We start from the raw sequence: 57,671 nt of genomic DNA on the forward strand, positions 1-57,671 counted from the left end.
CCGCGGCCGCCCCCCCCCGGGGGGGGCCCGCGCCCCCCCCCCCCCCCGCCCCCCCGGGCGGGGGGGCCCCCCGGGGGCCCCCCCCCGGGGGGGGGGGGGGGGGGCGGGGCCCCCCCCCCGCCGCACGCGGGAGGACGGTGCCGGCCGCTACCTGCCGCTCCCGGCGCGGACGCGTCGCCGCAGCGGCGGCGGGGCGGCCTCGGCACGGGCGGCTGTGCGCAGGTGCTCGGCCAGTCCGGCCGGGGTCGGGGCCTGGAAGACGTCGCGCAGGCTCAGCCCCACTCCGAGGACGGACCTGACCCGGTTGACCAGCCGCACGGCCAGCAGCGACTGGCCGCCGACGCGGAAGAAGTTGTCCCCCGGAGCCACCGGGCGTCCGCCCAGCACCTCGGAGAACAGACCGCGCAGCACCTCCGTCCGCGGATCGGCCGTCCCCCCGTCCGACGGGAGGCCGGCCCCGCCGGGGGCGGGCAGCGCCGAGAGGTCCACCCGGCCGTCCGGCCCGAGCGGCAGCGCGGGCACGGTCACCACGGCCGACGGCACCGCGTACTCCGGCACGTCGCGCGCCACCGCGGCCCGCAGGGCCGCCTCGTCGACGCCCGCCGCCGGGCCGCCCGCGCGGACGACGTACGCCGTCACCGTGTCCTCGCCCGGACGGACGGTCACCACGGCGTCCACGACGCCCGGCTGCCCCAGCAGACAGGCCCGCACCGCGTCCGTCTCCACGCGCAGCCCCGCGATCCTCACCCGCTCGCCCGGCTCGCCGAGCGGACGCAGCCGCCCGTCGGGGGTACGGCGCGCCCGGCGTCCCGTGCGCAGCAGCGTCGCACCGGGCGCGCCCAGCGGATCGGCCACGACGGTGACGGCGGTGGCCCCCGGTCGGCCCGGGCTGCCGTAGACCGCACCGGAGACGGGCAGGTACACCTCCCCGGGGACGCCGTCGGGCACGGGCCGCAGCCGCGCGTCGAGCAGCCGGACGGGACCGGTCGCCGCTTCGGCCGTGTCCGCGCCGCCCGCCGGTCCGCCGAGCAGCCGGGACCACAGGGCGAGCGAGAACTCCTGCGACGTCACCGGCAGTCCGGCCGGATCCGGCCGGCCGCGGTCCGTCGCCGCGGCCAGCGCCCGGTGCGAGACGAGCACGGGCGCCGGCGCGCCGTCCGGCCCGGTGACGTGGTGGACGCAGGCGACGTCACGGCCGTCCGCACCCGGCGCGTGGGCCCCTTCGCCGTCCTCCCCGGGGACGAGCCGGTCCTCGGCGGTGCCGAGGAGCACGTCGGCCTCGGACAGCACGAGCCCCGCCCCGGCGGCCCGCACCGCGTCCCCGTCGCCGAGGACGTACCCGGCGCCGCACCGCAGGACCGCGAGCACGGCGACGGCCAGCGGCACCCCGTAGCCCATCCGCAGACCCACCAGCGCGCCCCGCCGCACCCCGCGCCCGCGCAGGTGACCGGCCAGCCGCCGGGAGCGGGCAGCCAGGTCGGCGCAGGTGATCGCGGTGCCCGTCCGGTCGTCGCGCAGGGCGACCGCATCGGGCGCGGCGGCCGCGTGCGCGTCGAACCTCTCGGTCAGCGACGGCCCGGCGTCCCCCCGCCCCGCGCCGCGGTCGCCGGCCACCGCGCCGGCGAGGCCCAGCTCGCCGATCCGCCGCTCCGGATCGGCCGCCACCTCCTCGGCGATGCTCACGAACCGCTCGGCGATCAGACGGGCGGTGGCGGGGTCGAAGAGGTCGGTGGCGTACTCGAGCACGCCGTCGAGGCCGGCCGGGCGGCCCTCGGCGTCGCGCCGGTCGTGCAGCGACAGCGTCAGGTCCAGCTTGGACCGGCCGGTCTCCACCGGGATCGGCGTGCCGTCCAGGGGCCGGGGTCCGGCGGTGCCGGCGGGCGCGGGGTGGAGCTGGAGCAGGATCTGGGTGAGGGGGTGGTGGCCGGCGCCGCGGTGGGGGTTGAGGTGTTCGACGAGGAGGTCGAAGGGGAGGGTGTCGTGGGCGTAGGCCGCCAGGTCGGTGACGCGGATCCGCGCGAGGAGCTCGCGGAAGGCGGGATCGCCGTCCGTCCGCGTGCGCAGGACGAGGGTGTTGACGAAGAGGCCCACCAGCGGGTCGAGCTGCGCGTCGGGGCGCCCGGCCGTGATGGTCGCGATGGGCAGGTCGTCGCCGGCGCCCAGACGGGTCAGGGTCGTGGCGAGCACGGCGTGCAGGGTCATGAAGAGGGTGGCGTCGTTCTGGGTGCCGAGGCGGACCAGCGCCTCGTGCACCGTCGCGCTCAGAGCGACGCGGGTGACGGCGCCCCGGTGCGAGGGCCGTGCCGGGCGCGGCCGGTCGGTGGGCAGGTCGAGCAACTGGGGTGCGCCTTCGAGTTCCTTCCTCCAGTGGGTGATTTCGTGGGTGAGGTGGCTGTCGGGGTCGGTGGGGTCGCCGAGGGTGTGGTGTTGCCAGAGGGTGTAGTCGGCGTACTGGACGGGGAGGGGGTGCCAGTCGGGTCGGTGTCCTTGGGTGCGGGCGGTGTAGGCGGTGTTGAGGTCGTCGAGGAGGCGGTCGAGGGACCAGCCGTCGGCGGCGATGTGGTGTAGGAGCAGGATCAGGGTCTGGTGGCCGTGTTCGTCGGTGTGGAGGCGGGTGCGCAGCGGGGGTTCGCGGGTGAGGTCGAAGGTGTGGTGGGTGGTCCGCTGGATGAGTGCGGGCAGTTCGGCGGTGGTGGTGTGCCGGTGGGCGTGGTCGGGTGTCGGCCGTTCGTGGACGGTCTGCACCGGCCGGCCGTCGGCGTCGTCGTAGGTGGTGCGCAGGATCTCGTGGCGCTCGGTGACGTCGTGGACGGCCGCGGCCAGCGCACCGGGGTCCACCGGCCGGCTCAGGGCGAGCACCACCGGGACGTTGTAGGTGGCGTCGGGCCCCTGGAGCTGGTCGAGGAACCACAGGCTGCGCTGGGCGTGGGACAGGGGCAGGAGGGCGGGCCGCGGGTCGTGCCGGGTCAGGGGCGCCGCAGCGGAGCCGCTGTCGGCGTCGAGACGCTGGAGGAGGGCGTGCGGGGTGGGCGCGAGGAAGAGGTCCCGGACGCCGAGGGAGACGCCGAGGGCCGTACGGATGCGGTGGGTGAGGCGGATGCCGAGGAGGGAATGGCCGCCGATCCGGAAGAAGTTGTCGTGCGGACCCACCCGGTCGAGGCCGAGGAGGTCGGCGAACAGCCCGCACAGGATCTCCTCCCGCGGATCCGCCGACCGCGCCGGCCCGCCGGTCCGCTCCGCCTCCGGCGCGGAACCGCCCGCGAGACCCGTACGGGCGGGCAGCCGGCGCAGGGCCTGTGCCTCGTCGTCGGTCAGGGGAGCCGCGGCCGGGGCCGCCGGGTCGTCGGCCAGGGCCGTCAGCGTGCGGACCAGCAGGTCCAGCAGCAGCCGGGCCGTCGGCTCCTCGAACAGGTCGGTCGCGTACTGCAACCAGATGTCCAGCCCCCCGGGCCGCCCGTCCCGGGGCGGCAGCTCCGCGCAGAAGAAGGTCAGGTCGAACTTCGTGGTGCGCAGGTCCACCGGCTCGACGCTCATCGTGAGATCGCCGAGCCGCGGCTCCCGCGTGTCCGCGGTGGCCGTCTGGAGGGTGAGCATGACCTGGAAGAAGGGGTGGTGGGCGAGGGAGCGTTCGGGGTTGAGGTGTTCGACGAGGAGGTCGAAGGGGAGGTCGTCGTGGGCGTAGGCGGCGAGGTCGGTGTCGCGGACGCGGGTGAGGAGTTCGTCGAAGCGGGGGCTGCCGGACAGGTCGGTGCGCAGGACGAGGGTGTTGACGAAGAAGCCCACCAGATCGGCGAGGTCCTCCTCCGGCCGGCCCGCGACCGCCGTGCCGAGCAGGACGTCCCGCCCGGCGCCCGCCGAGGAGAGCGCGACCGCCAGGGCCGTCTGCACGGCCATGAACACACTCGCCCCGTGACGCCGGGCGGCCGCCGCCAGCCGTCCGTGCGCATCGGCGTCCAGCAGCGCGGTCACCGTGGCGCCCCGCCCGCTGGGCTCCGCGGGCCGCGGCCGGTCGCAGGGCAGGTCCAGCACCTGCGGCGCGCCCTCCAGAGCCTGTGTCCAGTGGCCCAGCAGCTCGGCCGCCACGCTCGACCCGTCATGGGGGTCGCCGAGCATGTCGTGCTGCCAGAGGGTGTAGTCGGCGTACTGCACCGGCAGGGGCTCCCAGGCGGGCGCGTGGCCTTGCGCTCGGGCGGCGTAGGCCTCGCCCAGGTCGCGCAGCAGGGGGCGCAGGGACCAGCCGTCGGTGGCCACGTGGTGCAGCAGCAGCACGAGCACCGACCCCGCTGTGCCGGGAGTGGTGAACAGCCGCACCCTGAGCGGCAGTTCACGCGAGATGTCGAACGGCGCGTGCGCGAAGGTCCGCACCGCGGCGTCCACGCCGCCCGGTCCGCACTCCACGACCATGAAGTCCACGGGCTCCCCGGCCGCCCGGACCTGCTGGCAGGGCTCGCCGTCCGGGCCGGCCGGCAGCACGGTGCGCAGGCTCTCGTGCCGCTCCACCACGTCCCGCAGCGCCGCCGCGAGCACCACCGGATCGGGCACGCCGTCCAGGCGCACCGTCACCGGGGCGTTGTAGGTGGCCGACGGCCCCTCCAGCCGGTTCAGGAACCACAGCCGCCGCTGCGCGTACGACAGGGGGATCATGTGCGGGCCTCCGTGCCGTCGGCCAGGATGGCGTCGATCTGCGCGGCCAGGTCCCGCAGCCGGGGGTGCGCGTAGACCGTGCGCACCGGCAGGCTCACCCCGAGCTCGGCCCTGACCCCGGCGACCAGCTTGATCGCCAGCAGGGAGTGGCCGCCCAGCTTGAAGAAGTTGTCGTCGGCGGTGATGGTGCGCACGCCCAGCACGGTCGACCACACGCGGGCGATCAGCTCCTCGGCCCGTCCGGCGGGCAGCCGCGCCCCGGCGCTCACGGCCTCCTCGGGCGGCTGCGGCAGGGGCAGGGCGGCACGGTCCAGCTTGCCGTTGGTGGTCGTCGGGAAACGGTCCAGGCCGACCAGGGCCGAGGGCACCATGTACGACGGGAGCCGGGCCGCCAGGTGATCGCGCAGGGCGTCCCGCGTGACCGGCGCCACGGCACGGTAGTAGCCCACCAGGCCCGGAGCGCCGTGCAGGTCGTCGACCAGCACCACCGCCGCCTCGGCCACCGACGGGTGGGCCGCGAGCTGCGCCCGGACCTCGTCCAGCTCGATGCGGTGACCGCGCAGCTTGACCTGGCCGTCGCCCCGGGCGAGGTACTCCAGCCGCCCGTCGGGGCGGCGCACGCACCGGTCGCCCGTGCGGTACATCCGGGCGCCCGGACCGCCCGCGGGATCCGCGACGAACCGCTCGGCGGTCAGCCCGGGACGGCCGCGGTAGCCCCGGCCCACCCGCGGACCGGCCAGGTACAGCTCGCCGGGCGTGCCGTCCGCCACCGGCCGCAGCCGCTCGTCCAGCAGACGGGCCGTCAGCCCCGGCAGGGCACGGCCGATGTGCGGCGTGGTGTCCGAGGTGATCCAGCCGGCCGTGGCGTCGACCGTGCACTCCGTGGGCCCGTACAGGTTCACCGCCCGCAGCACGCCCTCGTCGGTGCGCAGCGCGATGCGCCGCCACAGCGCGGGGCTGATCGCCTCCCCGCCGATCAGCAGGTTCAGCGCACCCCGCTCCGGGTCGCCGGTCAGCTGGTCGACGAGCGCGTCGGCGTGCGAGGGCGTGATGTCGAGATCGGTGAGCCGCTGGTCGCGGACGAAGCGGGCCAGCAGGTCCGGGTCGGCGCGCGTCTCGTCGTCGATCATGACGAGGGTGTCGCCGCGGCACAGCCGCACCCACTGCTGGACCGAGGCGTCGAAGGAGGGGGAGGCGTTCCAGCCGACCCGGGCCACGCCCGGACGCACGATCCCCAGGGCCTCCGACTCCAGCTCGGCCAGCAGGGCTGCCGCCGCACCCCGGCTGATCTCCACGCCCTTGGGCCGGCCGGTGGACCCGGAGGTGTAGATGACGTACGCGAGCGTGCCCTCCGGCACCGCCACCGGGTCCCCGCCGTCGTCCTCGGGGCCGTCCGGAGCGGCCAGCGCGGCGAACGGCACACAGGCCGCCGCGTCCGGCACCGGGTCGCCCACCACCAGGTCGGCCGCCGCGTCCGTCACCAGATAGCGGCGGCGTTCGGCGGGCAGCCGGGGGTCGACCGGCAGGTAGGCCGCACCCGCGGTGAGCGTGCCGATCAGCGCGCTCACCAGATCCGCGCCGCGCGGCAGGCACAGCGCCACCACGCTCTCCGGGCCGATGCCGCGCTCCGCCAGCCGACGGGCGATCCGGCCGGCCTCGGCGCGCAGCGCGCCGAAGGTCAGCGTGCGGTCGCCCGCGACGACGGCGATCCGGTGCCGCGGCACGCGCGCCAGACGCGAGACCAGGTCCGCCGCGCCCGACGACCGCAGCGGCTGTGCCGGGGTCATCACCGTCATCGCGCTCACCCCTCGCTCGCGGCGCGGACCACGGCCGAGGCGCCGGCCGACGGGGCCACCGTCGGACGGCACTCGTCCAGAGGCACCGGATCGCCCATGGCGACGAGGATCTTGCGGTCGCCGCGGAACGCCTCCCGGCCGTGCGCGCACAGGATGTTGTCCACCAGCATCAGGTCCCCCGGCTGCCAGGACTCCCGCAGCGTGACCCGGTCGTACACGGCGTTGACCGCGTCGACCTCCTCGCGGGTGAGCGCGCTGCCGTCGCCCAGATAGGTGTTGAACGGCAGCCCGTCCGCCCCGTAGGTCTCCACCAGCACGTCACGGACGTCCGGGTCGAGCGTCCACTGGTTCCAGAAGGCGAAGTGGTTGAACCAGACCCGCTCACCGGTGACCGGGTGGGTGACGACCGCCGAGCGCACCTGGCGGGTGCGCAGCGCACCGTCCTCCAGCCATTGCGCCCCGATCGTGTTCTGCCGGCAGTACTCCTCGACGACCGCCTCGTCCTCGGTCGCGAAGCTCTTGTACCAGGGCAGTCCCGCCAGCTCCGAGTAGGTGCGCACCAGCAGCCAGCCGGCCGCCTCGAAGCGCTCCCGCAGCGCCGCCGGCATCAGCCGCAGCGCCTCCCGCATGTCGCCGACCGTCGTGGCCCCGCCCTCCTCGGGCGCGGTGACGCAGCAGAACAGGAGGGTGCCGGGGAAGTCGAGGGTGTAGCTGTTCTCGTTGTGCAGCCGGATCGGCTGGACGGCGGGCAGATCGGTGGAGGAGAACACTCCCTCGCCGAAGTCGGTGCGCGGAGTGGCCTTCTCCTTGTACCCGGCCCGCTGCTCGATCAGGACGTCCCGGGCCAGGGCGAAATCGGCGGCGTCCCGCACCGGCAGACCGCGCAGCAGCAGCGCCCCGGAGTTCAGCAACTCCGCCCTGATCGCGTCGCGGTGGGTGCGCAGCCAGTCCAGGGCGGTGTCCAGGTCGGGCAGCTCGGGCGTCCGCAGCACGAGCGGCGCGCCGGGAGCCCTGGTCAGATCCAGGTCCATGACGGAGGCGGAGGGGTCGGTCGGCATGGCGTCTCCTCGAAGGGTGCTCCGGACAGGCGTCCGGAACGGGACGGTGGTGGGGTGGCCGCGCGGCGGCCGGGGCGGGTGGCCGGGGCGGCGGCCGGGGTCAGACCAGGGCGGGGCGCTCGGTCCCGGTCTCCGCCTGGGCGAGCACCTCGTCGACGAGCGCGAAGAAGCGGTCGCCCTGCTGCTGGAAGTAGAAGTGGCCGCCGGGCAGGGTCGTGGTCGCGCACGGCCCGTCGGTCACCTCGGACCATCGGCCCAGGGCCGGCACCGGGACGATGGGGTCCTCGCTCCCGCCGACCACGGTCACCGGGCAGGACAGCGTCCGGGCCGGGCCCTCGTGCCGGTAGTCGTCGTCGATGGCGAAGTCGGCGCGGATCGACGGCAGCACGATCTCGCGCAGCTCCGGCTCGTCGAGCACGCCGTCCTCCGTGCCGCCGCGCTCCTTGAGGGCGGCGACCAGCTCGTCGTCGGTGAGCCGCTCCGGGTGCACCCGGGCCGGGTTGGGCAGGAACGGCGCCCGGCAGGCCGAGGCGATGAGGGCACGCGGCGGCCTGCCTGCCGCCGTGAGCTCGCGGGCCACCTCGAAGGCCACCAGGGACCCCATGCTGTGGCCCAGGATCACCAGGTCCCCGGTGTCCGGCGGCAACGCCCGCAGCACGGGCCGGGCGAGATCCGGCATCGACGTGGGCAGCGGTTCGGCGAACCGCGCGCCGCGTCCCGGGTACTGACCGACGAGCAACCGCACATGAGCCGGCAGCACGTCCCGCCAGGGGGCGTAGGCATGGGCGTTGCCGCCCGCGTGCGGCAGCACGAGCAGGGACAGACGGTGCCCGGTGCCTCCCTCGGGAAGGCGCCAGACGACGTCCTCGTCCGGGCACGGCGAGGACAGGGCATGACTCATCTCGGACTCCGTTCGCATTGAGCGCATGGGGCGGACTGCGCGGACTGTGCGGATGGGCGGGGGCAAGGGGCCGGGGGCGCCGGGCCGCGTTCGGCGGCGGGTCAGCCCTGCGGCAGCAACGCGCCCGCCGAAGTGCGGCGGCGCAGCGCGGGCCGCGCCCGCCGGACGGGCGCCCCGCCGTCCCCGTCGGCCCGCATCGCGTCGATGCGGGTGGTGAGGTGGGCGACGGTGGGGGCTTGGAAGACGTCGCGGATGGTGAGGTGGGTGTCGAGGGTGTGGTTGGTGCGGTGGGTGAGGCGGGCTGCGAGGAGGGAGTGTCCGCCGAGGTCGAAGAAGTCGTCGTCGATGGTGACGGGCCGGGCGGTGTTGAGGACTTCGCGGAACAGGTCGCACAACAGCCGCTCCCGGTCCGTACGCGGTTCACGTCCCTGCTCGGCGGCGGTGAACCGGGGGGCGGGCAGGGCCCGGTGGTCGAGCTTGCCGTTCGGTGTGAACGGCAGCCGGTCCAGGACCATGAAGGCGGCCGGGATCATGTGCTGCGGCAGACGGTCCCGGAGCCACTGACGGATCGAGCGGACATCCGTGGATCCGTCGTGGGTGGTGGTGAGGTAGGCGGTGAGGCAGGGTTGGCCGGTGGGGTTGGTGGTGGGGGTGAGGGCGGCTTGGGTGATGTGGGGGTGGTGGAGGAGGGTGTGTTCGATTTCGGCGGGTTCGATGCGGAAGCCGCGGATCTTGATCTGGGTGTCGGTGCGGCCGTCGTAGTGGAGGTGGCCGTGGGTGGTCCAGTGGGCGAGGTCGCCGGTGCGGTAGAGGCGGGTGCCGGGGGGTCCGTAGGGGTGGGGGACGAAGCGGGTGGCGGTGAGGGTGGGTTGGTTGTGGTAGCCGTGGGCGAGTCCGGTGCCGGCGAGGTAGAGCTCGCCGGTGACGCCGATGGGGACGGGGCGCAGGGCGGTGTCCAGGACGTAGGCCTGCTTGTTCACGATCGGCCGCCCGATGGGCACGCTGGAACCGGTCGGCCCGCCGCGCGGGATCTCGTACGTGGTGGTGAAGCCCATCGACTCCGCCGGACCGTAGCCGTTCACGACCCGCAGCGCGGGATAGCGCTCTTGGATGCGCGCGACGTGAGTGCTGGAGGCGGGTTCGCCGCCGGTGAAGGCGGTGTGGAGGTGTTCGAAGGTGGTGGGGTGGTGGTCGACGAGGTAGTTGAAGAGGGTGGAGGAGGTTTGGAGGGTGGTGACGGGGTGGGTGTGGGTGAGGTGGTGGATGGTGTCGGGTTCGGGTTTTTGGCCGGGGTGCAGGACGGTGGTGGCGCCGTGCAGGAGGGCTCCCCAGAATTCGAGGCTGAAGGCGTCCCAGCCGGTGGGGGAGCACTGCAGGGTGGTGTGGGCGGGGCCCAGGGGGGTGTAGGTCTGGTGGTGCAGGGTGCCGGTGATGGCGCGGTGGGGGGTGAGGATGGCCTTGGGGCGGCCGGTGGAGCCGCTGGTGAACATCAGGCAGGCCGCGTCGTCCGGAGTGGTGTGATCCGGTGGTGGCGTGACGGGGTGCCGGTTCAGGTCGAGGGTGTCGAGGACGATCCTGCGTACGTGGTCGGGCAGGCGGTGCTGGTGGCGGGTGTGGGTGATGACGGTGGTGAGGGCGGCGTCGGCGAGGGTGGTGGTCAGGCGGTCGTCGGGGTAGTCGGGGTCCAGGACGGCGTAGGCGGCGCCGGTCTTGAGGACGGCCGGCAGGGTCAGGGCGAAGTCGGTGCCGCGTTCCAGCAGCACGCCGATGACGTCGCCGCGGCGGCAGCCGGCCTCGATCAGGTGGTGGGCCAGCCGGCTGGAGCGGGCGTCGAGTGCGCGGTAGGTGAGGCGGTCCTCGCCGAAGACCACGGCGGTCGCGTCGGGGGTGCGGGCGGCCTGCGCGGCGAACACCGCGGGCACCGACCGCTCCTCGGCCGGCGCACCGGTGTCGTTCCAGCCCTCCACCACCCACACCCGCTCCCCGGCATCGAGCACGTCCACCGCGCTCAAGGCCAGGTCCGGATCGGCGACGGCGCTCTGAAGGACCGTCCGGAACGCCCGGACCATCCGCTCCGCCGTCGCGGGGTCGTAGATCTCCGCGCTGTAGAGCACGGCTCCCGAGAGCCCGTCGACCGGATCGTCCCGCAGCAGGAACTCCCAGTCGTACTTGGCGGTCGGGGTGTCCACCACGCGGGCGTACGTCCGTGCCGTACCCGGCAGTTCGACGGCGAGGTCCTCGCCGTCCTCCAGCGCCAGGCACACCTGGAACAACGGGTGCCGCGACAGTGACCGCACCGGATTGACCGCCTCCAGCACCCGGTCGAACGGGGCTTCCTGGTGCGCGAACGCGTCCAGGTCCGTGTGCCGCACCCGCGCGAGCAGCTCCCGGAACGACGGGTCGCCCGAGGCGTCGGCGCGCAGCACCAGGGTGTTCACGAAGAACCCGACCAGGCCGCGCAGTTCGTCGGAGGACCGGCCGGCCACCGGCGAGCCGATCGGCACGTCCGTGCCGGCTCCCATCCGGGTGAGCGTCGCGACCAGGGCCGCGTGCAGCACCATGAACGGAGTGCAGCGCTCGGCGCGCGCCAACTGCCGTACGCCGTTCATGACGTCCGGACCGAACGACACCGGCACCGCACCACCGAGGTGGCCCGCCTGGGCGGGCCGGGGCCGGTCCGGCTGGAGCCCCAGCTCCTCCGGGAGGCCGGCCAGAGCCTGTGTCCAGTACGCGAGGTCGTCCTCCAGCGCGCCCGATTCCACCAGCGTGCGCCGCTGCCGGTGCGCGTGGTCCGCGTACTGCACCGGCAGCGGGCGCCACCCGGGAGCCTCACCCGCGAGACGGGCCCGATAGGCCTCGGTCAGGTCCTCGAACAGCGGCCGCACGGACTGTCCGTCGGTCGCGATGTGGTGCAGCACCACCGACAGCACGTACCGCTCTCCGGCCGCCAGCTCGAACAGCGTCACCCGCAGCGGCGGGCGGCGCGTCAGCTCGAAGACGTGGGCGGCCGCGCTGCGCAGGTCGTCCTCGATCCGCTCCTGCGAGGAGGGGAGCACCTCGAAGGCCAGCGCGTCCGGCGCGTCCGCGCCCAGGATCCGCTGCCAGGGCTCCGGGGTCCCGTCCTCCTGCACGACGACGGTCCGCAGGACCTCGTGCCGCCGCACCAGGTCCCGGAAGGCGGCGTGCAGCGCCGTCCGGTCCACGGCGCCGTCCAGCCGTACCGCCAAGGGCACGTTGTACGCGGTGCCGTGTCCGTCCACCGAGGCCTGCAGCCACAGCCGGCGCTGCGCCTCCGACAGCGGCGCCCGCTCCGGCCGCTCGGCGGCGACGAGCGCGGACCGCGCCGGCCGTACGCCGTCCTCCTGGCCGTCGATGCGGGTGGTGAGGTGGGCGACGGTGGGGGCTTGGAAGACGTCGCGGATGGTGAGGTGGGTGTCGAGGGTGTGGTTGGTGCGGTGGGTGAGGCGGGCGGCGAGGAGGGAGTGTCCGCCGAGGTCGAAGAAGTCGTCGTCGATGGTGACGGGCCGGGCGGTGTTGAGGACCTCGCGGAACAGGTCGCACAGGACGGCTTCCCGCGCGGTCCTGGGTGGTCGGCCCGCCTCCTTCACCGCGAACCGGGGTGCGGGCAGGGCCCGGTGGTCGAGCTTGCCGTTCGGTGTGACCGGGAGCTGGTCCAGGATCGTCACGGCCGCCGGGACCATGTGGTCGGGCAGCATCGTGCGCAGCCACCGCTTCACCTCGGAGGCGTCGAGGTCGGTCTCGTGGGTGGTGGTGAGGTAGGCGGTGAGGCAGGGTTGGCCGGTGGGGTTGGTGGTGGGGGTGATGGCGGCTTGGGTGATGTGAGGGTGTTTCAGGAGGGTGTGTTCGATTTCAGCGGGTTCGATGCGGAAGCCGCGGATCTTGATCTGGGTGTCGGTGCGGCCGTCGTAGTGGAGGTGGCCGTGGGTGGTCCAGTGGGCGAGGTCGCCGGTGCGGTAGAGGCGGGTGCCGGGGGGTCCGTAGGGGTGGGGGACGAAGCGGGTGGCGGTGAGGGTGGGTTGGTTGTGGTAGCCGTGGGCGAGTCCGGTGCCGGCGAGGTAGAGCTCGCCGGTGACGCCGATGGGGACGGGGCGCAGGGCGGTGTCGAGGACGTAGGCCTGTTTGTTGGTGATGGGCCGGCCGATGGGCAGGGTGCTGGTGGTGGCGTCGTCGGGGGTGTGGATCTCGTGGGTGGTGGTGAAGCCCATGGATTCGGCGGGTCCGTAGCCGTTGATCACGCGCAGGTTCGGGTAGCGCTTCAGGATGCGGGCGACGTGGGCGGGGGAGGCGGGTTCGCCGCCGGTGAAGGCGGTGTGGAGGTGTTCGAAGGTGGTGGGGTGGTGGTCGACGAGGTAGTTGAAGAGGGTGGAGGAGGTTTGGAGGGTGGTGATGGGGTGGGTGTGGGTGAGGTGGTGGATGGTGTCGGGTTCGGGTTTTTGGCCGGGGTGCAGGACGGTGGTGGCGCCGTGCAGGAGGGCTCCCCAGAATTCGAGGCTGAAGGCGTCCCAGCCGGTGGGGGAGCACTGCAGGGTGGTGTGGGCGGGGCCGAGGGGGGTGTAGGTCTGGTGGTGCAGGGTGCCGGTGATGGCGCGGTGGGGGGTGAGGATGGCTTTGGGGCGGCCGGTGGAGCCGCTGGTGAACATCAGGCAGGCCGCGTCGTCCGGAGTGGTCGCGTCCGGGGGTGGCGTGACGGGGTGCCGGTTCAGGTCGAGGGTGTCGAGGACGATCCTGCGTACGTGGTCGGGCAGGCGGTGCTGGTGGCGGGTGTGGGTGACGACGGTGGTGAGGGCGGCGTCGGCGAGGGTGGTGGTCAGGCGGTCGTCGGGGTGGTCGGGGTCCAGGACGGCGTAGGCGGCGCCGGTCTTGAGGACGGCCGGCAGGGTCAGGGCGAAGTCGGTGCCGCGTTCCAGCAGCACGCCGATGACGTCGCCGCGGCGGCAGCCGGTCTCGATCAGGTGGTGGGCCAGCCGGCTGGAGCGGGAGTCCAGTTGGCGGTAGGTGAGGCGGTCCTCGCCGAAGACCACGGCGGTCGCGTCGGGGGTGCGGGCGGCCTGCGCGGCGAACACCGCCGGCACCGACCGCTCCTCGGCCGGCGCACCGGTGTCGTTCCAGCCCTCCACCACCCACACCCGCTCCCCGGCATCGCAGACCTCGAGCTCCGCGACCGGCCGCCCCGGACGTCCCGTCACCACGGACGACAGCACCTGGTGGAACGACCTGCGGTAGGCGGCCAGGTCGACGCCCTCGGCGTGGGCCGCGTCGATCGTGAAGTCGAGGCGCAGCCGGCCGTGGTCCCCGTGGGTGACGGACAGCGTGAGATCGTCCGCCGTTCCGCCGGTGGACAGCAGATGGCTCACCGCCGGGATGCCGGCGAACGCGGTCTGCTCCTCGCCCGCGACGATGTTGACGACCGGACCGAAACGGCTGCGGCCGCGCACCGGCCAGTCCAGGTCCCGCAGCAGGTCGGTGTCGGCGTAGCGCTGGTGCCACTGTGCGCGCAGGGACAGCGCGGCCACCCGCGCCGCCAGGTCCTCGCACGGCTCGCCCGGATCGACACCGCAGCGCAGCGGGACGGTGTTGGCCGCCATGCCCGGCGTCCGGTGCGACCCGGGGGTCACCCGGCCCGGTACCGGCAGACCGAGCAGCACGTCCGTGCCGCCGGTCCACAGCTGCCGGTGCAGCACCGCCACCGTCAGCAGCGCCTGCTGCCACGTCACCTTGGACCGCTCGGCGAACGCGGCGAGGGCCGCGCACAGGTGTGCGTCCACCTCGGAGACGTCGCGCACGATCCGGCGCGCGGCACCCGTCGGTGAGCTCCCGGACACTCCGGGACCGCCGGGCGGTTCGGCGCCGGCCATGACGCGCGTCCAGTACGCGCGGTCCCTGCGCTGCGCCGCCGAACCGGTGTAGCCCGCCTGCTCGTCGAGCAGCGCGGCGTACGACCCGTAGGGGGTGCCGGGGGCGTCCCCGCCGGCGAGCGCCGTGTAGATCTCGGCGGCCCGACGCCGCTGGATCGAGGCGCTGTAGCCGTCGTGCACCAGGTGGTGGACGCGGTTGTACCAGACGAAGTGCTCGTCGCCGAGGCGGAAGAGAAGGTGCTCGAACAACGGCCCGTGTTCCAGGTCGGGCGGCGACCCGAGGTCGGCCCGCATGATCCGCATCGCCGCGGCCGCGGGGTCGGGCTCGTCGCTGACGTCGTACAGCCGCGGCACGAAGTCCGCCTCGGCGACGAAGTGCTGGAACGGAACGCCGTCGACCTCGGTGAACCTCAGCCGGGCGGTCTCGTCCTCCGCCACCAGGGCCGCCACCGTCGCCTTGAGCAGCTCCGGGTCGGCGGGGCCCAGGATGTCCAGGTAGCCGCCCATGTGGAAGACGGGGTCGGCGGGGTCCAGGCGCTGGGCGTACCAGACGCCGGCCTGCGCCGGGCTGAGCGGTCGTGGTCCTTCGGCTGCCGGAGCGGACATGGGGGTCTCCCTGGTGGCTTCGCTGGATGGACTCGGGTCACTGCCGCCGCAGGACGGCGTCGAGGACGTCCTGCACCGTCGCGATGGTGGTGACCTCCGCGTCCTGGAGCTGGAAGCCGAAGCGCTTCTCGACCTGGACGAGGATCTCCACGACGGACATCGAGTCGATGCCGAGGTCGGCGCCGAGGGAGGCCTCCGGCACGATGGGGGAGTCGGTGTCCCCGACGACGAAGAGGATCGTCTCGGCGACCCGCTCCAGGGGGGTGGAGACGGCGGTGACGGGGGACTCGGCGATGGTCATGATCTTCTCCGATCGTTCGGGGCGGGCGAGGGGCGGGAACAGGGCTCGCGGGCATGGCCTCACGGCAGTGCCCGTGCAGGACGCGGAGCAGCGGGACGCGCAGGTCGAGTGCGCCACGGAAGCGCGAAAGGAAGGGGCGGAAGGGAAGCAGCCGCACAGGGTGGCTGCGACCGGCGGCGGAAAACCGGGGGCGGGGAAGGCCGGCAGCGGGCCGGACGCGCGCCGCTCAGACCTCGGACCCGGTGCCTACCGGGACGTCCGGCCAGACCAGCGTCACCGCACCCCAGGTCACCCCACCGCCGAACCCGGCCAGGACCACCTTGTCGCCGGGGCGCAGCGCCCCGGCGGCCAGCGCGTCGACGAGGGCGAGCGGAATGGAGGCCGCCGACGTGTTGGCGACCCGGTCGACGTTGCTGAAGGCCTTCTCCGGCGGCAGCCCCAGCTCACCCGCGGTCGCGGTCAGGATGCGCTCGTTGGCCTGGTGCGCCACGAGCAGGTCCACCTCGTCCGCGGACCATCCCGTCCGCTCCATGACGGTGCGGCACGCCTCCGCCATCCGCTGGACGGCGTGCCGGAACACGAGCCGGCCCTCCATCCGGAGATAGCCGTCGGCCGGATCCGGCGCCACGCCCGCCGCACGCTGCCGTGACCCGCCGGACGGCGTGATCAGGACGTCGAGCAGCGAGCCGTCGCTGCCCGTGGTCTGCGCCAGCAGCCGGCCGGGTTCGTCGGCCGTCCCGGCGCGCAGCACCACCGCGCCGGCCCCGTCACCGAAGATCGGGGCGGTCACCGGGTCGTCGTGGTCGGTGATGGTGGAGATGGCGTCGGCGCCGATCACCAGACCGGAGCGGAACGCGCCGGAAGCGATGAGCCCGGCGCCCGCGGACAGGCCGTAGACGAACCCGGAGCACGCGGCGTTCAGGTCGAAGGCGGTGACCGGGCCCAGACCGAGGCGGCTCGCCACGGACGGGGCGGTCGAGGGGAACGTGTGGTCCGGGGTGCAGGTCGCCAGGATCACGAAGTCGACGTCGGGATCGCCGCACGCCGTCAGCGCGCGGCGCCCGGCCCGGCAGGCTAGGTCCGAGGTGGCCTCGTCGGGGGCGAGGACGTACCGCTGCTCGATTCCGGTGCGCACCCGAATCCAGTCCGGGGTGACGTCGAGTCGTCGCGCCAGCTCGTCGTTCTTCACCAGACGGTCGGCCGTCACGGCCCCGATGCCGGCGATGACGGCCGACGCGACGCCGCCGGTGCCGGAGCGCATGTCTGGGGACAAGGGTCCTCCTTGGGCATTCTCGCGTGGTTCCGGCCGGGCCGGACGGAGCACCGTCACAGGGCCGAAGACTGGTGAAACCCATCGAATACCGGGGCCGCGGGCCGCAGCGGCAGTTCCTCCGGCACTCCGGGAGCAGATGCGCGGACGGAGCGGAGCCGAGGACCGGCGCCGCGCCACACCACCGTCACCAGGCCCAGCACCAGGAAGCGCGACCGGCCCGGCCGGTGGCTCGGCCGTACGACGCCGCGCAGCAGCAGGTCACGCACGAGCCGACCGCACTCGGGCAGGGTGCGCCCGGTCAGCGCCATCACGTCCTCCAGCCCGAAATCGCCGTCGCCGCGGCACACTTCGTCGAGCAGGGTGAGCTGGCCGGCATCCAGCCCGTGCAGTCCGCGCTCCAGGCAGGCGCGCAGCCGGGCGCCCTCGCCGGCGTCGGTGAAGTGGTCGAGCAGGACGGCGGGATCGTGCGCGAGGCAGTCCCGCAGCGTCTCCACGTCGTACACCACCAGCCATCCGGCGGCGGCGCGCAGCGCCAGCGGAAGCCCGTCGAGGCGGCGGCAGATGTCGGCGACGGGACCCGCCGTCCGCCCGTCGAGAACGAACTCGGGCCGCACCCGGCGGGCATGGAAGAGGAACAGCTGTACGGCGGTGACCTGCGCGAGGTCTTCCGGCTCGGCCGTCAGCAGCTCCTGCGTGGTGCCGTCCGGCGCCGTGAGGGGGGTCAGCAGGAACGCACGCTCACCCGGCGTGTCCCAGGGACGGTCGCACGTGACCAGCAGACGCAGCCCGGGGCACTCCCGCAACAGCCGGGCCAGACGCCCCTCGTGCGGCCGCTGCGCGATCACGCCGTCGATCACGAGGACCGCGGGCCGGTCGCCGATCAGCTCCAGGAAGGGTGCGGGATCGTCGTCCGCCGTGCCGAACAGATACCGCACGAGCGCTTCCACGCAGCCCGCGAACTCCTCCGCGTCCCGGTCGGCCCGGTACTCGGCCGGCGCGCCGGGCCAGGCGTACCAGAGCACGGGCAGCCCCGCCTCGCCGTGCAGGCGCGCCGCCACCTCCAGGGCCAGCCGGGTCTTGCCGACACCGCTCAAGCCCACCAGGTTGACCAGGCGTTCGGTGCCGCGGGCGAGCTCGTCGGTGACCACCGCCGTCTCCGCGCCCCGCCCGAACAGGACGTTCGCGGCCCGCGGGGGAGCCGGCGGCGCGGCCGTCAACCGCTCGTGCAGCGCCGTCGCGCGGCGGCCCTGCCGCGCCGCCGACTCCAGGTCCGCACGGGCTCTCGGGCCGAGCCGGAGCCCGTCGGCTATCAGCCGTATCGTGTCGCTGCGCGGCCGGGTGGCGCGCCCCTGCTCCAGGTCCCGGATGGCGCGGACACTGATCGTGGACAGATCGGCCAGCTCGCGCTGGGTCAGCCCGATGCGCAGGCGGTGCCGGCGCATCAGGGCTCCCAACTGCGGCGGGAGATCGGCGGTGTCCGGTGCGGCGCTCGTGGTCATGTCTCGTTCCCTCTCCCTGGCGGGCGTCGGCGAGGCCCGGCGGTCGACCCGGCCTCACACCCCATCTTTCGCAGGCCGCTATCCGCGTGACATCACCGTGCGGTCGGCACCGGGTCGGCGCACTGTCCGGGGACAGCCGGCGGTGATAGCGCCGGGATAGGGGCAGGGACGGTGCCGGAATTTCGCCGGTTCCTAGGTTGAGGACATCGCAGCGAACGGAACTGCGAAGCCCAGGACCGACGAAGGGACGCTCCCGATGCGTATCGCCCAGGCTCTCCGGATCGCCGTCGCCACCACCGCTCTGACCGGCACCGTGCTGCTCGGCGCGCAGATCGCCCACGCCGACGCCTCCGGCACGCCCTCGCAGACCGGCGTCGCCCGGACCACCGGGACCACCGGCGCCGGCGGCGTCACGGAGCCGGCCGACGCCACGCAGGCCAGCCCGACGCCCACCCCCTCGAACGGCAACAACCCCTGGGACTGACCGTCCCTCTCTCGGTGAGCAGGAGTGAGCCGTGGACCCCGACCTGTGTGTCCGGCGCCTCCCGGACGATCGTGGAGCCACCGGTCGCCCGCGTCGGGCGGCACGCGGCCCGGTGCGTGCTCCGGGAACACCGGGGCGGAGCCGCTCACGTCCCCGGGTGGGCCGCGTCCGGTCCGGACGGTCCGATGCCCGCGACCCTCGCTCCGGTCGTCGCGGCGCCCGAAGGCGCGACCCGAGGCGCTTCGCGCCGGTAGGTCTCGAAGCACACCTGCGACGCTCAGCCGCCGGCCGGACCGTCCTTGGGGAGGACGGATGACCGACCGAAGGGAGTCTTCGGCAGCGGCAGGACCGGCGAGGGTGTGGCGAACGGCGCCTCCGTGAACACCGCGGAGGGCGACAGCCGCACCGACGGCCGTACGGCGGGCGCCTCCACGGCCGCCCCCAACAACTGCTCCGCCTCGCGCAGTTCGCGGGACATGCCCCGGTCCCGGAACGTCACCATCGCCGACTCCAGCAGGTCCGCCGTGGCCCGCCACCCACCGGCCCCGTGGCCCAGCCGCGCGAGGTCCAGGCGTACGACGGCCGCACCGCCGGCGTCCATGATCTGCTCCCGCACCGCGAGCGCCCGCTCCAGCAGGGCGCGGGCCTGGTCCACCCGGCCCATGCGCGCGTGTGCCTCGCCCAGGTCACGCAGCAGGTGTCCCTCGCCGATGACGTCCCCGCTGTCCCGCACCATCTGCAGCACCTCGCTGAACGCGTGCGCCGCCTGCTCGTACTGGCCCCGCTGGACCAGGACCTGGCCGACCCGCCGCAACGCGCGGGCCTGCCCGCCGGCGTAGCCGACCGAGCGGAACACCTCCAGCGCCTCCTCCAACTGGGCGTGCGCCGCCGCGGTCCGGCCCCGGCGCATCCAGATGTGCGCGCGCTGGGTCAGGACGATCGCCCGGCCCACGACGTCGCCGCCGCGGTCGAAGTCGCGCAGCGCCTGCTCGTAGAGGTTCAGGGCCTGATCGTCGTCGCCCTGGAAACGCGCGAGCAGCGCCAGGTCCCGGTGGCACAGGGCCCGGCCGCTCACGTCGCCCAGCCGGTCGAACAGGTCCAGCGCAGAGGTGAGCGAGGCGCGGCTGTGCGCGGCCTGGCGTCGGCTGAGGTGGAGGGTGCCCAGTGAGGTGAGCAGCGCCGCGGTGCCCCGTAGGTTGCCGGCCCGCCGGGCCGCCTCCAGCGCCACGGTGTGGGTGCGTTCCCACTGGTCGAGGTAACCGCGTGCCTCGAAGAGGGTCACCAGCGTCGTCGCCAGGTCCCAGGCCAGCTCGTCCATCCCCTCACGGGCGGCGTGCTCCACGGCGTGGCACAGGTTGGCCTGCTCCCGGTCCATCCACTCCAGGGGATCGGTGAGCAGGGCGTCGACGTACGCGGCCGGGGGGTGCCAGCGGGGCGCCCGCCCGTGCAGCACCGTGTAGTCGCCGCCGTAGACCTTGCTGTGCGCCAGCTCGGCCAGCGCCAGCCAGCCGCCCAGCATCCGCTCGACCGCGGCCGACTTCTCCTGCTCGTCCCCGTGGGCGACGAGCAGTTCACGGGCGAAGACCCTGATGATCTCGTGGAACCGGTAGCGGAACTCCCCGGTGTGCTCCACCCCGACGACGTCCAGCATCTGCACGTCGACGAGGGGCTCCAGCAGGTCGGACGGGTAGGGGCGGCGGTCGTCGAGCAGAGCGCCCGCCACCCAGCCCGGCAGGGCCGGACCGTGGGCGAGGCTGAGCAGGCGCAGCAGGCGCTGGTCGGTCGTGGCGAGGCCGTCGTGGGTGAGGGAGAGACTGGCCCGCATGGTCATCTCGCCGTGCGCCAGCTCGTCGAGCCGGTTCCGCTCGTTGGCCAGCCGGTGCACCATCGATGCCAGCGACCAGTGCGGCCGCGCGGCCAGCCGGGCCGCCACGATCCGCAGCGCGAGCGGCAGCCCGCCCACCGTGCGCACCAGGGCGTCGGCCGCCTCCGGCTCGTCGGCGACCCGCTCGTGGCCGATGATCCGGCCGAGCAGCTCCTGCGCCTGGTCCCCGTTCAGCACGTCGAGTTCGATGCGGCGGGCGCCCGGGACGCCGGTGATCCGGGTGCGGCTCGTCACGATCACCGCACACGTGCCGGTGCCGGGAAGGAGGGGACGGATCTGGCTCTCGTTCGCGGCGTCGTCGAGGACCACCAGGACCCGGCGGGTGGCCAGCAGGGTCCGGTACATCTCGGCCCGCTCGTCGACGGAATCCGGGATCACCGGACCGGGAATCCCCAGGGCCCGCAGGAACCGGCCGAGCGCGTCCCGGGCCGAGGTCGGCACCAGGCCGACTCCGCGCAGGTCGCAGTAGAGCTGGCCGTCGGGGAAGTGCTCCGCGCTGAGCCGGTGGGCCACATGGGTGGCGAAGGTGCTCTTGCCGATGCCGGGTTTGCCGATGATCACCGCGATGCCGACCGCGCTGCGGGTGCCGCCGTCGGCCAGCAGCGCGGTGACGGATCCGATGACGGCCTCGTCGCCGACGAAGTCGGCCGTGTCCGCCGGTAACTGGTGCGGGACCGGGTCGCGGTGCGGCGCGGAGGGGGCCGGGGGGTCGGCCGCCTCGTCGTCCTCGTCGTCCGCTTCGGGCGGGGCGGGGCGGGACGGGCCGGCGGGTCTTCGGAGGGCTTCCGGAGCCGCCCTGAGCGAGAGGTCGCCCGTGAGGATCGCCGACTCCAGCCGCTTCAGTTCCTCGCCGGGCTCCAGACCCAGCTCCTCCAGCAGCAGGGCTCGCGCGGTGCGGTACGCCTCCAGCGCCTCCGCCTGCCGGCCCGAACGGTACAGGGCGACCATGAGATGGCCGCGCAGCCGCTCGCGCAGCGGGTGCTCATGGACCAGGCGGCTGATCTCGCCCACCAGCCGATGGTGCCGGCCGAGATCGAGTTCCAGTTGCAGATACGTTTCTACAGCGGTCAGCCGCTCCTCGTCCAACTGCAGGGCACGCCCGCGCAGCGCCTCGCTGGGAACCCCGTCCAGACAGGGACCGCGCCACAGGGACACCGCCGATCGCAGCAGGTCCGTGGCCTCGGCGGCGCGCCCCTCGCGGACGAGCCCGTGGGCCTGCGCCACCCGGTTGCCGAACAGCCGTACGTCCAGGAGGTGGGCCGGCACGTTGATGGCGTACCCCGGAGCCCGGGTGGTGATCGGGGCCGTCACGTCGGCGTCCGCGATGGTCTTGCGCAGGCGCGACACGCAGATCTGCACCTGGGTGCGGGCGGTGTCCGGCGGGTTGTCGCCCCAGATCGCGTCGACCAGTTGGTCCGTGCCCACGACGCGGTCCGAGTCCAGCAGGAGCGCGGCGAGGACGATCTCCTGGCGTCCGGGCGGAATCCGCACGTCCCCGCGACGCCCCCGCACCTCGACCGGGCCCAGGATGTTGAACACCGTCTGCTGTGACTCGGACCGGTCCGGGACCAACGAATCGATCATGTGTCTCCCAGCTCTGACAGCGCACGAGGACCGTAGCCGCGTAGACATCGACATGGAGCTAATGTCGGGAATTCACGGGTCGTCCATGTCGGGCCACAGTTTCACCGACCGGGCGTCCCCTTGTCCATGGCGCCCGTGATTTCACCGACAGCAGCTTGTTGCAAGGGAGTGGTGAGGGACTGCGGAAGCGACGCGGACGCGTGATAGTGACGCGATAACGCGCCGATGCGCTGTCGGAGCAGGGTGGGGGAGGACTCGCGGGCGGGCCGCGGGAAGGGAAGTGAACAGCATGACCACGCGCGACACGGCCGGTGGTTCGGTCAGCGGAGCCGTGACGGCGGCCGGCGTCGACCACGTGCGGCTCTCCTACCACTACCTGGACACCGGTGACATCGACGGCTACGCCTCCCTGCTCGCCGACGACGTCCACGTCGCACGTCCCGACGCTCCGCACCGCACCGGCCGGGAGGCGGTGCTGAGGCTGCATCAGGACGCGATCATCGGACCCGGCACGCACCACATCGACGACATCGTCGCCGACGGCCACAGCGTGGTGGTGACCGGACGCCTCACGCCGCTGACCCCCGCCGGCGCGGACGGCGGGTCCGGCGACCTGGAGTTCGTGGACTGGTTCACGCTGTCGGACGACAGCATGCTGCGCGGCTACCGCCGCTACTACTTCACCGCGCCGGGACCCTGACCGCCACGCCGGCCGCGCTCACGGGGCCGCCGCCGGCGGCCGTCGTACCGCTCGCCCCGGCCGTCACGCGCCGTGACGTGCCGTGACGTGCCGGGGGCGTCGGCGTCAACGGGGCCTTCCCCGCCGCGTCTTCCCACGGGACGGGGGTCACCAGGAAACCGCCGATCTCGTGGGCGACGCGCCGCGGGGCGTCCTCCATGAGGAAGTGCCCGGCGTCGGGTACGACGACGAGGTCGGCGCCGGGGATGTCGCCGCTGAGCCGCTCGGCGTAGTGGAGGGGCTGCCACCGGTCGCGCTCACCCCAGAGGGTGCGGACCGGCACGGCCAGGGAGCCGAGTTTGTCGCTGATCTCCTCGGTGTACTTCGAGTCGTAGTGGCGCACCTGGTGCTCGAAGAAGGAGACGCGTCCGGGCGCCCCCCCGGTGCGGCGCCGGACAGGACCGCAGGACGTCACCCGTCGTGGGCGACGATGTCGGCGCTGTCGAGCCCCAGCGCGTCGAGGACGCCCCCCAGGAGGTCCGTCTGGGCGGCGACCGACGTGTCGCGGTCGACCGGGCGTTCGGACAGCCCGTATCCCAGCAGGTCGTAGACGACGGTCCGGTGGCCGGCCTCCTCGATGCGCGGTACGACCTCACGCCACTCGTAGGAACGCGAGGGCGTGCCGTGCAGGAAGACCACGGGCTCGCCCCGGCCGCGGTCACGGTGGGCGAGGCGCACTCCGTCGACGACGAGATGACCGGTCGGTGACGTCATGATGCTGCTCCCAGCTCCCAGCTCCCAGCTCCTGGTGACGGGGCGTCGGCCGACGGCCGCGAGCCCGGTGCCTCTCTCCCGGGCTGCTCCGTGCAGGTACCGCGGCTGCGGCTCCGTAACCCCTACTGGGTAGAACGGTCTAGCCAGAGCGCATGGGTGTTCCGCGGTTCGTCGGCCTCGTGACGGTGACCGGCGCGCTCCTCGCCGGCCTGGGGACCCGGCCGGGGCGCTGACGCCGGGGCGGCGGAACGCGCGGTTTTTGCACGGTCTGCATTTTTGCGTACCATGCACGCATGGCAGAGGGGGCGCCCGCCCGGAGCGGGCTCAGAGAACGCAAGAAGAAGGCGACCCGTGCCGCCCTGGTGGAAGCGGCCGTACGCCTGGCGGGGGAGCACGGGGTCGAGAACGTCACCGTCGACGCGATCAGCGCGGCGGCCGGGGTGTCCACGCGTACGTTCTTCAACTACTTCGACTCCCGCGACGAAGTCTTCGTCATGATCGGCGCGGACTCCGGCGTCCGCGTCCGCCACGCCGTCCTCGCCGCCCCCGCCGGACTCTCCCCCCTGGAAGCGCTGCGCGAGGCCCTGGCCGCAGAGCTGGAAGAGGTCGAGCAGCAGCAGGAACTGTGGCGACTGCACGCGGAAGTCCTCGGCAAGAACCCCCCGTTGCTCGCACGGACCCTCGGGGCCCACATGAGCGACGAACTCCTCCTCGCCGAGACGATCGCCGAGCGCATCGGCGCGGGCTCGCCGCTCTTCGCCCAGGCCCCCCCCGCCCACGCATCGCCGGAGGAACAGGACCGCAGGCGCGCCCTGGCCCTGTACCCCCGCCTCCTGGCCGCCGTCGGCAGCACCGCCGTCCGCGTCGCGGTCGAGCACTGGTGCGTGCGGCAGGCCGAGGTGACCTTCGCCGACGTCTTCCGGGAGGCGTTCGAGCACCTCGCCGCGGGTTTCCCCGAACCCCCCGTTCAGGACGACGGACGCTGAAGCGGACGACCCCGTCCGGTCCGTCCGTCGAACGGATTCCCCTGGAGCACCGTCACCCGCTCACGCGCGGGCGGTCCTCCGACCAACGAACCCCGAGAAGGATGCTGTGAACTCAACAGTGGCGCCGGTCGAGGCGTCCCCGACCTCCATGTCGGACCGGCAGATACTCCAGGCCATGTCCGGGCTGATGGCGGGGATGTTCGTCTCCATCCTGGCCGGCACCGTGGTCGCCAACGCCCTGCCCCGGATCATCGCCGACCTCGGCGCCAGCCAGTCCTCGTACACCTGGGTCGTCACCGCCGAACTGCTCGCCATGACGGCGACCGTGCCGCTGTGGGGCAAGCTCGCCGACCTCTACAACCAGAAGCTGCTCCTCCAGATCTCCCTGGGTCTGTTCGTGGTCGGCTCGCTGCTGGCCGGGTTCTCCCACGAGGTCGGCCTGCTGATCTTCAGCCGTGTCGCCCAGGGCATCGGCGCCGGCGGCCTGACCGCCCTCGCCCAGGTCGTGATGGCGGCGATCATCCCACCGCGCAGGCTCGGCAAGTACGCCGGCGTGTTCGGTGCCGTCTTCGCCGTCGGCACCGTGGCCGGACCGCTCATCGGCGGCGTCCTCGTCGACACCTCGTGGCTGGGCTGGCGCTGGTGCTTCTTCATCGGCGTCCCGTTCGCCCTCCTCGCCATCGTCCTGCTCCAGCGCACCCTGAAGCTGCCCACCCTCCGCCGCGAAGCGAAGATCGACTACCTGGGCGCCTTCCTCATCGTCGCCGGCGTCTGCGCGCTCCTCATCTGGGTCTCGCTGGCCGGCAACAGCTTCGACTGGGCCTCCTGGCAGACCGCGGCCCTGACCGGCGGCGGACTGGTCCTCCTCGCCGCCGCCGTCCTCGTCGAGTCCCGGGTGCCCGAGCCGGTCATCCCGCTCGGCATCTTCCGCAACCGCACGGTGACGCTCACCACCGTCGCCAGCCTCTTCGTCGGCCTGGCCATGTTCGGCGGCACCGTCTTCCTCTCCCAGTACTTCCAGATCTCGCTCGGCAAGTCCCCGACGGTCGCCGGCCTGATGAGCCTGCCCATGATCCTCGGACTCCTGGTCTCCTCCACCGTCGCCGGGCAGATCATCAGCAGGACCGGCCGCTGGAAGGCGTACCTCATCGCCGGCGGCGTCCTGATGACCGCCGGTCTCGGTCTCCTCTCCACGATCGGCGCCGACACCCACTTCGGCCTGCTCAGCCTCTACATGGCCGTCATGGGCATCGGCGTCGGCATGCTCATGCAGAACCTGGTGCTGGCCGCACAGAACGACGTGGCCGCCTCCGAACTGGGTGCCGCCACCTCCGTCCTGTCCTTCTTCCGCAGCCTCGGCGGCACCATCGGCACCAGCGTGCTCGGCGCGATCCTCGCCAGCCGCGTGGCCACGGAGATGAGCAAGGGCCTTCAGGGGGCCGGCGTACCCACCGACGGAGGCGCGGCCGGACACGGCGCGGTGCCGGACATGACGGCCCTGCCCGCCCCGGTCCGCGAGATCGTGGAGCACGCCTACGGCGTCGCCACCGGCGAGCTCTTCCTCGTCGCCACCCCCTTCGCGCTCCTGGCGGTGATCGCGGTCCTGTTCGTCAAGGAGAAGCCGCTGAAGACCACCAGCGGCATGGAACGCCTCGCCGAGGAGTCCGGTGCCGCCGGGCGGACCGACGGGAGCGGGGCGCCCTCCGCGACCGCCGGCGCCCCGGCCGCGTCCGCCGAGAAGGGCTGACGGCCCCGGGCGGCGGGTGTCCGCGTACGGCCCGCCGCCCGGGACCGGTCGATGAACACGATCGGCCTATGGCCACCGCAAGCGCACAGGGGCGTTCCGCCGAACAGGATCCGCTCCTCGCGCCCCGCCCACCGCTCGATCTCGAGCGGTGGGCGGGGCGTTCTGCTGACGGTCCGGTCCCGTAGCTGCCGGGCGCTCCGGAGGCCGCGTCGCACACCAGCGCGACGGTCGCCTCGGGCGAGCAGTCCGGGGCGCGCGCGTCGAGGACGGCGGTCTCGGCGGCGACGTCGCCCCACCCGGCCCGGCGGGTCGCATCACCCCAGTGGAGCACCCTGTCCGGGTCAGTTGTGGTGGCGGCGTGAAAGGGGTCCGGTGAGAGTGGGGGAGTGCTCGATGTTCCCGTCGGCTCATCCCCTCCCGAAGGAGCGCTCTCGTGTCCGAACGCAACACATGGATCCGCAGTCTGCACGATCTGGGCCTGGCAGCATGGTTCGGCGGATCGCTGATGGGCGCGGTCGGTCTGAACGGCGCGGCCAAGGACGAAGGCGAGACGGACCTGGCCACAGCGCGCATCTCCTCGTCGGGCTGGGCGAAGTGGGCACCGGTCAACGCCGCCGCCATCGGCGCGCACCTGTTCGGCGGCGGCGGGCTGCTCGCCGTGAACGCCCACCGGGTCGCCGCGCAGCAGGGCGTGGCCGCCTCCACCGTGGCCAAGACCGCCGTCACCGCCGCGGCCCTGGTCGCCACCGCTTACGCCCGCGTCCTGGGCAAGAAGATCGAGCTGGCCTCCTCTTCCGACCCGCAGGACGCCGAGAAGGCGCAGCAGCACCCCATCGACACCGACAAGGCCCGGCGGCAGCTGGCCTGCGCGCAGTGGGCGGTGCCGGCTCTGACCGGATGCCTGGTGGTCCTCAACGCCCTGCACGGTGAGCAGCAGCGCCCCGAGCAGCAGCTGCCCGGCGTGTGGGAGCGGACGCGCCCGGCCACCCCTTTCCTCATGCACAGGTCGTGAAACGCCGGCGGACCGCCCCCGTCGGGTGAGGCGCGGCGCATCCACCGCCGGTGAGGCCGGCGGAAGCCGGAGGCGGCGACGACGGGAGCGTGCGCGGACCCGAGGGCCGGGAAGCCCGTGACCGGGCACCGCGCGTCACCGATGCAGGAGGAGCCGCCGCCGTGAGCGGCCGGCACCGGCCCCACCGCAGCCGATGCCTTCCGGCAGGCCCTCGTCGCACAGAGCGCCGCCCGACGCTTCCGCCTGCCGGCGGGTGAGCGGGGCGGGCGGCCCTCCACAGATCACACGATGGCGTATTCCACGCCGGCGCGGGTGAAGGGTGACACCCCGCCCGGAAGGCCATGACCTGGGGGAGGTCCCCCACGGACGTACCTGCCGGAGCGCGTCCTCGCCGGTGCGGCCGTGACGGCCGCCGCCGGTGCGACTGCCACGGGAAACCCGCTCCGGGCCCGCAGGCAGGACGGGCGCAAAGGCGGGGCCCGGCCGCGGGACCGGACATCTCACCAGGCGCCGTCCAGCAAGGACGCGTTCCACGGGCAGAACCGTGCCGCAGGAAGCGGCGACCGTCTCTGCCCTCACTGCCGGGAGAGCGGCGGACCACCGTCAGCGCGCCGCGCGTCGCACCCCTTCCGGCCCCAGACGTCGGCGCGGGCCCGGACGGTACGCCGTCCGCGGCAGACAGCGCCGGCCTGTCCCGACCGAAGACACGAACGGAAAGGCGGATCACCGGATGACAAGCGGATTCAACGAGGAACTCGGAAGCGGCGAGGCGCCCTGGGCGCTGATGTCCGCCGTGGCGGACCTCGCCGACAGCGGCAGGCGTTCCGCGGAGGACCTGCCCGATGCCCAGACGGCGTTCGTTCCGCTGGACGAGGTCCGGCTGGCCGCGCTGCGGCAGGCGCTGCGCACCGGGGACACCGCCGTGCTGCCCGAGGACCTGGCGGCACAGGTGGAGCAGGTGCGCGCCCGGGGATACGAGGAGGTGCGGATCCCCGGTGCGGACGGCGACGAGCTCGACGGCGCACTGTGGACGCACCCGGACGACGCGCCGCGTCCGGCGCTGGTGATGCCCTCCCCGTGGGTGAACCAGGGGTGGACCGCGTACACCGGCATCGCCGCCCGGTTCCAGGAGTGGGGCTACCACGTGCTGGCCTACACCACGCGCGGCTTCGGGGACTCCGACGGGCTGGTGGAGACGGCCGGCGACAAGGACATCACGGACGCCGGCAAGGCGGTGGACCACCTGCTGGCGCGCCTGGGCGAGCGGGTGACGAAGGTGGGGTTCCTGGGCGAGTCCTACGGGTCCGGCATCAGCCAGATGGCCGCCGCCGCCGACCGCCGCGTGGCAGCCGTGGCAGCGCTCAGCACATGGGGCGACATGGGCGCGGCCTTCTACGAGAACGGCACCCGGCACCTGGCCTCCATCAGCGCGCTGAAGTCCTCGCCGACCCCCGGACGCCTGTCTCCCGACACGGAGAAGATGTTCGACGCCCTGCTGAACGGCGGGGACGTGGGCGAACCGCTCGACTGGGCCGTCCCGCGCTCCCCGGCCAGCCACGTCGAAGCCCTCAACGACCGTGGGGTTCCCGTCTTCTACGTCCAGGCCTGGCACGAGACGATCTTCCCGGTCAACCAGGCCCTGCAGCTGTTCCGCAGCCTGACCGGGCCCAAGCGCCTGTACCTGGGGATCGGCGACCACACCTCGCCCGAACTGCTGTGCCTGAGCGGCGTACCGGGCGACCCGATCCTCGAAGGCCTGCGCCGTTGGTTCGACCGGTACCTGAAGGACGAGGACAACGGCGTCGAGAACGAACCGCGGATCACCAGCGAGGTCATGCACACCCGCGTGCGCCACACCTACTCCGACTGGGAGGATTTCGCCGGCCGGGCACAGCGGCTGTACCTGGGCGCGCCGGAGGCCGGGGGCAGACGCGGACTCCTGGGTACGGGCCGGCCGCCGAGCTGGGGCCTGTCCCTGCAGGCGGGCGGACCGAGCACGCCGGCCAGGGCGGCGGACGCGGTGATCATCAGCGGACTGCTGGAGCGGTTCGTGCTGCCCAAGCGGTACCTCACCCACACCTTCGACCAGGGCGCGGCCCAGCAGCACGTGGGCATCTGGACCACCGGCCCGGCAGACCCCGGCGGCATCCGGCTGCGCGGCACGCCCCGGCTGAGCCTGAACATGGCTTCCTCCACCGGCATGGCCACGGTCGTGGCCTACCTGTTCGCCGTGGACCCCCTCGGCGGCGGGTACATCATCAGCCATGCCCCCTTCACCCACCGTGACGGGCGGGCGGGCACCCCCGTCACCGCCGGGTTCGACCTGCAGAGCGCCGACTTCTTCCTCCCCGCGGGGTGGCGCCTCATGCTCGCCGTCGACACCCACGACCCCTTCTACGACAGCGCCAACGAATCCGGCACCGTCATCACCCTGACCACCGAGGACAGCCAGGCCAGCTACCTCGACCTGCCCGTCGCCCCCTGAGGATCGGGGAACCGGTCCTCCGGTCCCGCGCCGACGGCCCGCAGCCGACCGGCGAGGGCGGGCTGCCGCGGCGGCTGACGAAGCGGCCGCGGCAGCCCGCACACCACCGGAACCGCCGGCAGCGCACCCGTGATCCGAGACAGGCGCGACGCACACGGCGGGACGACACCTCAGGACCGGCTCACCGGGAGGCGATGAGCCCGTCGGGCGCGTGCCGTGCCAGTGCGGATTCGAGCTTGCGCAGAACGGTCAGCGCATCGCTCTGCTCGTCCTCGCTCAGTTCGTCGGTCAGGTACCCCTCCAGTTCGCCCCACAGGTCCTGGACCTTCTGCCGCGCCGCCAGACTGGCGGCGGTCGCCTCGACGAGCATCGACCGCTTGTCCGTGTCGGAGGGGATCCTGCGCACGAAACCGGCCTGCTCCAGCCTGCGTACGGTGCGGGTCACCGTCGCCGAGTCCGCGCCCAGCGCCTGGGCCAGGTCCACCTGCCGGAGCCGCCCGCGCTCCCACAGCTCCATCATCACCAGTTCCTGCCCCGGGTGGAGGCCGACTTCCCGCAGGAGCTGTCCCGCGAGCAGCCGGTGCAGTCGCGCCACCTGGACGATGGCGGCGCTGAGGGGGCCCTGCCGGGCTGCCGCCAGGGCGCCGCCGCAGACGTCGTTCTCCCCGGCCGCTGCCTTCTCGCTCATCTCTCGCTCCCGTGCCTGCCCCGGGCCGGCTTCTCGGGCTGCTCCGGACCGCGAGACGTCGCCCTGTTCCTGCAGCACTGTAGGCGACGAACGCCCGAGAGGCTGGCGGGGTGCCCGGAAGCGGCCGGTCGCGCGGCCCCCTCCGCCGGTCCGCGAGGTCAGCCGCCCAGGGCCGGATAGTCGGTGTAGCCCCGCTCGTCGCCGCCGAAGGACGTCGCCGGGTCCGGGGCGTTGAACGGGCCGCCGGCCCGCAGCCGGGCGGGCAGATCGGGGTTGGCCAGGAACAGCGCACCGTAGGCGACCAGGTCGGCGGTGCCGTTCTCGACCAGGTCCAGCGCGTCCGGACCGGTGGGCTCCGTGCCCGTGAACGGGTTCACGACGAACGTCCCCGGCCACAGCTTGCGCAGCCGCGCCATCAGCTCGCCCGCGCCGGGGGCCTCCAGTTGGTGGAGGTAGGCCAGGCCCAGCGGGGCCAGGTCCTCCACCAGCGCGGTGTACGTCGCCTCGAGGTCCGCCGGGTCGGTTTCGGCGATGTCGTTGTACGGGTTGCCGGGGGACAGGCGGAAGCCCACCTTGTCCGCGCCGATCGCGTCGGCCACGGCCCGCGTCACCTCGACGGCGAACCGGACCCGCTTCTCCGGCGTGCCGCCCCAGGCGTCCGTGCGCCGGTTGGAGTTCGGGGCGAGGAACTGGTGGACGAGGTAGCCGTTGGCGCCGTGCAGCTCCACGCCGTCGAACCCGGCGGCCACGGCGTTGCGGGCCGCGGTGGCGAAGTCGGCGATCGTCCCGGCGATGCCCTCCTCGGACAGCTCGGCGGGCTCCACGAAGTCCTTCGGCCCCTCGTGCGTGTAGACCTGCCCCTTCGCCGTCACCGCGGAGGGAGCGACCGGCTGCAGCCCCGTCAGGCTCGGGTGGCCGACCCGTCCGGTGTGCATGATCTGCAGGAAGATCACGCCGCCCTCGGCGTGGACCGCGTCGGTGACCTTCCGCCACGCGGCCACCTGCTCCGCGGAGTGGATGCCCGGGGTGTCCGGGTATCCCTGGCCGACCGCCGACGGCTGGGTGCCCTCGGTGACGATCAGGCCGGCACTCGCCCGCTGCGCGTAGTAGGCGGCCGTCAGGTCGGTCGGGCTCTGCCCGGGGCCGTAGGCGCGGCTGCGGGTCATCGGCGCCATCACGATGCGGTTGGCCAGGCGCTTGCCGCCCAGCTCGTAGGGCTCGAAAGCCTTCGACATGGTCGTACTCCTCAAGATCGTCCACAGGCGGAGGCGCTGGACGAGGAGGTCTCGCCCCAGGCCTTTTACTGTTCGAACAAGTAAATGTGCTGGCGTGTTCCCGGTCAAGCCGACGGCCTCCACGGCGGTGCGCAGAAAGCGGCCTCTACCTGGGGTGAAGGCGGGCTTGACCTGCGTAGAAAACTCAAGATGACCATGCCGTTGTTCACCCGGCAGAAGATTTGGCTGCCTGGTCAGCGATCACCTTCCGCGTGCGGCGCGGCCCGAGCACCACAAGGCCGGGGAGGCGCCGGCCCGCGCGTCCGCACCGGACGGCGGCGCCGCGTGCCCGGCGTGATCCCGCCGGACGCCGTGGTCGCCCGGGGCCGGTCGGCGGCCGCCGGTGTGACCGGTCCCATATCCGCCGAGGCGCGGATCTTGGAATGCACGCGGGTTCCCGGTGGCTGTACGTGCTTGGAGCCTTCCCTGCGCGCGGGGGTGCCGGGCGATGGTGGCCGGCGCGACTGGCCACGGCAGCGGTGGAGCCGTGGTCCGCGTCTGCTCCGTCGTTTCGCACTGGTCGTCGCTGAAAGGTGTTCCCGTTCCATGCCACTGGCTCTGCTGGCCCTTGCCCTCGTCGCGTTCGGCATCGGTACGACCGAGTTCGCGACGATGGGGCTGCTGCCCCAGATCGCCGACGGGGTCGGCGTGTCCGTGCCGCACGCCGGCAACCTCGTCTCCGCCTACGCGCTCGGCGTCGTCGTCGGCGCCCCCGTGCTGACGGGCATCGGCGCGCGCATCGCCCACAAGCGGCTCCTGCTCCTGCTGTCCGGACTGTTCGTGGCCGGCAACGTGGCGTCCGCCCTGGCTCCCGGTTTCGGCCTGCTGTTCGCGGCACGCTTCCTGGCGGGCCTGCCGCACGGAGCGCTGTTCGGCGTGGGCGCCGTCGTGGCCTCCCGGCTGGTCGCCCCCGAGCGGGCCGGGCGGGCCGTGTCGAGGATGTTCCTCGGACTCACCGTCGCGAACATCGTCGGCGTCCCGGTCGGCACGGCCCTCGGACAGCAGCTGGGCTGGCGGTACGCCTACTGCGCGGTCGCCGTCATCGGTCTCGTCGCCCTCGCCGCGCTGGCCGCCTTCGTCCCCCACCAGCCGCGCGGCCACCAGGCCGGCGTCCGGCACGAGCTGCGGGCGATGGGGAACAGGCAGGTCGCCCTCGGCCTGGCCACCGCGGTCGTGGGCTTCGGCGGTTTCTTCGCCGTCTACAGCTACCTGGTGCCGATCCTGACGCACCTGACGGGCTTCACCGAGTCCTCGACCACCTGGGTCCTCGCCCTGTACGGCGCCGGAATGACGCTGGGCACGCTGGTCGCGGGCCCGCTGACGGACCGCGCCCTGCGCCCGACGCTGTACGGAGGGTTCGCCCTGCTCGGCGCGACGCTCATGACGTTCTACTTCACGGTCCACAGCACCGTCCCCGCGCTGGTGACGCTCGTCGTCATGGGCGCGATGGGAGCCTTCGTCACCACGCCCGTGCAGATGCTGCTCATGACCAAGGCGAAGGACGCCCCGACGATGGCGGCGGCCTCCAACCACTCCGCCTTCAACCTCGCCAACGCGGGAGGCGCCTGGCTCGGCGGCCTGGCCATCTCGGCCGGCTGGGGCTGGGCCTCGCCCGCCCTGGTCGGCGCGGCGCTCGCCGCCGCCGGCCTCGGCCTCGCCTTCCTCGGCGGCTTCACGGACCGCGGGAACGGGGGCTCGGAGCTGATCGCGTCGTCGAAGGCCGACGTCACGACCGAGGCCGGACAGGTCCCGACGGCCTGACGAGGATCACGTCCGCCTCTGCCGGCACTCGGCCGGGAGGGACCGAACCCGAGGCGTCGGCCGTTCGCGGCCGGCGCCTCGAACCGTACGGCCGGCCCTGCCGCCCGCGGCTTCGGCGTCGCCGTCCCCGGCGCCTGGACGGCCGGGAGCCACCGCGACCGGCTCGCCGTCCGCACCGTCGACATCGACCGACGGGCCGCCGGGCAGGACCGGTGCTCGCGGCACCGGCCGTGAGGACGCCGTACGGTCGCCCGCGCGTGCCGGGGCGCCGGTCCCGAACGTCGAACTGCCTTACGGACACTGGCGTATGATCCGGTCACCGGCTGTTCCGCGGTGACGCGACGCACCGTCCACGCACGGCGAAGCACGGGCCGCGCGTACGGCCGCGAGCCATCGATCCACCGTGTGGGAGCGCACGGCGGTCGTGCGGCCGGACAGATCGTTCCAGGAGGAATCCCGCGCGTGCACCCGCTCACCGACGCCGATCCGGACCGGATCGGCCGCTACCGTCTCACCGGCCGCCTCGGGGCGGGAGGCATGGGCACCGTCTACCTCGGCAGCACTCCCGGCGGACGACCGGTCGCGATCAAGGTCATCGGCGGTCAACTCGCTTACGACGAAGTGGCCTTGGAGCGGTTCCGCCGTGAGGTGGACACCCTGCACACCGTGCGGAGCGCCTACACCGCCTCGGTCATCGACTGCGGCCTGGACACTCCGCCGTACTGGTTCGCCACCGAGTACGTGCCCGGCCGGACCCTGCACTCCGCGGTGTCCGCGTCCGGCGCCCTGCCGGCGCCGCTCTGCCGGAGCCTGCTCGCCGCGCTGGCCGAAGGGCTGTCGGACATCCACGTCCACGGAGTCCTGCACCGGGACGTCAAACCGCAGAACATCATCCTGTCCCCGGTCGGCCCGCAGCTCATCGACTTCGGCATCGCCCGGGGGAGCGGGCAGACCGCGCTGACCCAGGTCGGCCTCACCGCGGGCACGCCGGGCTTCACCGCGCCCGAGGCCTTCGACGGAGAGGAAGTCGGCTTCGCCGCCGATGTGTTCGCGCTGGGCGCCACCCTGGCCTTCGCGGCGACCGGTCGGCCTCCGTTCGGTGACGGCGCCTTCCCCGCGATCGCCTACCGCACCCTCCACGGCGACATCGACCTGGAGGGGGTCGAGTCCGGCCTCGCCGCGATCATCACCGCCTGCATCGACCGCGACCCGGCTCGGCGGCCGGCCCCCGGCGAGATCGTGGAGCTGTGCCAGTCGCACACATCCCTGGCCAACGATTCGGTCTACCAGCGGATCGCCACCCCCGGTACGGCGTCGGGCGCCCCGGTCCCGACCTCCGTCCTCGTGCCCACCGCGCTGGACGCCTCCGAGACGGTCGTGGCCGCCCAGCCCCACGAGGCCCCGACCGAGGCGTGGCCGACCGACGTCCTTCCGGAGCCCGGTCCCCCGGCCGCGCACCCCGGCCCGAGGCAGTCGGCCGGTACGGCACCGGACACGTCGGCCTCCGGTGGAGCCGGCCGGCACGGCTTCCGGCGCAGAGCCGTCCTCACCGTGGCGGCGGTCGCGGGCGTGAGCGCCGTGGTCGCCGCCCTGCTGGTGCTCCAGCCCTGGCAGGGCGAGAAGGGACCCGCCGGGGCGCGGTCCGGCGCCGAGGCGAGTGCCACGGCCACGGCCACGGACGAGGCTGCGGACAAGGACAAGGACAACAAGGACAAGGGCACGGACGCAGACGCGGAGCCGGGTGCGACGGCGGCGCCCGCGGAGAACACCGATCCGGGCGCGACCGCGAACCCGGACGACGGCGTCCCCGCGGAGAGAGTGATCAACGCACCGATGACCCTGGGACCGGCCGAAGAGGTCGCCGCGGCACGGATCCGGCTCGTCCTGCAGCGCGACGGCAACCTCGTCGCCTACGACGAGACGAACCAGGCGCGCTGGGCGAGCCGGACGCTCGGCACCGGCGCGCGCGCCGACTTCCAGACGGACGGCAACCTCGTCGTGTACGACACGCAGAACCGGCCCGTGTGGGCGAGCCGGACGGACGGCCACGCGTCGGCGGTGTTGAAACTCCAGAGCGACGGCAACATCGTCATCCTCGAAGGGGAAACCGTCCTCTGGGCCTCCGGCACGCACCACTGAGAGACCGGGATCCCGAACGGGGGCGTGCCTCTCCGATGCGCCGGTCCACGACCGAAGCAATCCGGAAACTTTGGTTTACATCCATGGGTCCGGTAACTAGGGTTGTCGTATGACGGTCTCTGAGATCACCCCGGAAGAACAGGCGGAACTCGACAAGGCCCTGTACGACGCCTTGAATCCCCTGGCCTCGGCTCTTCGCTCCCGAGAGACCGGGCTGCCCGCGGACCGCATGTGGGAAGCGGATCCCGTCGAAGTGGCACTGTCCGTCCTGGCCGCCTGGAAAGTGATGGACGCCGAGGTCAGGCGGTTGACCGCGCAGGCGGCGGCGACCGCCGGCTCCTACGGCGCGAGTTACGAGCAGCTGGGGGCCGCCTGGGGCATCACCCGGCAGGGCGCCCGGAAGAAATGGCCCGACGCCGTCAGCCGCCCGGCGCCCGCGACGGCGGGCAGGCGCACGCTCGCGCTCTTCGGGGGGACCGCGGAGCTGGTGCAGGCGCCTTCCGGCGACTGGAGCTGGACGGGCAGGGGCGCTGATGGAGCATCCGGCACGGTCGCCGAGGGGACGTGGTGCGCGACCGCGGAGGAAGCGGCGGCCCATGCGGGCGCATTCCTCAAGGAACACGCCCTCGACACGATCGGCCGGTCCTAGCCGGAGCTTGTCGACCAGCTGGTGCGGGAAGCCGTCACGTTGCCGGCGGATCGCGTCCGACGGCGTGCCGGGGGCGTGACGGGCTCGCGGTCCGGTCCTGTGTCCAGGCCGTGGTGGGCTGTCCGACGGCCCACCACCCGCCCCCGGGGGGGCCGAGGCCCTCCGGGGCCTCGTCAGCCGCGCTGTGCGGCGATCATCGCCTTGTACCAGTGGTAGCTGGCCTTCGGCGTGCGCCGCTGGGTGGCGTAATCGACGTGGACGATCCCGAAGCGCTTGGCGTAGCCGAAGGCCCACTCGAAATTGTCCAGCAGCGACCACACGTAATAGCCGCGCACCTCCACGCCGGCGTCCATCGCCGCCCGCAACGCGATGAGGTGATCGCGCAGGTAGGCCACGCGGTCCACGTCGTCGACCACTCCCTCGGGGCCCGCCTCGTCGTCCTCCGCGGAGCCGTTCTCCGTGATGAGGACCGGCGGCAGCGCGTCCCCGTACCGGTCCTTCAGCCGCACCAGCAGCTCGGTGAAGGTGTCGGGGACGACCGGCCAGCCCATGGCGGTGTGCCGCACGCCGGAGAGCCGCACCTCCTGGTAGCGGTTGTCCGTGGCCACGCGCCGCGCCGGGTCGTCCTCACGGTACGGGGCGTCGGCGACGACGATCGGCCGGTAGTAGTTGATCCCGAGGAAGTCCAGCGGCTGGGAGATCAGGTCGAGGTCGCCGTCCCGCCGGAAGTCCTGCCCGGTGATCAGTTCGCCCCAGGTCTCCTCCTCCGTGGCCGGGTAGCGGCCCGCCAGGAGCGGTTCGGTCCACACCAGGTTGTGCTGGGTGTCCGCGCGGACGACGGCCGCCAGGTCGGCGGCGGAGCCGGTGGCCGGCAGGTTGTGGTCGAGGTTGAGGGTGATGCCCACGTCGCGTGCTCCGGCCGCGCGCAGCGCCCGTACGGCCAGGCCGTGGCCGACCAGCAGATGGTGGGCCGCGGCCAGCGCGCCCCGGCCCTCGCGGGCACCCGGTGCGTGCCGGCCGACGGAATAGCCGAGGAAGGCGCTGCACCAGGGCTCGTTGAGGGTGATCCAGCGCGGCACGCGGTCGCTCAGGTGCTCGGCGACGACGGCCGTGTACTCGGCGAACCGTTCCGCCGTCTCCCGCGTCCGCCAGCCGCCCCGGTCCTCCAGCGCCTGCGGGAGGTCCCAGTGGTAGAGGGTGGCGGCGGGCTCGATGCCGGCCGAGAGCAGCTCGTCGACCAGCCGGGAGTAGAAGTCCAGCCCCTTGGGGTTCACCCGGCCGGCGCCGTCCGGCACGATGCGCGGCCAGGCGATCGAGAACCGGTACGATCCCACGCCCGACTCCCGCAGCAGGGCCACGTCCTGCGGATAGCGGTGGTAGTGGTCGCAGGCGACGTCACCGGTGTCGCCGTCGACCACCAGACCCGGGGTGTGGCTGTAGGTGTCCCAGATCGACGGACCGCGGCCGTCCTCCCGCGCCGCGCCCTCGATCTGGTACGAGGCGGTCGCGGCGCCGAAGACGAAGCCGGGCGGGAAGCTGGGGAAGTCGCTCATGTGAGGGGACTCGTTTCCGGAGTGGGTGTCACTTGACGGATCCGCCGGTGATGCCGGCGGCGATGTACTTCTGGGCGAGGACGAGCAGGATCGCCGCGGGCACCGCGGACAGGACGGACGCGGCCATCACCGAGCCCCAGTCGCCGACGTGCGCGCCGATGTACTGGTAGATGCCGAGCGTGACCGGCTTGACGTCGTCGGTCGTGTTCAGGGTGAGCGCGAACATGAAGTCGCTCCACGAGAACAGGAAGGCGAACAGGCCCGACGTGATGAGCGAGTTGCGGCTCATCGGCAGCACCACCCGCACGAACGTCCGCACCGGCCCGGCGCCGTCGATCTGCGCCGCCTCGATCACCTCACCCGGGATCGACACCATGAAGGACCGCATCAGCACGATCGAGAACGGGATGCCGAGCGAGGCGTCCGCCAGCATCAGGCCGACGTAGGAGTTGACGAGGCCGAGGTCGACGTACGAGTTGTAGAGCGCGTTGGCGATGACGATGCCCGGCACCATCTGCGTGATCAGCGTGCCGAACACGATCGTCCGCGAGCCGCGCAGACCGAACCGGGCCAGTCCGTAGGCCGCCGGGGCGGCGATCACCAGGCACACGGCGACCGCGCCGAGCGAGACGAGCAGCGAGGTCAGCAGGTGACCGCCCTGGTCGTCGAGGGCCTTGGAGAAGCCGGACAGGTCCAGGCCGCTGGGCACCGGGTCGACCTGGAGCAGGCCCGAGGCGGGCTGGAGGGCCGTGTTGAGCATCCAGTACAGCGGAAAGAGCATCACGCACAGGATGAGCGCACCGGCGATGGTCGAACCCCAGCGGCGCCTGGATGTCGTGGGCGTGCGAGAGGCCACGGACGTCACTTCCCCTCGGTGCGGTTGGCCCGCAGGTAGAGCACCGCGAACACCGCGGAGACAAGGATGAGCACGTTGCCGACGACCGCGCCCGCGCCGAAGTCCAGCTGGACGAAGGAGTTCTGGTAGGTCAGCGTGCCCAGGGTCTGGGTGGCGTCGGCAGGGCCGCCGTCGGTGAGCGCCAGGATCAGGTCGAGGATCTTCACCGTCGACATGAAGCCGAGGACGAGGACGACGGTGGTGACCGGTCTGAGCATCGGCAGGGTGATGGAGCGGAAGGTCCGCCAGGCCGAGGCGCCGTCCAGGGAGGCCGCCTCGTACAGCTCCTTCGGGATCTCCTGCAGACCGCCGTAGAGGATGACCATGTTGAACGGGATGCCGATCCAGACGTTGACCAGGATCACCGACAGCAGGGCCATGTCCGGGCTGGTCAGCCACGGGGTGTGGCCGCCGAGGCCGAGCGTGTCCAGGAAGGAGTTCAGTACGCCCGTGTCCTGGTCGAGGATGCGCCGCCACACGATGCCGGAGACCACCATGGGCACCAGCCAGGGCAGCAGGATCAGCGACCGCAGAACGCCGTTCAGGGGGAACCTGCGGGCGAAGAACACCGCGAGCGCGAGGCCGATGCAGAACTGCCCGAGCAGCGAGCCGGCGGTGAACACCAGGGTGTGCCACAGCGCCTTGCCGAACAGGGCGTCCTGAAAGACGTTCGACCAGTTGTCGGTCCCGTTGAAGGGGGCCTCGCCGGTGAAGAAGGTCTTCGGCGTGTAGTGCTGGAAGCTCATCACGACGTTGCGGACGAGCGGGTAGCCGAAGAACAGCAGCATGAAGACGACGGCGGGGGCGACGAACCCCCACTGGGCCAGCCTGCGGCGGCGGTGCAGCCGGTCCGGGCCGGGCGCGGCGGTCCCTCCGGACGCCTTCGCCGGCGTCCGGACGGTGGCGGTGGACGTGGTCATGGTCGCGTACCTCAGTTCCCGCTCGTGGCCCGCTGCTGCGCGCGCTTCAGGGCTGCCTCGCTGGACTGGCCGGTCAGGGCGGACTGGAAGGCGCTCTGCAGGGCGAGCGACACGCCCGACCAGCCGGCGCCGAGCTTGGCGGTGCGGGACCGGGCGGCGGCCACCTGGTCGGCGAGCGCGTCGAGTTCGGGCACCCGCTCGCGCCATACGGCGGCGGCCTTGGCGTTGGCCGGGACCATCCAGCTGTTGAGCGCGTAGGTCAGCTGCTCCTTCTCGCCGGACAGACAGGCGACGATCCTGCCCGCCGTCCTCTCCCGCTCCTCGTCACCGGTGTTGGGCACGGTGAGCACGGCACCGCCCAGCGGGCCGACCGAGTCCTCGCCCGCCTCCGGCACGGGGATGTGCGCGATGCCCCAGTGCAGCGACTTCTCGGTGTTGAGCGTCTCCACCTGCCACGGACCGTTGATCATCATCGCCGCGTTGCCGGCCATGAACTGGTCGTTGACGTCCGCCTGCGTCCAGTTGACCGTCGACTTCGACAGCGAGCCGTCCGCCAGCAGGGCCTTCCAGTAGTCGAGCGCCTCGACCACCTGCGGGCTGTCCAGCTCGGTCTCGTCGCCGCCGTTGGACCACATGAAGGGCGTGAACTGGAAGACGCCGTCCTCCGCGCCGCCCGCGCTGAGGGCCAGCCCGTGCCGCTTGCCCCGGGTGAGCTTCCTCGCGGTCTCCCGCAGTTCGTCCCAGGTGGTGGGGACCGCCACGCCGGCTTCGTCGAGGATGTCCTTGTTGTAGAAGAGCGCCAGGGTGTTCACGGACCGGGCCGCACCGTAGTACGTCCCCTCGTAGGAACCGAAGTCGACGATGCCCTCGGGTATGTCCCGGGTGCTCAGGCCGAGGCTCTCGAGGTCGATCAGGCCGCCCGCCTGGGCGAACGTCGGCATCTCGGAGGCGTCGAACTGGACGATGTCGGGCAGCGACTTCGAGGACGCCATGCGCAGCGCCTTCGTCATCACCTGCGCGGCCGGGACGCTCTGCTGCTCGATGGTGACGCCGAGCCGCTCGCCGCAGCGGGCCATCGCCTGGGCGTCCCAGCGGTGGTAGGACTCGTCGGTCGAGGAGTTCATCACGGTGTAGACGTCGCTGTCACGGCCCTGACCGCATCCGGTCAGGGCCGCCCCGACGGCCAGGACGGAGACGGCGGCGAGCGGTGCCACGGCCCTGCGGGAGCGTCCGCGGCGCACGGCAGCCGGAGTGGGTGCTGTCACGGTGGGTGCCCTTGCGTAGGAGGGGGAGATACGGGACGGCTCAGCGGGTGCCATCGGTCCACGCGTGGGCGGTGACCTGGTCCTGTGAGGTTGAGTTGAAGCGCTTCGACATGCTGCGGCCCTTGCTGTCGTGTCGCCCGGCGTCGTCGCCGGCCCCTTTGTTTTCTCCGATGACTAATACGTCAATCCCTGACGCCGCGCTAGACCTGTGCGCGTGTCGGGCTGGTGAAGGCACGCAGGGGCACTCCGTACCTCTCGGGTCATAAGACCTGGTCAAGAGGCTTTTTACGCTGCCGTACACCCTGTCGGCGCGAGGTGTTCTGTGTACGATCGCCTTCTCGGGCGACAGTCTCCGCAGTCCCCGCCCCATCACCCCGCTCCCCCCGAGGAAGACCATGAAGTTCACCAACGGGTTCTGGCGCATCCGTGACGGCGTCCAGATCGCGTACGCCACTGAGGTGCGCGATGTGCGCGTCGAATCGAAGCGCTTCACCGCATCTGCTGCCGTGCAGAAGGTGACGCGCAGAGGGGACACGCTCAACGCGCCGCTCGTCACCGTCGCCTGCTTCTCGCCCGCCCGGGGCGTCATCGGCGTGCGGGTCACCCATCACGCCGGGAAGCTGCGTCCGGGACCGGACTTCACCCTCGCGGCCGAGCCCGACGGCGCGGGCGAGGTTCGGCAGGACGGCACCGTCGTCCAGCTGACCAGCGGCCCGCTGACCGTGCGCCTGGACCGGGCCGCCCCGTGGACCCTGACCTTCCACGGAGCGGACGGACGGGAGCTGACCCGGGCGGGCCGCAAGGGCGCCGCCTTCGCCACCACCGGCGACGGCGCGCATCACGTCCTCTCCCAGCTCGCGCTCGGCGTCGGCGAGCAGATCTACGGCCTCGGCGAGCGTTTCACCCCGTTCGTGAAGAACGGCCAGGTCGTCGACATCTGGCAGGCCGACGGCGGTACCAGCAGCGAGCAGGCCTACAAGAACATCCCCTTCTACCTGTCCTCACGCGGCTACGGCGTCTTCGTCAACCACCCCGGCGCGGTCTCCTTCGAGGTCGGCTCCGAGTCCGTCGGACAGGTGCAGTTCAGCGTCGAGGACCAGACGATGGAGTACTACGTCGTCGCCGGCCCCACCCCCAAGGACGTCCTCACCCGCTACACCGCCCTCACCGGCCGTCCTGCCCTGCCGCCCGCCTGGTCCTTCGGCCTGTGGCTGACCACGTCCTTCACCACGGACTACGACGAGGCGACCGTGATGTCGTTCGTCGACGGCATGGCCGAGCGCGGCGTCCCGCTGTCCGTCTTCCACTTCGACTGCTTCTGGATGCGCGAGTACCAGTGGTGCGACTTCCAGTGGGACCCCGAGGTCTTCCCCGACCCGGAGGGAATGCTCGCCCGGCTGAAGGCCAGGGGGCTGAGGGTCAGCGCGTGGATCAACCCGTACATCGCGCAGAAGTCCCCGCTGTTCGACGAGGCCGCCGCCCTCGGGCACCTGGTGCGCCGGCCGAACGGTGACGTGTGGCAGTGGGACCTGTGGCAGGCCGGCATGGGACTGGTCGACTTCACCAGCCCCGACGCCCGCGCGTGGTTCCAGGCGAAGCTGAAGCCGCTGCTGGACCAGGGCGTCGACTGCTTCAAGACGGACTTCGGCGAGCGCGTCCCGACCGACGTCGTCTGGCACGACGGCTCCGATCCGGAGCGGATGCACAACTACTACACCCACCTGTACAACCGGACCGTGTTCGAACTCCTCGAGAAGGAGCGGGGACAGGGCGAGGCCGTGCTCTTCGCCCGCTCCGCCACCGCGGGCGGCCAGCAGTACCCCGTGCACTGGGGCGGCGACTGCTGGTCCTCGTTCGAGGCCATGGCCGAGTCGCTCCGGGGCGGCCTGTCCCTGTCGCTGAGCGGCTTCGGCTTCTGGAGCCACGACATCGGAGGCTTCGAGGGCACGCCCGACCCGACGGTCTTCAAGCGCTGGCTGGCCTTCGGCATGCTGTCCTCCCACAGCCGTCTGCACGGTTCGTCGTCCTACCGGGTGCCGTGGGAGTTCGGCGAGGAGGCCGTCGACGTCGCCCGGCGCTTCACCCTGCTCAAGCACCGCCTCATGCCCTACCTGTACGGTGCCGCCGTCGAGGCCCACCGCACGGGCGTCCCGGTGATGCGGCCCATGGTCCTGGAGTTCCCGCACGACCCGGCATGCCGCCCGCTCGACCGTCAGTACCTGCTCGGCCCCGACCTCCTGGTCGCTCCGGTGTTCAGCGAGGACGGCGAGGTGGAGGTGTACCTCCCCGAGGGCACCTGGACCCACCTCCTCAGCGGTGAGCAGGTCGTCGGCCCGGTGTGGCGCACCGAGCGGCACGGCTACGACAGCCTTCCGCTGTACGTCCGTGAGGGCGCCGTCCTGCCGCTGGCCGCCGACACGCGGCGGCCCGACGGCGACTGGCTGGACAATCCGACCCTGCTCGTCCACCCGCCGGCCTCGGCCCGCTACGCCCGCCAGGTGAGCGTGCCCGACCCGACCGGCGCGCAGGCCGCCGTGTTCCGCGTCCGGCGTGAGGGCGACCTCCTGCACGTCACCGCGGACGGCCTCGACCGGCCCTTCACCGTACGCGTCGCCGGTGGCGCGAGCGCGGAGGGAACGGGCGAGGTGACGGTGCCGCTGCGATGACCGGGCAGCCGCGCGGAGGCGCTCGGCGACCGTGACCGCGGGCCCGGCCGCCACCCGCCCCTCGCCCCGAACCCGACAGGCCCGCGAGCCGTGGGCGAGGAAGGACGCGGCCTGGCTCCGGTGCGCCCGCCGCCGGCGCCGTGGGCGAGTCGGCGCCTTCCCACGGGACACCGGAGGCCGAACCGTCCCGATGGTGCGTGTTTCCGAGGTTCCTGCCAGTACAGTCGCCGCACGGTGCGGGCGGAGAGGCAGGTGCGGGGATGCACGGGATCAGCGGGGTCACCTGGGCGGTGACGGTCGCGGTCATCGTGGGGCTGCTGGCCCTGGACCTGACGATGGGATGGGTGAAACCTCACCGCGTCGGCTTCCGGGAGGCCGCCGCCTGGTCCGTGTTCTACGTCGCGGCGGCCGTCGTCTTCGGTGTGTGGTTCATGAGCGCCTACGGGGGGACGTACGGCACCGAGTACTTCGCCGGTTACCTGGTGGAGAAGAGCCTCTCGGTCGACAACCTGTTCGTGTTCGTCATCATCATGACGACGTTCACCGTGCCGGAGGAGCACCAGCAGAAGGTGCTCTCCTTCGGCATCGTGCTCGCGCTCGCCATGCGCGCCGTCTTCATCGCCCTCGGAGCCGCGCTGATCTCCGCGTTCTCCTTCATGTTCCTGCTGTTCGGCCTGCTGCTGATCTACACGGCCGTACAGCTCTACCGGCACCGGGACGAGGACCCGGACGTCGAGGACAACGGCGTGGTGAAGGCGGCCCGGCGACTGCTCCCGGTCACCGAGGGCTACGTCGACGGCCGGATCCTCACCCGGGTGGAGGGACGGCGGAGGGTGACGCCGCTGCTGATCGTGCTCATCGCGATCGGCAGCGTCGACCTCCTGTTCGCGCTCGACTCCATCCCCGCGGTCTTCGGCGTGACCGAGGAGCCCTACATCGTCTTCGTGGCCAACGCGTTCGCCCTGCTCGGCCTCAGGGCGCTGTTCTTCCTCGTCAGGGGTCTGCTGGACCGGCTCGTCTACCTGTCGACGGGCCTCGCGGTCATCCTGGCCTTCATCGGGGCGAAACTCGTCCTCCACTGGGCGCACGAGGACGTCTCGCACGACGTTCCGCAGATCTCCACTCCGCTCAGCCTCGTCGTCATCGGGGTCGTGCTCGCTGTCGCCACGGTGGCCAGCCTGCTCAGGACCCGCCGTGACCCCACCAGCAAGGCGCACGCGGGGGCGCTCAGGGCCCACCGGTCCCGGCCGAAGGAGGAGGAGAGCTGAGGCCGCCGGCACCCGCCGCGCGAACCGGAGGCGGGCCGCCGGTCGCGTCCGGGGGTGCCGGACCGGCCGCGTCGGCGGGTCGTGGCCGGTCCGGGTCAGACCTGGTTGGCGCCGCCGTCGACGTACAGCTCGGTGCCGGTGACGAAGCTGCTCTCGGCGGTGGCCAGGAAGAGGACGGCGGAGGCCACTTCCTCCGGCTGGCCCATCCGGCCCAGCGGCACGGTGCCCGCCAGCTGCCGCCGCAGCTCGGCGGCCTGCTCCTCGCCGGGCGCCAGTCCGTCCAGTCCGGGTGTGGTGATCGGGCCGGGCACCACGGTGTTCACCCGGATGCCGCGGCCCCTCAGCTCGTTGGCCCAGGTACGGGCCAGCGCGCGGACCGCCGCCTTGGAAGCGCCGTAGACGCCGAACGCCTCGTTGCCGACACTCGCCGCGGTGGAACCGGTGAGGATCACCGAGGCGCCGTCGTTCAGCAGCGGCAGCGCCTTCTGCACGGTGAACAGCACGCCCCGCACATTGGTGGCGAACGTCGCGTCGAAGTGCTCCTCGGTGACCTGCTCCAGGGTGGCGAACTCGCCCCCGCCGGCGTTGGCGAACAGGACGTCGACACGGTGTCCCTGTTCGGCGACGGTGGCGTAGAGCCGGTCCAGGTCCTCCAGGTCGGCGCTGTCGGCCCGCACGGCGGTCACCGACCCGCCGATCGACGCGGCGGCCTCGTCCAGCGCCTCCTTGCGCCGCCCGGTGACGTAGACGTGCGCACCTTCCTGGGCGAACCGGCGGGCCGTGGCCAGCCCGATCCCGCTGGTACCACCCGTCACCACGACGGTCTTGCCGTCAAGCTGTCCCATGGTTGCCCTCCTGCGACGGGGCGACCCTTGCGGGCCGACCTTTGTTTCAATCTTCAATCACCCTACTCCAGATAGGTGACGTGTCAACCATTCGGGGGATGCGTCCAGGCCGCTGCGGTGCGTGGGGCGTGTCCCGGCCGGTTCGTACTGATGACCGCCGGACCGGATGCCGAGGAGGCGATGCGTGATGTGTCAACTTGCTCATAGGGTGGGCTCATGAGCGCAGAACCCCGCTGGCTGACGGCGACCGAGGAACAGGCGTGGCGCGGGCTGCTGCGCATGCATGACCTGCTGGTCAGCCGGACCGGTCAGTCCCTCCAGACCGCGTACGGACTGTCCGCCACCGACTACACGGTCCTCGCCGAGCTGACGCGTGCTCCGGACGGGCGACTGCGCATCACCGAACTGGCGCACGTCCTGGGGTGGGAGAAGAGCAGGGTGTCGCACCACCTCACACGCATGGCGAAGCGCGGTCTGATCACCCGCGAGGAGTGCGCCGCCGACAGACGCGGGGCGTTCGTGGTGGTCACCCCGGAGGGCCGGGGCGCCATCGGCGCCGCCGCACCCCACCATGTGGCCGATGTCCGGCAGTACTTCCTGGACCACCTCACCCCCGGCCAGATCACCCTGCTCGCGGAGATCGCCGAACAGGTCATCAAGAAGAACAGCGCCGCATGAGTGCGCCGCCGGCTCCCGTCGCCGGGTGAGGAGCTGTGGCGAGGGGCATCGGGTGACCGCCTCCTCGAACCGCTGCACGTGCCGCAGCGCGGGCCCGCATCCCGGGGCCGTCCGGGGCTGTTCGCCCGTCCCGGACGCCGGACCCCGCCTGCTCGTCGTCGCCGTCGAACAGGCCGAGCAGGCCGTGCACGACGTCGCCGGGAGCGGCTCCTCGTCCGAGGACACCGGCACGACACCCACCGCGATGCTCCGGACCGGATCGCAGCCGACCCTCGTCCACACGGGCGACTCCCGCGTCCACCTCCTGCGCGACGGGTAACTGTTCCGGATCACCCACGACGCGCCTGCACGAAGCCCGGCGGCCGCCGGCCGGAGTCGTGGCGCCGCTCCGCCGCGGCCGGGTTCCGCACCCGTGGAAAATCGTCGCCCGATCGCGATGAGTTTCGTCGGCGTGTGCTGTCCTACCCGATGCGGCGTCCGAGAGGCTGGGTGCGCTGCGGCCGCGAGTGTGCCGGAGCGCGCACGACCGGACTTGTCGGTAACGGACCCGAACCACAAAGGATCTTCGATGCGTACCCTGATCAGCACCGCGTTCATCTCGCTCGACGGCGTCGTGGAGGCCCCGGGCGGCGAGCCCGGCTACCGCAACGCCGGGTGGACCTTCAAGGACGTGGAGTTCCTCCCCGAGGCGTTCGACATCAAGGGCCGGGAGCAGGAGGAGGCCACCGCGATGCTGCTGGGCCGGGTCAGCTACGAGGCGTTCAGCCCGGTGTGGCCGGACATGGAGGACTTCGCCGGCTACAAGGCGATGCCGAAGTACGTCGTCTCCACCACCCTCGCCGAGGACGACCTGGTGGCGAACTGGGGCGAGACCACGATCCTGCGCTCGCTCGACGAGGTCGCCGCGCTGAAGGAGACCGAGGGCGGCCCGATCATCGTCCACGGCAGCGCCGCCCTGAACCACGGCCTGTCGGACGCCGGACTGATCGACCGTTACCACCTGCTCGTCTTCCCGCTCCTGCTCGGCGCGGGCAAGCGGCTGTTCAGCACCACGGACAAGGACACCCAGAAGCTGAGGCTGGTCGAGCACGAGGCTTACGCCAACGGCCTGCAGAAGAACGTCCTCGACGTCGTCCGCTGACACGGCTCCCGCACTCGTCCGGTGACCGCAGCGTGCCCGCAGGGCCCTGAGCGACCCGCGGACACGCTGCCCGCGCCGGGTGTCCGTGCCCCGAGCCCCGGCAGCTGCCGCCGGTCCGGTCAGGTGGCCGTGCCGGTCACGCTGCTCCCCGACCTGGTGACGTGGTAGGTCGCCGTGGCGCCGCTCCAGAAATGGAAGGTGAGCGTCACCCGGGAGCCGTCCCTCAGCGAGGTGAGGAACTCGGCGGTCAGCTCGACGGAGTCGCCGGTGTACGCCGAGAAAGCGGTGTCCCACTGCTGGTAGGAGGTCCAGTTCGCCGGGCCCGCGTTGCTCCCGTCGTCGTACCTGGCCTCCATGGTCGCGAGCATGTCGCCGCGGAACCGGGTGGGGATGGTCAGGCCGCCGGTGTCCCCGGAGGCGTCCGACAGGACGGGGACGTCGTAGGTGATCACGTCGATCCGCCAGGGCACGCCGCGGGAGAACCTGGCTTCCAGCGTCGCGTTGGCTCCGTACGCCCGGCCGCCGGCCAGTTCGGTGAGCGCGGCGGCCGTCAGTGTGAGCCGGTCGCCGGAAACGGTGTAGTCCTTGCCCTTCAGCAGGTTGCGGGAGCCGTGCCGCAGCCCCTGGAAGTCGGTGCCGTTCGGGTTCAGCGTCAGTGTCCGGCTCGTGACGGCGCCCGACCGCGGCAGGAACACCGTGTCGCTGGAGGCGGTTCCCGAACGGGTGGTCCAGCTCGACCTGATCTGGTCGAACAGCTCGGGGTCGCGCTGTCGGAGGGTGGTGCGGTTCAGGAACTGGCCGGCGTCCCACAGCATGGTGGTGAGGCCCCGCCGGCGGGCGTGGTGGCCCAGGAACTCGAAGTACTTGCGCTGCTCGCCCCGCTGGATGATGCCGGGGCGGTTGTGGTCGTAGGCCAGCAGGGCGTACTCACCGATGACGACCGGGATGCCCCGTGCCACGAAGGTGTCGTACGCGCGGTCGAACGTGGCGGTGAGGTCCTGCTCCGAGGTGCTGTCGAACCGCGTGTAGCCGGCGATGTTCACGCTGAACGGCCACCAGCCGTAGAAGTGGATCGTCGTGGCCACCATGGGATCGTTCAGGTCGGTCAGCTCGGCGGCCAGCGCGTCGAGCCGTCCCTGGTCGGCGTTGGTGTACAGGGTGGGCAGCACGAGCAGACGGGTGGCGTTCCCCCCGCCGGAGTCACGGACGATCCGGTGGAACGCCTTGTTGAGCTCGGCCAGCAGCCGGTAGTTCTCCTCGTCCCCCGACGTGGCGCTGAACGTCGGCTCGTTGATGCTCTCGAACACCAGCCTGGACGGCCGGTCCCGGAACTCCCGCGCGATCTGGGTCCAGGTGGCGCGGTAGCGGGCGAGGACGGCGTCGTGATCCGTCGAGAGGGTGCTGACCCACATCCACGAGTCGTGGTGCATGTCGAGCAGGACGTAGAGGTCCTCGGCCAGTGCCCAGTCGACCACCTGCCGCACCTTCGCCGTCCAGGCCGGGTCGATGGTGTGGTCGGGCGCGGGGCCCTGGTGGGTGCCCCAGGTGACGGGCAGACGGATGCTCCTGAAACCCTGCGACTTGACCTTCCTGAGGAGTTCCCGGGTCACGGGCGGGTTGCCCCAGGACGTCTCGTCGGGGACGGCGTCGTAGGTGTTGCCCATGTTCCAGCCGGGCTGCATCGCCGCCACCGCGCTGCGGGCGGCCGGGGCGCTGGGGGGCGGTCCGGCGGAACCGGCGGCCCGCGCGGTGGCGGGCGCCAGCGGGAGCAGGGCGATCGCCAGGAGGAGCGCCGCCAGTCTTCGCGGGGGGCGCGACGATCTGCGGCGCGGAAGCAGTCGTGCCAGTCTCCTCGTCATCACGTGCACCTTCCGGTTCGGGGGGCGGCGCAGACCCCGGCGGGCGGATCCCCGCCAGACACGTTCGACGCGTGGGGGCGGCCTGACGCCGACCGGGATGGAAAACGGAGAAGGAAACTTGCGCTGCGTGCGGCGGAAAAATTAACACGGAGATGTGTCCGAGGCCACGGGATCGGCGGGAAGAGATGCCAGAATGGCCGGGCACACCCGAACGACGCTGTTCGACCGGCTCTCGCGCGGGGCCTGCGCCGGCGCGAGCGGTTCGACGAACGATCGGAAGGCGACCTTGGCGGACCACGCAGCTGACGGGCCGGTGGAGAAGGACGGCGGGCAGGGCGACTCCTCCCGGCCGGTCACCATCGCGTACATCGCCGAGTCGGCGGGAGTGTCCGTCCCGACCGTGTCCAAGGTGATCAACGGAAGGTCCGGCGTCTCCGCGGACACGCGCGCACGGGTCGAGGCGCTGGTCAACGAGTACGGCTACCGCAGACCCGCGGGCGCCGGCCGGAACAACGTCGTGGAACTGGTGTTCCGCGAGCTCGAGCACATGTGGGCGGTCGAGATCATCCGGGGCGTCGAGCAGGTGGCCCGCCGGCACGGCGTGGGGGTCATGGTGTCCCGGTTCGGACTGCACGACGCCGAGCCGCCCACCTGGGACGACACCGTCTCGCGGCGTCCGAGCTGCGTGCTGTCCGTGGCCCAGCTCTCCGAGGCGGAGCGGGAGCAGCTGAGGGCGAAGGGCATCCCGTTCGTCGTCTTCGACCCGGCCACGGAACTGCCGGACGACGTCCCGTTCGTGGGCGCCACCAACTGGTCCGGCGGCCGGGCCGCGACCCGCCATCTGACCGCCCTGGGGCACCGCCGTATCGCCATGATCAGCGGCCCCCAGGACCAGCTGTACTGCTGCGCCCGCCTGGACGGGTACCGCTCCGCGCTGCGGTCCGCCGGCCTGCCGGCCGATCCGGAACTCCTCGTGCACGCGCCGCTCACCCGTGAGGACGGCTGCGCGGCGGCGCGGTCCCTGCTGGCCCTGCCCGACCGTCCGACGGCCGTCTTCACCGCCAACGACCTGCAGGCGCTCGGCGTCTACCAGGCGGCGCGCGAGGCGGGCCTGCGCATCCCCGACGACCTCAGCGTCGTCGGCTTCGACGACCTGCCGGTCGTGGGCTGGGTGGACCCGCCCCTGACCACCGTCCACCAGCCCCTGACCGAGATGGCCAGGGCCGCCACCGAGCTGGCCCTCACGCTCGGTCGCGGTGAGGAGGCCCCGCAGATCGGGATGGAGATCGCGACCACTCTGACGGTCCGGGCGAGCACGGCTCCGCCCAGGAACTGACCCGCCGGACCGGTCCTTCACCGCGCTCCCACGCCGACGCTCCCCACGGCCGGCCGGCCGTGGGGAGCGCTTCCGTGTGGTCATTGACCACGAGAGGGACCGTCACTAGCCTCCGGGAAACTCTCCATGTGAAAGAGAGAAACTTTCGTGGACCTCCGTGTGCCCGAGACGGGCAGCACCTTCAGCAACCCCGTGATCCCCGGATTCCACCCCGATCCGTCCGTCTGCCGGGTGGGCGAGGACTACTACCTCGCGTGCTCCAGCTTCGAATACTTCCCCGGCGTCCCCGTGTTCCACAGCCGGGACCTGGTGCACTGGAGCCAGATCGGCAACGCGCTGGACCGCCCGGGTCAGTTGCGCCTGCCCCGCGACACGGCTTCTTCGGGAGGGATCTACGCGCCCACCCTGCGCCACCACGACGGCCGCTTCTGGCTGATCGTGACGAACGTGAGCGGTGACGGCAACCTGCTGTTCACGGCGACCGACCCGGCCGGCCCCTGGTCCGACCCGATCCGGCTGCCCGGGGTGCACGGCATCGACCCGGACATCGCCTGGGACGACGACGGCACCTGCTGGTGCACCACCGCCGGGGTCTCCCAGGTCCGCATCGACCCCCGCACCGGGGAGACCTTCGGCCCGCCGCGCCGGCTGTGGTCCGGCACCCCGGGCGCCAAGGCACCGGAAGCACCGCACCTGTACAAGATCGGCGACTACTGGTACCTGCTCATCGCCGAGGGCGGCACCGAGCGCTGCCACAGCGTCTCCGTCGCCCGTGGCCGCACGCCGGACGGCCCCTTCGAGCCCTGCCCGGCCAACCCGATCCTGACCCACCGGGGCACCGACCACCCCATCCAGAACACCGGCCACGCGGACCTGGTGCAGGCGCCCGACGGCTCGTGGTGGATGGTGCTGCTCGGCGTGCGTCCGCAGGGCGGCACCCCCGGATGGCACGTCCTCGGCAGGGAGACGTTCCTGGTGCCCGTCGACTGGGTCGACGGCTGGCCGGTCGTCGGTGAGCTGTCGCCCGTCATGCCGGCACCGCCCTGGCCGCTGCGGCCCCCCGCCGCCGTGCCGGTCCGGGACGACTTCGACGCGGACGAGCCGGCCCCGTGCTGGATCTCCCCGCGCCGGCGCGCCCCGGAGGACTGCACCACGCGGGAGCGGCCCGGCTGGCTGACCCTGCACGCACGGGACGGATCGCTCGACGACAACGGCGTGACGTTCCTGGGCCGGCGGCAGCAGCACCAGTCCTGCCGGGCACGCGCCCTGGTCGACGCCAGCCGGGGACGCGGCGGCCTGGCCGTCCGCCTGGACGAGCGGCACCACTACGACATCGAGGCCTCGGCCGGCCAGGTGCGGGTGCGCGCCCGCATCGGCCCGTCGAACACGGTCGTGGCATCCCGGCCGGTCCCTCCCGGACCCGTGGTGCTCCGCGTCGAGGCGGCCGCCGTGCGCACGGTGGACGACGCGCGCACCGGCCCCGACACCCTCTCGATCGGCGTCGAGGAACCGGACGGCACGTTCGTCGAACTCGCCTCGCTGGACGGCCGGTACCTGTCCACGGAGGTCGCCGGAGGCTTCACCGGCCGGGTCATCGGCATGTACGCCTCGGCCGGCACCGTTCACTTCGACTGGTTCGCGTACGAGCCGCGCGAGCACTGAAGCGGGCCCGGCCGGGCCGACGGTCCGGCCGGGGCGCCTCCTTCACATCATCGCGGCGCCGGCCCTGATGGCTTCGCGGATGCGGAAGTAGGTGCCGCAGCGGCAGATGTTGCGGATGCCGTCGAGATCGGCGTCGGTGATCTCGCGGCCTTCCGCTGCGGCGCGGCGCACGACGGCGACGGCCGTCATGATCTGGCCGGGCTGGCAGTAGCCGCACTGGGCCACGTCCTGGTCGAGCCAGGCCTGCTGCATCGGGTGCAGGTCCGCGCCCACCGTGGCCGGCAGCCCTTCGATCGTGGTGACCTCGTCGGTCGGCTCCAGCCGGCCGACCGGGATCGCGCAGGGGTTGACCGCCTTGCCGTTGAGGTGGCTGGTGCACGCCTTGCAGACGTTGATGCCGCAGCCGTACTTGGGGCCGGTGACGCCCAGGAGGTCGCGCAGCACCCACAACAGGCGCTCGTCGTCGGCCGCGTCGACGGTGATCTGCTCGCCGTTGAGGCGGAAGGTGTGCTCGGGCATGAGGGCTCCTCGCGGCGTGGGCGGACGGTGCGTCAGTAGGCGTGGTCGAGGCCGTCGGCCGGGGACGGGGGGATCGGCGGGACGGTCGGCTTGGGCGCGAAGGACAGCGTGCCGTGGTTGATCGGGAAGGTGGTCGGCATGGTGCCGGTGGCCCGGCCGTACGCGCAGGCGACCGCGGCCATGGAGGCGGCGACGCCCAGCTCTCCCGCGCCGCCCGGCTCGGCACGCGTGTCCGGCATCACGATGATCTCGAGTTCGAGCGGCGTGTTCCACTGCCGGGTGTAGAAGTAGTTGTCCCAGCTGGCCTCCAGGAAGTACCCGTCGCGCAGGTGCAGGCTGGAGGTCAGGGCCTGGGCGATGCCGTCCGTCAGACAGCCCGTCATCTGCGCTTCCAGGCCCCGGGGGTTGATCGCGAGGCCGACGTCGACGGCGCAGACGGCCTTGGTGACGCGGGGTCCGGCGACACCGTCGCGGAGGGGACGGTTCACCGTCTCCGGGCGGCAGTCGATCTCCACGAGCACGGCGCTGACGCCGCGGTACTCGGTCTGCAGGGCGATGCCCTGCGCGGTGCCGGCGGGCATCGCACGCCCCCAGTTCCCGGCCTCGGCGACCTTCTCCAGGGCCGCGCGGGCACGGTCGTCGTGGAGGAAGGCGTGGCGGAACGCGTACGGGTCCTTGTTCATCCTCGCGGCCAGCCGGTCGACGACGAGTTCCCGGGCGCAGACGACGTCGGGGCCGTACACGTTGCGCATGCTGCCCGTGTTGAAGCCCTTGTCGGTCTCGCTGAGCTGCTGGCTGTCGACACCGAAGCGGTAGGGCATCGACCGGGAGAGCTGGAAGTAGGTCTGGGAGAAGCCGATGTCGCCCACCGGCAGCCTGGCGGCCAGGGCGGTGACGATCTCGCCGAACCCGTGGCCGAAGTCGGTGGCGACGCTGGTGTGCCGCTGTGTGTACGCGAGCACGGTGTCGCCGGCGTAGGAGATGCGCACGCGGGAGGTGGACATCGGGTGGGTGCGCCCCTGGCGGGAGTCGTCGGCCCGGTGCCACATGAGCCGCACGGGCTTGCCGATCCTCTGGGAGATCTCGGCGGCTTCCAGTGCGGCGTCGAAGAACAGCTTGCGCCCGAAGGAGCCGCCGCCCTCCACGACGTGCACGGTCACCGCGGAGAGGGGAAGACCCAGTCTTGCGGCGATGGTCTGCTGCGCGACGATCGGCGACTTCAGGCTCGCCCAGATCTCGGCCCGGCCGGGACGTACGTCGGCGATCGCGCAGTTGGGCTCCAGCGCGCTGTTGCTGCGGAAGTGGAAGGTGAAGCTGCCCTCCACGCTCGGAGTCAACGGCGGCAGGCCGAGCGGCAGTTCGGCGGCGCGCAGTTCCTCGAGGACGGTGTCGTCGGACTTGCCCCGGGCGGTTCCGGGTCTCCAGGCCACCCGCAGGGCGCGTACGGCGTCGATGCACTGGCCGAAGGTCCGGGCGCGCACCGCCACCCCGGTGGAGATCACCACGGCGTCGGTGACGCCCGGCATGGCACGGACCTCGTCGAGGTCGGCCACCGATCCGACCTTGCCGTTGATGGTCGGCGGGCGGCACACCATGGTCGGCAGGGCGTCCGGCACGTCGAGGTCCAGGGTGAACTTCTTGCGGCCGGTGACCGCGGCGAGCGCGTCGATCCGGCCGCGCGGTGTGCCGATGACGGTGAACCGGTCGCTCGCCTTGAGCTCCACCGACACCTGCCGGGTGCTGACGCTCGCGGCCTGCTGCGCGAGCGCGCCGATGCCGACGCCGCGGCCCGCGCGGTCGGTGACGACCCCGGCCTTCCACGTCAGTTCGCCGACGGGGGAGCGGAGCCGGGCGGCCGCCGCCTGCAGGAGCCGGCCGCGGGCGACGGCGGCGGCGACCCGGACCGGGGTGTAGGTCGCGATGGTGGTGTTCGACCCGCCGGTCAGCTGGTTGAAGACCAGCTCCGGCCGCGCGTCGGCCAGGGTGACCCGCACCCGGTCCAGGGGGACGTCCATCTCCTCGGCGATCAGCATGGCGGTCGACGTGGTGATGCCCTGTCCCACCTCGGCACGGGGCAGAGCGAAGGCCACGGTGCCGTCCGTGTCCACCTCGATCGTGATCAGGTGCGAGGTCGGCAGCGCCGCCAGGGTCATCGCGTCGTTGAGGTCGATCAGGTCCGTGATCTCCGCCGAGGGGATGCCGTCCGCGGCGGCGTTCGGCGCCGCACCGATCTCGGCGGCGGCCACGAGCGTCGGGGCCGCGAGGACGTACCCGAGGAACCGGCGGCGGCCCGGGGCGGGTGTCCCGGACTCCGGCCGCGTTCGCGGCTCCGGACCGGACCGGCGGTCAGCGCTTCTCATCGGCGGCTCCCTTCCCCGTGCGTCCGGCCGGGGACTCGTGCCGGCGTCCTGCTTCTGCGTGGTCTCGTCGGTGTGCTCATGGGCGCGGTTCGGCTCCGGGTGGTGGTCGCCGGCCGGTGACGTGTCGTGGGCCGCCGGGGCAGTGGGGAGAAGCGCCACTGCCCCGGCGGGGCCGTGACCCGAGCGGCGCCGGGCCCCGGCGCCGACGGCCGGCCGGGAGGGGCGGTCAGGACGGGCGGTTCGCGTCCGGGATCTCGATGCGGATCGGCTGCGCCTCGGCGAGGAAGAGCAGGACGAACCGGCGGATGGCCTCCTCCAGGGTCCAGACGATCGCCGGGATGCCGGGCAGGGGGATCAATCCCTCGCGGAAGGCCACCAGCAGCGGCCAGGCCGTCGCGATCAGCGGTTGCAGGAGCGGCTCCTTGGACAGCCCGATCATGTCGCCGACCCGGTCGCTGAGCGTGTACCTGGAGAAGGCGCTGATCAGGGGGCGTGTCAGACCGCCGTCGATCTCGGCCACGATGCCGAGGAGGACGTCGGTCAGCGCCTCGCCCTCGGCGGTGCGGGCCAGGATCGGGTCGAGGACCTGCCGGGACTGGGCCTCGGCCGCCTCCCAGGTCGCGGGGATGTACTCGTCGTCGACGCCGAGCATGGACGCGGACACCTGCCACACGTGCAGGTAGGCGTCCGCGTCGGCGGTGCTGATCCTGACGCCCCAATCTTTTAGCTTGCGCATGACAAACGTGGCCAGGCTGTGCCAGGTGACCAGGATGTCCGCCTGGCTGATCGGTATCGTCTGGCCGCCGCTGGTCGCCTTCCACTGCGGGGACTGCGGCAGCAGGTGCCGCACGGCCGCGTGCACCATCCGCGTCTTCACGGTGGTCACGATCATCGAACCCTGCGGCCGGTACGCGTCCAGGTCCCCGATGTCGTACCCGAGTTTCGCGGTCTTGGCGACGCGGTCCTTCATGTCCGCGCCGCCCTTGGAGTAGTAGACCGAGCGCGCCTCGCGGGGGATGGCCGTGCTCATCAGGCCGCTGCCGAGTCCGTACAGGGCTCCGACGTAGATTCCCTTGGTCTTGCTGAACCGGGCGCCACGGTCGAGCCCGGCCCGGTCCGCCCAGGACGGCAGCCGGCGGGCGTGCTCCATGAACTCCCGGACGTCCGCGGGGAGTCCGGCGGGCAGCGCCTGGTCGTTGCGGGTCCACTGCCTGAGCGCCTGGTTGACCTTGGCGACGTCGCCCCGGTCGATGACGGCGGCGAGCACCGGGTCGGCTTCCTCGTCCCACACCCACTCGGGGTCGATGCCCGCTCCCGTGCCCGCCACCGAGCCGCTCGGCGCCCACGTCCACAGGGAGCGGGCACTGGCCGGCGGGGCCGCGCCCAGCGCCCCGAAGGCCCCCAGGGCCCCGCCCGTCAACAACATCCTGCGTCTGCTCAACCCGTCCATTGCTCCGAACTCCTCCTCGAGTCCTGCCGCTCTGTCGTCCCGCACGCGCTTTGGTACGATGAAACATGTTGAGCATCGTTGTATCATCAGGCATCAGGGGAGCACAGACGAGGCATGAACGCCAGAGGCCCGACGGAATCAGGGGGGAGGTCGTGGAACCCGTCCTGTCGGGCCTCATGGGACCTTCCGGCCCCCTCTCCGCACCGGAACTCGCGTTCAGCGACGCCGTCGAAGGCGCCGCCCCGGACGACGAGGTGGCCGTGCGCCTGCTCGACGCCGCGTACGAGCAGTCCTGCCGCATGGGGATCAAGCGGTCCACGATGGCTGACGTGGCGCGGCTCGAGGAGTGTCCCGGATCACCGTCCACCGTCGTTTCGCCACCAAGGAGGTGCTGGTCGAGCAGGTCGTACGGCGGGAGTTCCGCCGGTACTTCGACCGGTTCGCCGTCGAGATCCAGGACGCCGGGACGGTCGCCGACCGGGTCGTCCTGGGGTTCGTGAGTTCCTCGCGAGCCCTCCGCCACAACCGTCTCATCGGCGGCCTCGCGACCGTGGAACCGGACGCCGCGGTGCCGTCCATGACCGGTGACGGGGGACGCACCCTCTTCGTGGTGCAGCAGTTCGTCGCCGACAGGCTCCGGCAGGAGCAGCGGGCCGGCCACGTCGCCGCCGAGGTGGACGTGGACGTCGTGGCCGAGATGACGGTCCGCGTCCCCGCGTCCTTCCTGGTCGTCCCCAGCCGCGTCGACGACGACGAGCGGATGCGTGCGGTGGCCCGGCGGTTCCTCGTCCCGATGCTCGGGCCACCGCGCTCGACCCACGCATGACCCGGCTCACTCGTGGCGCCCGTGCGGGTCACCCCTGTCCACAGAAGCGCTTCCTCCCGGGTGTGAACGCCCGGGGTTCCCCGCCGGTGCTGTGACCGCACAGGTTCGCCGGGTCGGCGGTCGTAGCGGTTGGATGTGCGGTGACGTCCGATCTGACCACTGGAGGCGCGGTCGCCGAGCCCGTCCGTGTGCGCAGACTGACCGACCAGGAGGGGCGGAAGCTGCGGCAGATCGTGCGCCGGGGCAGCACCAGTTCGGTGCGCTGTCGGCGGGCGATGATGCTGCCGGCCTCGGCCGGCGGGAACCGGGTGCCGGTGACCGCCCGGC

At 72.7% G+C, this 57,671-nt stretch carries 39 protein-coding genes and 1 pseudogene (1 of these 40 running past the window's edge); 18 read left to right on the forward strand and 22 right to left on the reverse strand.

Annotation, left to right across the window (positions count from 1 at the left end):
• Positions 1-147: 147 nt before the first annotated feature.
• The 8 genes from ACH4F6_RS15340 to ACH4F6_RS15375 all read right to left on the reverse strand — a co-directional run bounded on the left by ACH4F6_RS15340 (position 148) and on the right by ACH4F6_RS15375 (position 17,954).
• Positions 148-4,644, reverse strand: a complete 4,497-nt coding sequence (locus ACH4F6_RS15340; protein WP_397960626.1) for a condensation domain-containing protein — start codon at positions 4,642-4,644, stop codon at positions 148-150.
• Positions 4,641-6,440 carry an amino acid adenylation domain-containing protein gene (locus tag ACH4F6_RS15345; RefSeq protein WP_397960627.1) on the reverse strand — a complete coding sequence of 600 codons (1,800 nt, stop codon included), beginning with the start codon at positions 6,438-6,440 and terminating at the stop codon, positions 4,641-4,643. Before ACH4F6_RS15345 ends, ACH4F6_RS15340 begins: the two co-directional genes overlap by 4 nt.
• 5 nt (positions 6,441-6,445) lie before the next feature.
• Positions 6,446-7,498: a TauD/TfdA family dioxygenase gene (locus tag ACH4F6_RS15350; protein WP_397960628.1), complete on the reverse strand. Its 1,053-nt coding sequence runs from the start codon at positions 7,496-7,498 to the stop codon at positions 6,446-6,448.
• Between the two features lie 100 nt (positions 7,499-7,598).
• Entirely contained in the window at positions 7,599-8,399 is an 801-nt protein-coding gene (locus ACH4F6_RS15355; RefSeq protein WP_397960629.1) for a thioesterase II family protein, read from the reverse strand.
• A gap of 101 nt (positions 8,400-8,500) precedes the next feature.
• Positions 8,501-14,881: an amino acid adenylation domain-containing protein gene (locus tag ACH4F6_RS15360; RefSeq protein ID WP_397960630.1), complete on the reverse strand. Its 6,381-nt coding sequence runs from the start codon at positions 14,879-14,881 to the stop codon at positions 8,501-8,503.
• 37 nt (positions 14,882-14,918) lie between these two features.
• On the reverse strand, positions 14,919-15,182 hold the full coding sequence (locus tag ACH4F6_RS15365) for an acyl carrier protein (RefSeq protein ID WP_397960631.1): 264 nt from the start codon (positions 15,180-15,182) through the stop codon (positions 14,919-14,921).
• Positions 15,183-15,408: 226 nt separating this feature from the next.
• Positions 15,409-16,455 (reverse strand): beta-ketoacyl-ACP synthase III, encoded by a 1,047-nt coding sequence (locus ACH4F6_RS15370; protein WP_397960632.1) that lies wholly within the window; start codon positions 16,453-16,455, stop codon positions 15,409-15,411.
• 53 nt (positions 16,456-16,508) lie between these two features.
• Positions 16,509-17,954: a helix-turn-helix domain-containing protein gene (locus tag ACH4F6_RS15375; protein ID WP_397960633.1), complete on the reverse strand. Its 1,446-nt coding sequence runs from the start codon at positions 17,952-17,954 to the stop codon at positions 16,509-16,511.
• A gap of 256 nt (positions 17,955-18,210) precedes the next feature.
• Here ACH4F6_RS15375 and ACH4F6_RS15380 point away from each other — a divergent pair, with 256 nt between their 5' ends.
• On the forward strand, positions 18,211-18,438 hold the full coding sequence (locus ACH4F6_RS15380) for a hypothetical protein (RefSeq protein WP_397960634.1): 228 nt from the start codon (positions 18,211-18,213) through the stop codon (positions 18,436-18,438).
• Between the two features lie 277 nt (positions 18,439-18,715).
• Here the strand turns inward: ACH4F6_RS15380 and ACH4F6_RS15385 are convergent, their stop codons facing one another.
• Positions 18,716-21,907, reverse strand: a complete 3,192-nt coding sequence (locus tag ACH4F6_RS15385; RefSeq protein WP_397960635.1) for an AfsR/SARP family transcriptional regulator — start codon at positions 21,905-21,907, stop codon at positions 18,716-18,718.
• A 289-nt stretch (positions 21,908-22,196) separates the two neighbouring features.
• On the opposite strand from ACH4F6_RS15385, the gene ACH4F6_RS15390 reads away from it, so the two are divergent.
• Complete coding sequence (locus ACH4F6_RS15390) at positions 22,197-22,607, forward strand: nuclear transport factor 2 family protein (protein ID WP_397960636.1); 411 nt, start codon at positions 22,197-22,199, stop codon at positions 22,605-22,607.
• Here the strand turns inward: ACH4F6_RS15390 and ACH4F6_RS15395 are convergent.
• Complete coding sequence (locus ACH4F6_RS15395; RefSeq protein ID WP_397960637.1) at positions 22,588-23,061, reverse strand: alpha/beta fold hydrolase; 474 nt, start codon at positions 23,059-23,061, stop codon at positions 22,588-22,590. The two genes, ACH4F6_RS15390 and ACH4F6_RS15395, sit on opposite strands and share 20 nt — an antisense overlap.
• Positions 23,058-23,360 (reverse strand): alpha/beta fold hydrolase, encoded by a 303-nt coding sequence (locus ACH4F6_RS15400; RefSeq protein WP_397960638.1) that lies wholly within the window; start codon positions 23,358-23,360, stop codon positions 23,058-23,060. The genes ACH4F6_RS15395 and ACH4F6_RS15400 overlap by 4 nt, the downstream gene beginning before the upstream one ends.
• Before the next feature lie 293 nt (positions 23,361-23,653).
• On the opposite strand from ACH4F6_RS15400, the gene ACH4F6_RS15405 reads away from it, so the two are divergent.
• The 4 genes from ACH4F6_RS15405 (at position 23,654) to ACH4F6_RS15420 (ending at position 29,590) form a co-directional block, all read left to right on the forward strand.
• Positions 23,654-24,346, forward strand: coding sequence for a TetR family transcriptional regulator (locus ACH4F6_RS15405; protein WP_397960639.1), 693 nt, complete (start codon positions 23,654-23,656; stop codon positions 24,344-24,346).
• A gap of 148 nt (positions 24,347-24,494) precedes the next feature.
• A complete protein-coding gene (locus ACH4F6_RS15410) occupies positions 24,495-26,093 on the forward strand; it encodes an MDR family MFS transporter (protein ID WP_397960738.1) in 1,599 nt (532 codons plus the stop codon).
• Between the two features lie 433 nt (positions 26,094-26,526).
• Entirely contained in the window at positions 26,527-27,105 is a 579-nt protein-coding gene (locus tag ACH4F6_RS15415; protein ID WP_397960640.1) for a hypothetical protein, read from the forward strand.
• Between the two features lie 730 nt (positions 27,106-27,835).
• Positions 27,836-29,590, forward strand: a complete 1,755-nt coding sequence (locus tag ACH4F6_RS15420) for a CocE/NonD family hydrolase (RefSeq protein ID WP_397960641.1) — start codon at positions 27,836-27,838, stop codon at positions 29,588-29,590.
• Between the two features lie 181 nt (positions 29,591-29,771).
• On the opposite strand, the gene ACH4F6_RS15425 is transcribed toward ACH4F6_RS15420, so the two are convergent.
• Entirely contained in the window at positions 29,772-30,278 is a 507-nt protein-coding gene (locus tag ACH4F6_RS15425; RefSeq protein WP_397960642.1) for a MarR family winged helix-turn-helix transcriptional regulator, read from the reverse strand.
• Between the two features lie 158 nt (positions 30,279-30,436).
• Positions 30,437-31,513: an alkene reductase gene (locus tag ACH4F6_RS15430; RefSeq protein ID WP_397960643.1), complete on the reverse strand. Its 1,077-nt coding sequence runs from the start codon at positions 31,511-31,513 to the stop codon at positions 30,437-30,439.
• A 585-nt stretch (positions 31,514-32,098) separates the two neighbouring features.
• On the opposite strand from ACH4F6_RS15430, the gene ACH4F6_RS15435 reads away from it, so the two are divergent.
• From ACH4F6_RS15435 to ACH4F6_RS15445, 3 genes are all read left to right on the forward strand, one after another.
• Positions 32,099-33,313, forward strand: a complete 1,215-nt coding sequence (locus tag ACH4F6_RS15435) for an MFS transporter (RefSeq protein ID WP_397960644.1) — start codon at positions 32,099-32,101, stop codon at positions 33,311-33,313.
• A gap of 462 nt (positions 33,314-33,775) precedes the next feature.
• Positions 33,776-35,452 carry a protein kinase gene (locus ACH4F6_RS15440; protein WP_397960645.1) on the forward strand — a complete coding sequence of 559 codons (1,677 nt, stop codon included), beginning with the start codon at positions 33,776-33,778 and terminating at the stop codon, positions 35,450-35,452.
• A gap of 109 nt (positions 35,453-35,561) precedes the next feature.
• Positions 35,562-36,101, forward strand: coding sequence for a hypothetical protein (locus ACH4F6_RS15445; RefSeq protein WP_397960646.1), 540 nt, complete (start codon positions 35,562-35,564; stop codon positions 36,099-36,101).
• Between the two features lie 173 nt (positions 36,102-36,274).
• On the opposite strand, the gene ACH4F6_RS15450 is transcribed toward ACH4F6_RS15445, so the two are convergent.
• Genes ACH4F6_RS15450 through ACH4F6_RS15465 form a run of 4 tightly spaced genes read right to left on the reverse strand, consistent with a single transcriptional unit; the run spans position 36,275 to position 40,734 of the window.
• Complete coding sequence (locus ACH4F6_RS15450; RefSeq protein ID WP_397960647.1) at positions 36,275-37,654, reverse strand: GH1 family beta-glucosidase; 1,380 nt, start codon at positions 37,652-37,654, stop codon at positions 36,275-36,277.
• Between the two features lie 28 nt (positions 37,655-37,682).
• The gene (locus tag ACH4F6_RS15455; RefSeq protein WP_397960648.1) at positions 37,683-38,510 is read right to left on the reverse strand and encodes a carbohydrate ABC transporter permease; all 828 of its coding nucleotides are present in this window, start codon (positions 38,508-38,510) and stop codon (positions 37,683-37,685) included.
• A gap of 5 nt (positions 38,511-38,515) precedes the next feature.
• Complete coding sequence (locus ACH4F6_RS15460; protein WP_397960649.1) at positions 38,516-39,469, reverse strand: carbohydrate ABC transporter permease; 954 nt, start codon at positions 39,467-39,469, stop codon at positions 38,516-38,518.
• Positions 39,470-39,480: 11 nt separating this feature from the next.
• Positions 39,481-40,734 carry an ABC transporter substrate-binding protein gene (locus ACH4F6_RS15465; RefSeq protein WP_397960650.1) on the reverse strand — a complete coding sequence of 418 codons (1,254 nt, stop codon included), beginning with the start codon at positions 40,732-40,734 and terminating at the stop codon, positions 39,481-39,483.
• A 395-nt stretch (positions 40,735-41,129) separates the two neighbouring features.
• Here ACH4F6_RS15465 and yicI point away from each other — a divergent pair, with 395 nt between their 5' ends.
• Entirely contained in the window at positions 41,130-43,400 is a 2,271-nt protein-coding gene (gene yicI, locus ACH4F6_RS15470) for an alpha-xylosidase (protein WP_397960651.1), read from the forward strand.
• Positions 43,401-43,660: 260 nt separating this feature from the next.
• Positions 43,661-44,668, forward strand: coding sequence for a TerC family protein (locus ACH4F6_RS15475; protein WP_397960652.1), 1,008 nt, complete (start codon positions 43,661-43,663; stop codon positions 44,666-44,668).
• A gap of 95 nt (positions 44,669-44,763) precedes the next feature.
• Here the strand turns inward: ACH4F6_RS15475 and ACH4F6_RS15480 are convergent, their stop codons facing one another.
• Complete coding sequence (locus tag ACH4F6_RS15480) at positions 44,764-45,513, reverse strand: glucose 1-dehydrogenase (protein ID WP_397960653.1); 750 nt, start codon at positions 45,511-45,513, stop codon at positions 44,764-44,766.
• A 279-nt stretch (positions 45,514-45,792) separates the two neighbouring features.
• Here ACH4F6_RS15480 and ACH4F6_RS15485 point away from each other — a divergent pair, with 279 nt between their 5' ends.
• The 3 genes from ACH4F6_RS15485 (at position 45,793) to ACH4F6_RS15495 (ending at position 47,332) form a co-directional block, all read left to right on the forward strand.
• Positions 45,793-46,191 carry a MarR family winged helix-turn-helix transcriptional regulator gene (locus ACH4F6_RS15485; protein ID WP_397960740.1) on the forward strand — a complete coding sequence of 133 codons (399 nt, stop codon included), beginning with the start codon at positions 45,793-45,795 and terminating at the stop codon, positions 46,189-46,191.
• A 52-nt stretch (positions 46,192-46,243) separates the two neighbouring features.
• Positions 46,244-46,510 (forward strand): hypothetical protein, encoded by a 267-nt coding sequence (locus ACH4F6_RS15490; RefSeq protein WP_397960654.1) that lies wholly within the window; start codon positions 46,244-46,246, stop codon positions 46,508-46,510.
• Positions 46,511-46,759: 249 nt separating this feature from the next.
• Complete coding sequence (locus tag ACH4F6_RS15495) at positions 46,760-47,332, forward strand: dihydrofolate reductase family protein (RefSeq protein WP_397960655.1); 573 nt, start codon at positions 46,760-46,762, stop codon at positions 47,330-47,332.
• Positions 47,333-47,451: 119 nt separating this feature from the next.
• Here the strand turns inward: ACH4F6_RS15495 and ACH4F6_RS15500 are convergent, their stop codons facing one another.
• Positions 47,452-49,191: a cellulase family glycosylhydrolase gene (locus ACH4F6_RS15500; RefSeq protein WP_397960656.1), complete on the reverse strand. Its 1,740-nt coding sequence runs from the start codon at positions 49,189-49,191 to the stop codon at positions 47,452-47,454.
• Positions 49,192-49,477: 286 nt separating this feature from the next.
• Here ACH4F6_RS15500 and ACH4F6_RS15505 point away from each other — a divergent pair, with 286 nt between their 5' ends.
• The gene (locus ACH4F6_RS15505) at positions 49,478-50,527 is read left to right on the forward strand and encodes a LacI family DNA-binding transcriptional regulator (RefSeq protein WP_397960657.1); all 1,050 of its coding nucleotides are present in this window, start codon (positions 49,478-49,480) and stop codon (positions 50,525-50,527) included.
• Between the two features lie 147 nt (positions 50,528-50,674).
• Positions 50,675-52,189, forward strand: a complete 1,515-nt coding sequence (locus tag ACH4F6_RS15510) for a glycoside hydrolase family 43 protein (RefSeq protein ID WP_397960658.1) — start codon at positions 50,675-50,677, stop codon at positions 52,187-52,189.
• A 42-nt stretch (positions 52,190-52,231) separates the two neighbouring features.
• Here ACH4F6_RS15510 and ACH4F6_RS15515 read toward each other — a convergent pair whose 3' ends face one another.
• The 3 genes from ACH4F6_RS15515 to ACH4F6_RS15525 all read right to left on the reverse strand — a co-directional run bounded on the left by ACH4F6_RS15515 (position 52,232) and on the right by ACH4F6_RS15525 (position 56,518).
• Positions 52,232-52,708, reverse strand: coding sequence for a (2Fe-2S)-binding protein (locus ACH4F6_RS15515; protein WP_397960659.1), 477 nt, complete (start codon positions 52,706-52,708; stop codon positions 52,232-52,234).
• A 32-nt stretch (positions 52,709-52,740) separates the two neighbouring features.
• A complete protein-coding gene (locus ACH4F6_RS15520) occupies positions 52,741-55,068 on the reverse strand; it encodes a molybdopterin cofactor-binding domain-containing protein (protein ID WP_397960660.1) in 2,328 nt (775 codons plus the stop codon).
• A gap of 226 nt (positions 55,069-55,294) precedes the next feature.
• Positions 55,295-56,518, reverse strand: coding sequence for an oxygenase MpaB family protein (locus ACH4F6_RS15525; protein ID WP_397960661.1), 1,224 nt, complete (start codon positions 56,516-56,518; stop codon positions 55,295-55,297).
• 346 nt (positions 56,519-56,864) lie between these two features.
• On the opposite strand from ACH4F6_RS15525, the gene ACH4F6_RS15530 reads away from it, so the two are divergent.
• Positions 56,865-57,344 carry a TetR/AcrR family transcriptional regulator gene (locus ACH4F6_RS15530; RefSeq protein ID WP_397960662.1) on the forward strand — a complete coding sequence of 160 codons (480 nt, stop codon included), beginning with the start codon at positions 56,865-56,867 and terminating at the stop codon, positions 57,342-57,344.
• A 152-nt stretch (positions 57,345-57,496) separates the two neighbouring features.
• Positions 57,497-57,671: pseudogene (locus ACH4F6_RS15535) on the forward strand (IS630 family transposase); its annotated part runs 29 nt beyond the window's last position; the annotation flags it as partial.

The organism is Streptomyces sp. NPDC017936, assembly GCF_044328485.1.
Taxonomy (GTDB): Bacteria; Actinomycetota; Actinomycetes; order Streptomycetales; family Streptomycetaceae; genus Streptomyces.

Excerpts from the sequence above, each read along its gene's own strand:
- ACH4F6_RS15450 (WP_397960647.1), bottom strand. The coding sequence starts at position 37,654 with ATGAGCGACTTCCCCAGCTTCCCGCCCGGCTTCGTCTTCGGCGCCGCG.
- ACH4F6_RS15435 (WP_397960644.1), top strand. The coding sequence starts at position 32,099 with ATGCCACTGGCTCTGCTGGCCCTTGCCCTCGTCGCGTTCGGCATCGGT.
- ACH4F6_RS15485 (WP_397960740.1), top strand. The coding sequence starts at position 45,793 with ATGCATGACCTGCTGGTCAGCCGGACCGGTCAGTCCCTCCAGACCGCG.
- ACH4F6_RS15425 (WP_397960642.1), bottom strand. The coding sequence starts at position 30,278 with ATGAGCGAGAAGGCAGCGGCCGGGGAGAACGACGTCTGCGGCGGCGCC.
- ACH4F6_RS15340 (WP_397960626.1), bottom strand. The coding sequence starts at position 4,644 with ATGATCCCCCTGTCGTACGCGCAGCGGCGGCTGTGGTTCCTGAACCGG.
- ACH4F6_RS15380 (WP_397960634.1), top strand. The coding sequence starts at position 18,211 with ATGCGTATCGCCCAGGCTCTCCGGATCGCCGTCGCCACCACCGCTCTG.
- ACH4F6_RS15410 (WP_397960738.1), top strand. The coding sequence starts at position 24,495 with ATGTCGGACCGGCAGATACTCCAGGCCATGTCCGGGCTGATGGCGGGG.
- ACH4F6_RS15345 (WP_397960627.1), bottom strand. The coding sequence starts at position 6,440 with ATGACGGTGATGACCCCGGCACAGCCGCTGCGGTCGTCGGGCGCGGCG.
- ACH4F6_RS15500 (WP_397960656.1), bottom strand. The coding sequence starts at position 49,191 with ATGACGAGGAGACTGGCACGACTGCTTCCGCGCCGCAGATCGTCGCGC.
- ACH4F6_RS15445 (WP_397960646.1), top strand. The coding sequence starts at position 35,562 with ATGACGGTCTCTGAGATCACCCCGGAAGAACAGGCGGAACTCGACAAG.
- ACH4F6_RS15355 (WP_397960629.1), bottom strand. The coding sequence starts at position 8,399 with ATGAGTCATGCCCTGTCCTCGCCGTGCCCGGACGAGGACGTCGTCTGG.
- ACH4F6_RS15430 (WP_397960643.1), bottom strand. The coding sequence starts at position 31,513 with ATGTCGAAGGCTTTCGAGCCCTACGAGCTGGGCGGCAAGCGCCTGGCC.
- yicI (WP_397960651.1), top strand. The coding sequence starts at position 41,130 with ATGAAGTTCACCAACGGGTTCTGGCGCATCCGTGACGGCGTCCAGATC.
- ACH4F6_RS15420 (WP_397960641.1), top strand. The coding sequence starts at position 27,836 with ATGACAAGCGGATTCAACGAGGAACTCGGAAGCGGCGAGGCGCCCTGG.
- ACH4F6_RS15460 (WP_397960649.1), bottom strand. The coding sequence starts at position 39,469 with ATGACCACGTCCACCGCCACCGTCCGGACGCCGGCGAAGGCGTCCGGA.
- ACH4F6_RS15405 (WP_397960639.1), top strand. The coding sequence starts at position 23,654 with ATGGCAGAGGGGGCGCCCGCCCGGAGCGGGCTCAGAGAACGCAAGAAG.
- ACH4F6_RS15520 (WP_397960660.1), bottom strand. The coding sequence starts at position 55,068 with ATGAGAAGCGCTGACCGCCGGTCCGGTCCGGAGCCGCGAACGCGGCCG.
- ACH4F6_RS15390 (WP_397960636.1), top strand. The coding sequence starts at position 22,197 with ATGACCACGCGCGACACGGCCGGTGGTTCGGTCAGCGGAGCCGTGACG.
- ACH4F6_RS15360 (WP_397960630.1), bottom strand. The coding sequence starts at position 14,881 with ATGTCCGCTCCGGCAGCCGAAGGACCACGACCGCTCAGCCCGGCGCAG.
- ACH4F6_RS15515 (WP_397960659.1), bottom strand. The coding sequence starts at position 52,708 with ATGCCCGAGCACACCTTCCGCCTCAACGGCGAGCAGATCACCGTCGAC.
- ACH4F6_RS15400 (WP_397960638.1), bottom strand. The coding sequence starts at position 23,360 with ATGACGTCACCGACCGGTCATCTCGTCGTCGACGGAGTGCGCCTCGCC.
- ACH4F6_RS15495 (WP_397960655.1), top strand. The coding sequence starts at position 46,760 with ATGCGTACCCTGATCAGCACCGCGTTCATCTCGCTCGACGGCGTCGTG.
- ACH4F6_RS15375 (WP_397960633.1), bottom strand. The coding sequence starts at position 17,954 with ATGACCACGAGCGCCGCACCGGACACCGCCGATCTCCCGCCGCAGTTG.
- ACH4F6_RS15350 (WP_397960628.1), bottom strand. The coding sequence starts at position 7,498 with ATGCCGACCGACCCCTCCGCCTCCGTCATGGACCTGGATCTGACCAGG.
- ACH4F6_RS15475 (WP_397960652.1), top strand. The coding sequence starts at position 43,661 with ATGCACGGGATCAGCGGGGTCACCTGGGCGGTGACGGTCGCGGTCATC.
- ACH4F6_RS15385 (WP_397960635.1), bottom strand. The coding sequence starts at position 21,907 with ATGATCGATTCGTTGGTCCCGGACCGGTCCGAGTCACAGCAGACGGTG.
- ACH4F6_RS15365 (WP_397960631.1), bottom strand. The coding sequence starts at position 15,182 with ATGACCATCGCCGAGTCCCCCGTCACCGCCGTCTCCACCCCCCTGGAG.
- ACH4F6_RS15480 (WP_397960653.1), bottom strand. The coding sequence starts at position 45,513 with ATGGGACAGCTTGACGGCAAGACCGTCGTGGTGACGGGTGGTACCAGC.
- ACH4F6_RS15525 (WP_397960661.1), bottom strand. The coding sequence starts at position 56,518 with ATGGACGGGTTGAGCAGACGCAGGATGTTGTTGACGGGCGGGGCCCTG.